We start from the raw sequence: 55,209 nt of genomic DNA on the forward strand, positions 1-55,209 counted from the left end.
TGCCGTGCGCGGCGTTGGGCTGGGCGGGTGCGCGTGCGTCCTGGGTTTGGAAACTTTTAATGTGTTGAAGCCCTATGACCACGACCGCAAAATTCTCCGGCAACATCCGCGTTGCCTTTGTCCAAGCCACCTGGCACGCCGACATCGTCAACCAGGCGCGCGACGGCTTTCTGGCCGAGATGGCCCGCCACGGCGTTGCCCGTGAATCCATTACCGTGATTGAATTGCCCGGAGCTTTCGAGATTCCGCTGCACGCCAAGAAGCTGGCGCAGTCGGGCCAATTCGATGCCATCGTGGCAGCTGGGCTGGTGGTGGACGGCGGCATTTACCGCCATGACTTCGTGGCCACGGCGGTGATCCAGGGCCTGATGTCGGTGCAGCTGGAAACAGGTGTGCCCGTGTTCTCTGCGGTGCTGACGCCCCACCATTTCCATGCCGGTGCCGAGCACCAGCAGTTCTTCAGCGCCCACTTCGTGCACAAGGGTGCGGAAGCGGCCCAGGCCTGCCTGCGCACCGTGACCAGCCTGCGCCAGCTGAACGCGCTGACGCAGTAAGGACTTGTTGCCTTAGTGCAGCATCAGTGTGCGTTCGCCCTTGCACTTGCCGGCACGTGCCGGTGGGCTGCACAGGCCGCACACGTACTGGCGGGGGTTTTCGTACAGCTCGGTGACGAACTTGCCACCGCAACCGCTGCACTGCGTCATGTTCAGCATGTTCGCATCCACAAACTTCACCAGGCGCCAGGCACGGGTGAAAGACAGCAGCGGGTCGATTTCAGCAGCCAGAATCTGCTCGCTGTACAGGCGATAGGCCTTGGTCAGCGTGTCGATAGAGTCCAGGTCCACGCTCTTGGACAGGTATTCGTAGATGTTGAGAAACAGCGACGAATGGATGTTTTCTTGCCACGACAAAAACCAGTCGGTGGAGAACGGCAGCTGGCCTTTGCTAGGCGACTTGCCCGACACTTCCTTGTACAGGCGCAGCAGGCGCTCGTAGGACAGGTCGGTCTCCGACTCCAGCACTTGCATGCGTGCACCCATACGGATCAGCATCGCGGCACGTTCAATTTGCTGGGAATCCTGCAGCACGCTCTTGACGGGTTTGGTTGCCATGGTGCGCTCCTTACAGGACTTCGGCCACGCGGCCAGCCATCAGGATGTTGGCATGCAAGATGTTGGTGGCCGAGTTGCCCACCTTCTTGATGTCGTGGTTGGTCAACAAGCTCCACACCAGGCTGTCTTCCACGCGGAAGTGGCACAGCAGCATATTGCCCGACGCCAGTTTCAAAATTTGTGCTGCCGACAATGCGCCGAGGATGTCGGCTGCTTCTTCATTGATGCCCAAGCGGAACAAGGCCTCGGCCTTGTCCTGCCGAATCAGGCTTTGCGCCAGCATGAGGTACGTCAGATTGGCCTCGCGGATTTCGGCAATGATCTGTTCGCTGTTCATGGTGATGTCCTTTGGGGCTAACCCCGTTCAAGCCCAGTTCAGGCCGCATGTTGCTTGTCGCAAATTGCTTCTTCCCGATCCGTTGAAATGGATTGTGAATACCCCCCAATCAAAAATTAAGTCGGCGTAGAGCCATCCCGCATGTCAGGCTTTTGGGCACGCGTGTAAGGTTTTTTCTTACACGCGTGTCAGCCCGCTCAGGGCAGCTCGGCAACCGGGTCGCGGCCCATCAGGGCGGACACCGCGTCAGCCGGGCGCATGCGGCCGTCCAGCAAGGCCACCACGCCCTCGGTGATGGGCATGTCCACACCCAGCGCCTGTGCGCGCTGCAGCACCGTGCGGGCGCTGTACACGCCCTCGGCCACATGGCCCAAAGAAGCCACGGCCTGCTCCAGACTGTGGCCCTGGGCCAACAACAAACCGACCTGGCGGTTACGGCTCAGGTCGCCTGTAGCAGTGAGCACCAGATCGCCCAGGCCAGACAAGCCCATAAAGGTCTCGGCCTTGGCGCCCAGGGCAAGGCCTAGGCGCGTCATCTCCGCCAAGCCCCGCGTGACCAGAGCGGCCCGCGCATTCAGGCCCAGGTGCAGGCCGTCGCACAGGCCGGTGGCAATCGCCAGCACGTTCTTCACCGCGCCGCCCACCTCCACGCCGGCCACGTCGTCGCTGGCGTACACGCGCAGCGCCGGACTGTGGAATGCCGCCACCAGTGCGTCACGCACACGGGGCTGGTGACTGGCGGCCACCAGTGCCGTGGGCTGGCCCCGCGCCACCTCCTGGGCAAAGCTGGGGCCGCTCAAAACGCCATAGCCGGCATCCTGCCAGTGCGGATTATTTGCTATTAATTCAGTAGCTACCTGCGCACGTATTTCGTGCGCTAGAAGCCCAAAAGCCTTGGAACCCGGCGGCTCAAAGCCCTTGCACAACCAGGCGACCGGCGCCTCGCAGGCAGCCACCACGCCCAGCAAGGAACGCAAGCCCGACATGGGCGTGCCGACAATCACCAGGTCCTGCCCAACGAGCAGGCTAGCCAGGTCTTCAACGGTAGAGGAGCAGAGTTGCAGCGCATCCGGAAAGCGAATGCCCGGCAGATACCGGGCATTGCAGCGATCGGCTTGCATGGCCGTCGCCTGTTGCGGATCGCGCGCCCACAGCGTGACGGCGTGGTGCGCAGACGGGTTTTGGGCAGCGCTGATGGCCAGCGCCGTACCCCACGCACCCGCGCCCAGCACGATAATTTTCATGGCGGGCTGGGAACGCTGGTTTTACTGCAGCGTGGCAGTAGGTGCCTCGGCCGACGCGGCAGCTGCGTTGGCTTGCTGCTGTTCGTACATAGCCTGGAAGTTGATTTCCGCCAGATGCACTTGCGGGAAGCCCGCGCGTTGCACCAAGTCAGCCACGTTGCCACGCAGGTACGGGTAGACGATTTGCGGGCAGGCAATACCGATGATCGGGCCCATCTGCTCTTGCGACATATTGCGGATTTCGAAAATACCGGCTTGCTTGGCTTCGACCAGGAACACGGTTTTTTCGCCAATCTTGGTTTGCACGGTGGCGGTCACAGCCACTTCAAAAATGCCGTCGGCTACAGGGTTGGCTTCCACACCGAGTTGGATTTCCACCGAAGGCTGGGCCGGGTCCAGCAGGATGCCGGGGGAATTGGGCTGCTCCAGCGAAGCCTCTTTCAGGTAAACGCGCTGGATTTGGAATACGGGATCTTGTTGCTCGGACATGGAATTCTTTCAATTCGAATCAAAAACAAAGCCCGCCAAAACAGCTCGGCGGGCTAAAAAGCAGACGGATTATTGCCGATCAGGATGACGTTTCACGCCGCGTTCAGCAAGGGCAGCAAACCACCCCGGCCATCCAGCGCCACCAGGTCATCGCAACCACCCACATGGGTATCGCCGATGAAGATTTGCGGCACGGTGCGCCGGCCGGTGATTTCCATCATGGTCGCACGCGCTTCCGGCAGTTGGTCTATGCGGATCTCATCAATCGACTCCACGCCCTTGCTCTTGAGGATTTGCTTGGCCCGTATGCAATACGGGCAAACAGCGGTGGTGTACATCTTCACAACTTGCATGGGCAGCTACTTTCGGCAAAAAACAGATAACGTTATCTAAGACCTTATCAGGACTTTTCAACTGGCAGATTGGCTTCTTTCCAGGCCTTCAAGCCGCCGCTAAGCACCTCGGCCTGCTCATAACCCAGTTTTTTGGCCACAGCCAGGGCGCGGTTGGCGCGCGCGCCCGTGGCGCACACCAGAATCAAAGGCAGGCCTTTGTTCTTCACCGTGCTGGTGAGCTTGTCTTCCAGCTGGGCCAGGGGAACGTTCTTGGCGCCGCCCACATGGCCGGCAGCGAACTCTTCGGCTTCGCTCACGTCCACCACCACGGCTTTTTCGCGGTTGATGCGCTGCACAGCACCGTTGGCCGTCAGGGTTCCAGCTTTGGCGCCATTGGCCAGGACCGGCCACAGCAAGCCCACACCCGAGGCCACCGCCACCGCTATCAACATCCAGTTATCCAGTAAAAACTTCACTTTGCACCTTTATTTGGGGTTAACCGGGACTTGCCCGAACCGGCGATTTTAGAATGGCGGGGTAGCGATCGCTTGGGACGCTATTTAAATACAACCTGCCTACACGCCACATGTACAAACTCGTTCTGATCCGCCACGGCGAATCCACCTGGAATCTTGAAAACCGCTTCACGGGCTGGACCGATGTGCCCTTGACCGAAACCGGCATCGAACAAGCCAAGCAATCCGGCCGATTGCTGAAAGCCGAGAACTACGAATTCGACGTGGCCTATACCAGCGTGCTCAAACGCGCCACCCACACGCTGTGGCATTGCCTGGACCAGATGGACCGCACCTGGCTGCCCGTGGTGCACAGCTGGCGCCTGAACGAACGCCACTACGGTGCGCTGCAAGGCCTGAACAAAGCCGAAACCGCCAAACAATACGGCGATGACCAGGTGCTGGTCTGGCGCCGCAGCTACGACACGCCACCACCGGCCCTGGAAGCCACCGATCCGCGCAGCGAACGCGGCGACATCCGCTATGCCAAGCAATCCCCTGAGCAAATCCCGCTGACCGAATGCCTGAAAGACACGGTCGCCCGCGTGCTGCCCTTCTGGAATGACTCCATGGCACCCGCCATCAAGGCCGGCAAGCGCGTGGTACTGGCCGCGCACGGCAACTCCATCCGCGCACTGATCAAGTACCTGGACAACATCTCCGACGACGATATCGTGGGCTTGAACATCCCAAACGGCATTCCTCTGGTGTACGAGCTGGACGCTGACCTGAAACCCATTCGCCACTATTACCTGGGCGATGCCGAGGCTGCAGCCCAGGCTGCTGCTGCCGTAGCGGCCCAAGGCCAAAAGAAATAGGCTTCAAAAAGGTTTACATGGAACGTATCCGTGCAAACGGATATCAACGTGTATATTGACAGCGACTTGAAAGATGCTTATGGGCCAGAAACTCAAAATTACCGGCTGGGTTGCCGCCGGTGCTATCGCCGGGGCCTTAACCACGGTCTCGCTGCAAACAGTAGCGCGGGGCGCGATGGCGCCACTGCCGCTGGAAGAGCTACAACAACTGGCAGCGGTCTTCGGCATGGTCAAAACAGACTATGTGGAACCGGTGGACGAGAAAAAGCTGATCAGCGATGCCATCTCCGGCATGGTGGCCAGCCTGGACCCCCATTCGCAGTACTTTGACAAAAAGTCTTTCAAGGAATTCCGTGAAGGCACGACCGGCCGTTTTGTCGGCGTGGGCATCGAAATCACCCAGGAAGACGGCTTGGTCAAGGTGGTTTCGCCCATCGAAGGCTCGCCGGCCTTCCGCGCGGGCCTGAAGCCCAACGACCTGATCACCAAGATCGACGACACCGCCGTGAAGGGGCTTGCCCTGAATGACGCAGTGAAGCGCATGCGGGGTGAACCCAATACCAAGGTCAGCCTGACGATCTTCCGTAAGGATGAAAACCGCAGCTTCCCGGTCACCATCACCCGCGAAGAAATCCGTACCCAATCGGTGCGCGCCAAGGTCGTCGAGCCCGGCTACGCATGGGTCCGCCTGAGCCAGTTCCAAGACCGCACGGTAGAGGACTTCGCACGCAAGATCGAAGACATCTACAAACAAGAACCCAAGCTGAAGGGCCTGGTGCTTGATTTGCGCAACGACCCCGGTGGCCTGCTGGATGCCGCAGTCGCGGTGTCGGCCGCCTTCCTACCTGAAAACGTGACCGTGGTGTCCACCAATGGCCAGTTGGCAGACAGCAAGTTCACCTACAAGGCCTCGCCCGAGTTTTACCAACGCCGAGGTGCCGACCCCCTCGCCCATCTGCCGGTCGCCCTGAAGACGGTGCCACTGGTGGTGCTGGTGAATGAAGGCTCAGCCTCGGCCAGCGAAATCGTGGCCGGCGCACTGCAGGACTACAAGCGCGGCACCCTGATGGGCAGCCAGACCTTCGGCAAGGGCTCGGTGCAGACCGTGCGCCCCCTGGGGCCAGACACCGGCCTGAAGCTAACCACCGCCCGCTACTACACGCCTAGCGGCAAGTCCATCCAGGCCCGGGGCATCGTGCCAGACGTGATGGTGGATGACACCGAAGAAGGCAGCCCCTATGCCGCCCTGCGCATGCGCGAAGCCGATCTGGACAAGCACCTGAACAGCGGCCAGGGCGAAGAAAAGAAGGACGAAGCCCGTGAAAAGGCCCGTGAGGAAGCCCGCAAACGACTGGAAGCAGAGGCTCTGAAGCCGATTCCTGAACGCAAGCCGGCGCCTGAGTTCGGCAGCGACAAGGACTTCCAGCTGATGCAAGCCATCAACCAGCTCAAGGGTCGGCCGGTGCTAGTTAGCAAAACCCAAACCGAGCGCGCTGAAGAGAAGAAAGAGAATTAAGCCTCTCTGCCCCCACACAATGCCCCGATTTACGGGGCATTTTTCTTTGCCCACGACAATTGCAGCATGAACGACGAGCAACTTCTACGCTATTCGCGCCACATTCTGTTGGACGACATCGGGATCGAAGGCCAGGAGCGCCTGCTGGCGTCCCGGGCGCTGGTGATTGGCGCGGGCGGACTGGGCTCACCCGTCGCCCTCTACCTGGCAACCGCAGGCGTGGGCCAGATCAGCCTGGTGGACCACGACACGGTAGACCTGACCAATCTGCAGCGGCAGATCGCCCATACGCTGGAGCGTGTCGGCAGCGCCAAGGTGGATTCGGCCCGCCAGTCCATGCAGGCCATCAACCCTGAAATTCAAATCACCGCCATCCAGGCCCGCGCCGATGCTGAGTTGCTGAACCGCATGGTGGCGGATGCAGATGTCGTGGTGGACTGCTGCGACAACTTTGCCACCCGGCACGCCATCAACGCAGCCTGCGTGCGGCACGGCAAACCACTGGTGTCAGGCGCGGCCATCCGTATGGACGGGCAGATCAGCGTATTCGATCCGCGCTCGCCACTATCGCCTTGCTATGCCTGTGTTTTCCCACCCAGCGACGACTTCGAGGAAACCCGGTGCGCAGTCATGGGTGTGCTGGCGCCGCTGGTCGGCATCATCGGTGCCATGCAGGCCGCCGAGGCCATCAAACTGCTCAGTGGCGCGGGCAGTTCCCTCGCGGGCCGACTGCAAATGCTGGACGCCCGCACCATGGCCTGGAATGAAATTCGCATTCCCCGTGATCCAGGCTGCAGCGTCTGCGGCCATCGGCACGCACCCTGACCGTCTTACTCCTATTTTTATAGCTAGAAACCCAAGCAATATATGCGGATAGTGCCAAAAATATTCCTCATCCTCGCCCCACATTGCAAATGAATACGGCGACGCGACTACAGCGCTGGTTTCCCTTTCTGGCCTGGCCCCGACCCGATCGCAGCACCCTGGTGGGTGAACTGTGGGCAGGCTTGACCGTAGGCATGATGCTCATCCCCCAGGGCGTAGCCTATGCCGCGCTGGCGGGTATGCCGTTGGTCACTGGCATATACGCATCCATGCTGCCAGCTTTGGTGGCCGTGCTGTGGAGTTCATCGACCCGCTTGTCAGTAGGCCCTACTGCGCTGAGTGCGCTGCTGGTCGGCAGCGCACTGCTGGGCATGGCCGAGCCGGGCAGCGCCCAATGGGTGAAGTTGGCTGTCTGGCTGGCTCTGCTGTGCGGATTGCTGCAGGTGCTGCTAGGCCTGGGACGCTTTGGCTGGCTGCTAAACCTGGTCAGCGCACCGGTCTTGACGGGCTTCACCCAGGCGGCAGCCGTGCTGATTCTGCTGTCCCAGTTGCCTGCGCTATTGGGCCTGCATGGCGCCCTGGCTAGCATGTTGCTGCAGCCCGCCATGGACCCACAGGCCGCAGCCTTTGGCCTGGGCGCCTGGGCCGTTCTAGTCATAGGCAAGCGCTGGCTACCAAGATTTCCCACCTTGATGCTGTTAGTCGTTGCCAGCGCAGCACTAAGTGCCCAGCTGGATTTTGCAGACCATGGGGGCGCAGTAGTCGGCCACTTGCCCGCCGGCCTGCCCTTCTTACAATGGCCCGCCATGCTTAGCTGGGCCGAGCTGGGCGGCCTGGCCCTCCCCACTTTGGTGCTGACCTTGATCAGCTTTCTGGAAACCGCCTCCAGCGCCAAGGTGGACAGCCAACGCAGCGGTAAGCGCTGGAACGAGAACCAGGATCTGATCGGCCAGGGCATGGCCAAAATCGCCTCGGGCCTGTGCGGTGCGTTCCCCACCAGTTCCTCGTTTTCCCGCTCGGCCATCAACCTCTATGCCGGCGCCAAAACCGGTTGGGCCACCATTTTTTCGGTCGTGTTGGTACTGCTCGTGCTCCTGTGGCTGACGCCCTTGCTCTACCACGTGCCCCAAGCCGTGTTGGCGGCCGTAGTGGTGGCCGCCGTGTCCAGCCTGCTGCAGCCGGCCGAACTGCGCCGCATCTGGCGTGCAGCACCGGTGGAAGCCCTGACCTGTGCCACTACTTTTGTGCTGACCCTGGCAACCGCGCCCCGACTGTACTGGGGCGTACTAGCTGGGCTGCTGATAGGCTTATCCCATTTTCTGTACCACCGGCTACACCCCCGCATCATCGAGATTGGACTGCACCCGGATGGCAGCCTGCGGGACCGCCACCTGTGGCAGCTGCCGATGCTGGCACCCGACACCTACGCGCTGCGCATGGACGCCGAGCTCGACTTCGCGTCCGCCAGTGCACTGGAACGCACACTGATGGAGCACCTGGCGCTACACCCCAAGACACGCCAAGTCTGCCTGTTTGCACAACCCATCAACCGCATCGACGCCACCGGTGTGGAAACCTTTGGCAAGCTGCGCCAGGCATTGGCTCAGAGCGGCATCACATTGCACGTGAGTGGAATGAAACTACCGGTGGAGCAAGTGTTGCGTCGTGCCGGAGAACTCCCTCCTGTAACATCCCGCTCAGAAATGTTGCAACTACACCGAACAGATCAAGATGCACTCATTGCTTTACAAAAGGAGCTGGAAGACTTCGTGATTTGAGGCCGGCTGGCACCGCAATCGAAAGCTGGTTTCGCGGACGCGGTTTTTCATAGCCTTACTGTTAAACTTTCTGCACTACTGATTGGTACTTTTGTGTCTGCATCGGCAACCTCACTTTCCATCGATTTGCACGGTTTGCATCTTGAGTCGGCCTGCGCGCTGCTCCAGATAGAGCCGCCTGCGCCCGATGTGGCCGACCCCGCTGCTTACCTGCAAAATATTCTGGACAGTTTGTGCGATCTGTCCCTGCGCGACCCGCTCACTGGCCTGTCCAATCGCCGCCACTTCAATGCCGTACTGGCCTCCGAAGTGGACCGTGTGGCGCGTTCAGGCGAAGAAGCGCTGCTATTAATGATCGACATTGATCATTTCAAAAGTGTGAACGATACCTATGGCCACTCCGCTGGCGACGAAGTCCTGCGGGTCGTTGCAAAAACCCTGCAGACCTGCGTGCGCCCCATGGACACGCTGGCACGCTTCGGCGGTGAAGAGTTCGTGGTGATATTGCCGTCCTGCCAGCCGAGCTTTGGCCATGTGGTGGCGGAGCGCATCCGCAGGGCTGTGGAAAATACCATGATCTCTATTGCCCCCGGACTCGATCTGAAGGTTACGATCAGCATCGGTGGCGCATTCGCTTTGCAATGGATACGGTCAACCAGCGAGCTCTGGACGGAACGTGCGGACCAGCAACTTTATTTAGCCAAAACTACCGGGCGTAACCGCCTATGCCTGGAGCCCCCACCGGAAAGCAATGTCAGCGCGGAAGAAAAAAATCTGTTGTTTGGTCACCTGTCTGCCATCGAGCCAGCATGGGTTGAAATGTCGTCTAGTGCCACCTCTGATGGCGCTACACAAAGGTAAGCCGTGAGTAACAACAATTCAACAACCTCGACCACTCCGGCAGGCGCCGGCGCCAAGGTATTGGCCATCACCAGTGGAAAAGGCGGTGTAGGGAAGACCTTTGTCTCGGCCAATCTGGCGGCGGCACTTGCCAAGCGGGGCCACCGCGTGCTGGTGCTGGATGCAGACCTGGGCTTGGCGAATCTGGATGTCGTGCTGAACCTGCACCCCAAGATCACGCTGCATGACGTATTTACGGGCAAGGCAACGCTGGACGAGGCCATCATCAAGGCACCCGGCGGCTTTTCGGTACTGCTGGCTGGCTCTGGCATGGTCGAATATTCACGGCTGACGCCAGAAGTCCGCGACGAATTCCTGCAGGTGGTGCGTAGCCTGGTGCCTCGCTATGACGTGCTGTTGCTAGATACCGGCGCAGGCATCTCGGATGTAGTGCTGTTCTCGGTCTCGCTGGCGTCCGAAGTCCTGGTGGTGGCCACCCCCGAACCCACCTCGCTCACCGACGCATATGCGGCCATCAAGGTGCTGGCCACCCAGCAAAAGCGCCAGCACGTGCGCTTGATCATCAACCAGACAGCGCGCCCTGGCGATGGCCGGGCGATCACCACCCAGCTGCAACAGGTGCTAGACCGCTTTGTGACCACCGGTACCGGACGCTCTGTGCGTCTGATCCATGTGGGTGACATTCCCGCCGACTTGGCGGTGCGTGAAGCCGTGATGCGACGCCAGTTGTTGCTCGTCAACACGCCAGGCTGCCCTGCTGCACTAGCGATGTCCGAGTTGGCCCGCAAACTCGACGAAACCGTGATCACCCCCACTGAATTCAGCAAGGCTTGAGCGCAAAGCGCTTCAGGCCGTGATGATCCAGCCCTCCAGTGGGTCCATATCGACGGGTAAGCCGTAGCGGGCAATGCCTAATGCATGCTGCCCTGCGGCCCATCCGGCCTGCAGCATGCACAGCACCGCATCCAGGGCGTCACCGCTGGCATCCGCCACCAGGCTTTCGCGCTGTTCGGCACTGATAGCCAGGCGCAGCCCCAGGCCTACCGCGCCATGGGCGCCCTGCCCCAACTCCAGCGCCTGCACCAAGTCTTTGCGGGCCTGCATGCGCTCACGCGTTTGTTTGGCCTTGTCATCGCTTTTGTAACTACGCCGCCCGACACCACGGGCACCCGGCTGCCATCCGTCCAGCACACGCCGCGCCAGCAAACCGGGGTAGGCCTCCAAGGCCACGCGCCGTGAGTCACCGCGATGCAAACCTGGGAAGTCGACTCCGGCGTCCAGCAACAAGGGAACACCCGCGTGCAACATATAGGCCACCGGTGGGTTTACCCACTTCATTGACGGGCTGGAGCCGGCCGCGAAATCGCAGCCGCGGTGGGCGAATTTGCCGCCCGCAGGCCGGGCGTCGCAGAAAGCCGCAAACTGCGCCCGGACCTGGGCCCGGTCCAGACTGGAAAAATGGCGTATACAGTCCACCCAGCACAGCGGCCAACCCAGGCTTTCAACCAGTTCGCGGGGCAAGCCGAAGGGCAAATCGAATGCCCCCACCCAGTCTTGAGGCTGGGCAACTACGGCAGAAAAATCGGATAGGGAAGACATGCGTTCCAGCCGAGTCAACGCCACGCATCCATCCGCGTGGGTGCCCCAGGCCAGCACAATGTTTTTGCGCTTCGTCGGGCTACTGGAAAAATCACAGCCCAGAAGTGCAGGCAAGCCCATACCCTAAGCTGCTGCAAATACTGGAGAACGCTTAGACGCGGCCCACAATGGATGCGGTGGCCATCAGCTCTTCCAGCAGGGCCAGCGAGACTTTGCCCGACACGGAATAGGGGTCCAGCTCTGGCTTCTCTGCATATTTCAAGAGAATGGACTGGTTCAGACGCTGGATGTTTACCTGGCCCATAGTCCAGCCACCAAAACGTCGCTCGGAGATTTCTTCGAAATGCAGCAGCGCCACGTCTTTATGGCGTGCATCGCGCTGGATATGGCCATACAGCTCATTGACCGGCATACGACCGCCTTCAATGGCCTGCAAAAAGATACCGCCGCCATAGCAAAGAATGCCGGTGATGCCGCAGGTCGGGTTGTATTGGCGCGACTGGGCCAGGATGGCCTCAATCGCAGCAGGGCTGGTATCCAGGGCGCGGCTGGCGTAGAGCAGACGTACAAGCATGGCGTTAGCCCTTTCTGGGGAGGAGAGACAGGAATTCACGGCGCAGGCTGGAGTCCTTCAGGAATGCACCGCGCATGACCGAGTTGATCATCTTACTGTCCACATCTTTCACGCCGCGCCAACCCATGCAGAAATGGCTGGCCTCCATCACGATGGCCAAGCCGTCCGGCTGGGTCTTCTCCTGGATCAGGTCGGCCAGTTGCACCACGGCTTCTTCCTGGATCTGGGGGCGGCCCATGATCCACTCGGCCAGGCGCGCATATTTCGACAAGCCGATCACGTTTGTGTGCTCGTTGGGCAGCACGCCGATCCATATGTGGCCCATTACCGGGCACAAATGGTGGGAGCAAGCGCTGCGCACCATGATCGGGCCGACGATCATCAGCTCGTTCAAATGCTCGGCATTGGGGAATTCGGTGATGGTGGGAGCCGCCACATAGCGCCCCTTGAACACCTCTTTCAGGTACATCTTGGCCACTCGGCGGGCGGTGTTCTCGGTGTTGTGATCGTTTTCGGTATCGATCACCATGCTGTTCAGCACACCCTGCATTTGCACGGTGACCTCATCCAGCAAGGCCTCCAATTCACCAGGCTGGATGAACTCGGCAATATTGTCATTGGCGTTGAAACGCTTGCGCGCGGCCTGCAGCCGTTCGCGAATTTTGACGGATACAGGTGTGCCTTCCCCGTCTCGGGCATCAGCCAGCGCAATGGGATTCATAGCATCAGGTGTTTTCATTAACATACAAGAATGGTAGCAGGGCAGGCAATAGTGCCGCGCGAAGGCGCTACAAAGCCCTTTTCAACGCTACCGAATCGGGGCCTGCTGCGGGCACAGCATAATCAGCCCCTTTTTCGAAACGCTGGTTCCCACAAAAAGAAACTATGGACAACATCGACCTGCTCAACACACGTGAAAACTGGTACGCGGCCTTCTTCGCGGGAGACACCGACTTCATGGCCAGTGTGGAGGCCGACTCCTTCTGCGTAGTGCATGCGTCCGGCGTGCAATCCAAATGGGAACAATTGCACGGCATCTCCCGTGCAGTGCAGGCAGACCGCTGGTTTCCCAACAATGCCTACAAGCAGGACGCCAGCCTGTCGCTGCAAAACCATGGTGAATTCGTCGTGGTATCTGGCCAAAGCCATACGCTGATCGACGAGGAGCGCCTGGGTAGCGTGTACTTCAGCGAACTCTGGCGCAAGCAGGCGCAGGACTGGCAGGTCATGCACCTGCACTACACGCCGGTGGAATAGGCCAGCAGCGGCCCGCTTTAACGTTACCGCCTTACTGGGTGGAGGCGCCGGCTTCGAACCACTGTTTGATCATCGCGCGCTCGGCATCGGTGATGCCGGTGGCGTTGTTCATCGGCATGATTTTCGTCACCACTGCCTGCTGGTACACCGCCTGGGCGTGCTGCTGCAGGGCGGTCGGTGAGTCCAAGCGCACATTCTTCATTTGCACCTGGGGACCGTGGCACATATAGCAGCGCTGGGCCAGCACGGGCTGTATTTTTTCATAAGAAAATACGGCCGAAGCGCTTGTACTACCTGCGGGAGTAGCTACGGAACTTGTAGCATCCACGGGCGCAGGCCGCATCCACACAATGGCCCCCACGATCACCGCCAGGCCAACCAGGGCATACGCCAAAGGATGGCGGTTGCGACCCAGCAAATAGCCGTGGCGCATCACGAAGAACTGGCGTATGGCCGCACCGGCGAACATCATCAGCACGAGCACCAGCCAGTTCTGCGGGTGGCTGTAGGTAAAGCTGTAGTGGTTGCTCAGCATGGCAAACAACACCGGCAGCGTGAAATAGGTGTTGTGCACGCTGCGCTGCTTGCCGCGCTGCCCATGGATCGGGTCCACTGGCTGGCCGGCCTTGATGGCGGCCACCACGGTGCGCTGGCCCGGGATGATCCAGAAGAACACATTGGCGCTCATGGTGGTGGCAATCATCGCGCCCACCAGCAGAAAGGCTGCACGCCCAGCAAACCAGTGGCAAGCCAGCCAGGCCGCCACGCAGACCAGCACCGCCACCAGTGCGCCGACGATGGCGTCGCCATGCTTGCGCTTGCCAAACAGCTGGCAGATGCTGTCGTAGCACATCCAGAACACCACCAGGAACGACAGCGCCACACCAATCGCCGCGCCGGGCGACCAGTTCATCAGCGACTTGTCGATCAGATAGGTACTGGCATTCCACAGATAGGAAACGGTGAACAGCGAGAAGCCGGTCAGCCAGGTGGAATAGCTCTCCCAGTAGAACCAGTGCAGATGCTTGGGCAGCTGCGGCGGCGCCCCGGCGAACTTCACCGGGTGGTAGAAGCCGCCGCCGTGCACGGCCCACAGCTCGCCGCTCACACCTTGTTTTTTGAGGTCGTCGTCGACCGGCGGAGTCAGGCTGCTGTCGAGAAAGACAAAGTAAAAAGAAGAGCCAATCCATGCGATGGCGGTGATGACGTGGACCCAGCGCAGCAGCAGGTTGGCCCAGTCGAGGTAATAACTTTCCATGTGCACTCTCACCCTTGATGGCACCCGCACGGGGCACCAGTAATTTCTCTGCCTACCACTGCGGGCACTGTAGGCAAAACGAGGTCGCGAACAAAAGCTGTGAGAGAAAGCCTTGCACCGCTGCGACCTGAACCTGTGATTCTATGGATTAATCAAGAGTTAAGGCTTTGCAACAACTGTGCCGCAACCGCGACCGCGATCACCTCGGGCTCTTTGCCCGTAATGCCCGGCACGCCGATCGGGCAGGTCACCCGGGCCAGTTCGGCCTCGTCAAAGCCTCGGGCGAGCAACCGCTGACGAAAGCTGGCCCATTTGGTCTGGCTGCCGATCAGGCCGATAAAAGGCAGGTCGCCCTGGCTGCGCTGGCGTTGCAGGCAGGCCGCCACGATGTCCAGATCTTCGGCGTGGCTGAAGCTCATGATCAGCACCTGGCTGCCGGGCCGCAGATCGGCCACTGCCTTTTGTACCGGGTCGGAGTGCTCGCAATGCACATGCGCCGGCAGATCAGCGGGGAAGATACCGTCGCGGCTATCTATCCAGTTCAGCTGGAATGGCAGGCGCGCCACCACCTGCACCAACGCATGGCCCACATGGCCACCACCAAACAAGGCCACCGGCCTGAGCTGTTGGGCGCACTGCTGGCGCAGGCGCGGTGCATCCGCCGCCGCGATGGACTCAAAACGCAGGTAGACCACGCCGCCACAACACTGGCCCAGGCTGGGCCCCAGGGGGTAGCGCAAAGTCTTTACGGGGACCTCGCCGACCCGCAAGCGCGCCCGGGCTTCAGCGATGGCCTGGAACTCCAGATGGCCGCCGCCTATCGTACCCACCAGATGGTCGACAAACACCGCCATCCAGGTCCCGGACTCACGCGGCACCGAGCCTTGGGTAGACTCTACGCAGATAAGCACCGCAGCCTTGGACTGCAAGTGGTGGAGTAAAACGTCAATATGTGTCACAGCAAGCAATCTGGCCAAGAAAGCAGTATGCACGGCTGCGCGCACTGCCCCAAGCCTTCAAAATAATGAAAAAGCAACTCAAATACCTGCGTTTGAAACTAGCCGGCCTGTCCGCAGCCGCTGCGGCCTTGGTGGCGGGTTGTAACTCCACACCAGCACCCCAGCCAGCCGGCACACCTAGCCCGCCTTCGCCACCCAACACCGCTGCGCCCAGCAGCCCTCGCCCGGCCCAGCCTGCACCGCCCAAGATCTCCGCCGCCACCAATCCGCGCGACTACCGGCGCGATGCCGCCCGCCACCTGTACGACCGCAATGCAGAACGCATATTCCAAGGCAAGTTGCAAGCCAATCTGTACGCGATCGGCGTGCTGGAGGTGCACCTGGACCGCAACGGCATGGTCACCGGCCTGCACTGGATGCGCGCGCCACGCCACGCACCCGAGGTGGTTACCGAGATCGAACGCACCGTGCGTGCCGCAGCACCCTACCCTCCACCGTCCCGTATGGGCAAGGTCACCTACACCGATACCTGGCTGTGGGACAAGAGCGGCCAGTTCCAGCTGGACACACTGACCGAAGGCCAACTGTAGACACGCTACAAAAAACATAGCTTCCAGCGCAGGTAAATACTGCGCCAGCGGCCCATTTCTCTTAAAAACCTATCAACTCCCCCGGTAGGTCGAATAGCTCCAGGGGCTGACCAGCAGAGGCACGTGGTAGTGCTGCGCGGTATCGGCCACGCCGAAATCCAGGCTCACCTTGTTTAAAAACTGCGGTTGCGGCAACACCACGCCGCGCGCCGCAAAGTAGGCTGCCACGTCGAACACCAGCCTGTAGGTGCCGACCTGCAGCGTGTGGTTGTCAAACAGCGGCGCGTTCGTGCGGCCGTCATGGTTCAGCACATGGCGCTGCAGCAAAGTGCTGCTGTCACCCTGGGTGGCATACAAATCCACCGCCATACCAGCGGCCGGGCAGCCATGCATGGTGTCCAAAACGTGCGTGCTCAATCCCATAGATATCTCCACAAAAACGGTTTCAAAACGTAAAACAGATGTGTATACAGTTCGGTATTTCCGCTATTATGGATGCATGGAAGCAAGTACCACCAACACCCATACGATCGTCGAAGCGCTAACCAAGGCCATTGTGGAACACCGGCTGCACCCCGGCACCAAGCTGGCCGAGCAAAAGCTGGCCGACCATTTTGGCGTCTCGCGCACCCTGGTAAGGCAAGCCCTGTTCCAGCTGTCGCAAAACGGCCTGATCCGCCTGGAACCCGCCCGTGGCGCCTTCGTAGCCGCGCCTTCGGTGGCCGAGGCGCGCCAGGTCTTCGCCGTGCGCCGCATGCTGGAGGCGGAAATCACCCGCGCCTTGGCCCGCAGCATGACGCCGGCCAAGCTCAAGGTGTTGACCGACCATTCCGCGCTGGAGAAGTCCGCCCTCCAAACCCAGGACAACAGCAACCGCGCCGAGCTGCTGGGCGACTTTCACATCCGCATGGCCGAGCTGCTGGGCAACGACGTGCTGGTGCAGATGATGGTGGAGCTGCTGTCGCGCTGCTCGCTGATCACCCTGATGTACCAACCCGACAGTGCCGCCGAACACTCCAGCGAAGAACACGGCGCATTGATACAGGCACTCGCCGACCAGGACGAAAACCTGGCCGTACGCCTGATGGACGAACACCTGCAACACGTGGAGGCCAGCCTGTCCTTCGACCGCAAAATTCCCAGTAACGACATCGCAATGGCACTGGCCTGACTTGTGCTTGAGGAGCCCTATGACCGAGACATCCACCCACCACAGCAACTACCCCCGCGACCTCATCGGCTATGGCCGCAAGGTGCCCCACGCGCAATGGCCCAACCAGGCCAAGATCGCTGTGCAATTTGTGTTGAACTACGAAGAAGGCGGCGAAAACAACGTGCTGCATGGCGACGCCGCGTCGGAAACATTTTTGTCCGAGCTGATCACCGCCCAGCCTTTCCCTGACCGCCACATGACCATCGAGTCCATGTACGAGTACGGCTCGCGGGTGGGCAGCTGGCGCATCCTGCGTGAATTTGAAAAGCGCGGCCTGCCGCTGACTATCTTCGGTGTCTCCATGGCCCTTGAGCGCCACCCCGAGCTGACCCAGGCCTTTATCGACCTGGGCCATGAAATCGCCTGCCACGGCTGGCGCTGGATCCACTACCAGAACCTGCCCGAAGCCACCGAGCGCGAGCACATGGCGATAGGCGCTGAAATCATCCGCAAGCTCACCGGTGGGCAGTGGCCCCAAGGCTGGTACACCGGCCGCGACAGCCCCAACACCCGCCGCCTGCTGGCCGACCAAGGCGGCTTCAGTTACGACAGCGACTACTACGGCGACGATCTACCGTTCTGGATGCCCACCACCAAGAGCGACGGCACCGTAGAACCCCGCTTGGTCGTACCCTATTCGCTGGACACCAACGACATGCGCTGCGTGCAGGTGCAGGGCTTTAACACCGGCGACCACTTCTTGCAGTACCTGAAGGACAGCTTCGACGTGCTGTACGCCGAGGGCGATGAAGCCCCGAAGATGATGAGCATCGGCATGCATTGCCGCGTGCTCGGGCGCCCAGGCCGCTTCGGCGCTCTGCAGAAGTTCCTGGACTACGTGCAAAGCCACGAGCGCGTGTGGATCTGCCGGCGCATCGACATCGCCCGCCATTGGCACGAAACCCACCCGTTCCAAGGCTGAGCCGCGCATGCCACTGACGCTAGATTTCCTCAACACGGCTCCACTGGAGACCGTGTTGCAGCAGTTGCCGGGCCTGTACGAGCACTCGCCGTGGATCGCCGAACAGGCGCTGCAGCAGCGCCCGTTCCGCTCGCTGGCGCAATTCAAATACGCCATGGTGCAGGTACTGGCCGCAGCTGGCAACCAGGCCCAGCTGGACCTGATACGCGCCCACCCCGACCTGGCGGGCAAGGCCATGGAGGCCAATGGCCTGACGGCCGAGTCCACCCACGAGCAAAACCAGGCCGGCCTGACCCGCTGCACGCCCGAAGAGCTGGCCCTATTGCAGCAGTTGAATGCCGACTACCGCGCGCACAACGGCTTCCCCTTCATCCTGGCCGTGCGCGGCCCGCGCGGCATCGGCCTGCGCAAGCAGGAAATCATCGACACCTTCCAGCGGCGACTGCGCAACTCGGCCGACTTTGAATTAGCCGAGGCACTGCGCAACATCCACCGCATCGTCGAAATCCGGCTGGACGACGCCTTTGGCAGCGCGCCCGTACTGGGCAATCTCGTGTGGGACTGGCAGGAAGCGCTCAGCGTCCACACCGACCCCGGTTACGCCGAAAAAGGCCAGCTCACCGTCACCTACCTGACCGATGCGCACCGTGCCTGCGCCCAACAGATCGTGCTCACCATGCGCGACTGCGGCTTTGACGAGGTGTCTATCGATGCCATGGGCAATGTAGTGGGCCGCTACCACGCTACAACGCCACATGCCAAGACGCTGCTGACCGGCAGCCACTTTGATACCGTGCGCAACGGCGGCAAATACGACGGCCGCCTGGGCATTTACGTGCCCCTGGCGTGCGTGCGCGAACTGGCACGCCAAGGTAAGCGCCTGCCCTTTCACCTGGAGGTGGTCGGCTTCGCCGAGGAAGAAGGCCAGCGCTACAAAGCCACCTTCCTGGGTTCGGGCGCACTGATTGGCGACTTCAACCCCAGCTGGCTGGACCAGACCGACGTCGACGGCATCAGCATGCGCTCCGCCATGCAGCATGCAGGCTTGCGGATAGAAGACATCCCGGCCCTGCAACGCCAGGCAGCCAATTACCTGGGCTTTGTCGAGGTCCATATAGAACAGGGCCCGGTGCTCAACGAGCTGGATATTCCGCTGGGCATCGTCACCTCCATCAACGGCAGCGTGCGCTACACAGGCGAGGTCCAGGGCGTTGCCTGCCATGCTGGTACCACCCCCATGAACCGCCGTCGCGACGCCGCCACAGCCGTGGCCGAACTGGCGCTGTTTGTAGAGCAACGTGCCGCGCGCGATGGCGACTCAGTCGGCACCGTGGGCATGCTGCAGGTGCCCAACGGCTCCATCAACGTCGTGCCTGGCCTGTGCCAGTTCAGCCTGGACCTGCGCGCGCCGAACAATGCGCAGCGCGACGCACTGGCTAGCGACGTAGTGGCCGCACTGCAAACCATCTGCGAACGCCGTGGCCTGCGCCATACGCTGGTCGAGGCCATGCGCGCCGCCGCCGCCCCCAGCGCACCTGCCTGGCAGAAGCGCTGGGAACATGCGGTGGACAACCTGGGCGTGCCCCTGTACCGCATGCCCAGTGGCGCTGGCCACGACGCCATGAAGCTCCATGAAATCATGCCCCAGGCCATGCTGTTCGTGCGCGGCCAAAACTCCGGCATCAGCCACAACCCGCTGGAAAGCAGCACCAACAACGATATGCAGCTGGCAGTGGATGCCTTCTCCCAGCTTTTGACCCAACTCGCCACCGAACTCCCATGACCGCCATAACCGTTAGCACTGCTGATTATTCCCGCCTGGACACCTGGATTGACAGCCATTTCGACGCCGAAGTCCAATTCCTGCAAGCGCTGATCCAGGTTCCCACCGACACGCCGCCGGGCAATAACGCCCCCCACGCCGAGCGCACCGCCGAGCTGTTGCAAGGCTTTGGCTTCATCGCAGAAAAGCACGCCGTACCGGCAGCCGAAGTACAGGCCGCCGGCATGCAGTCCATCACCAACCTGGTGGTGCGCCGCGCCTATGGCCCGGGCAAAACCATTGCGCTGAACGCCCACGGCGACGTGGTACCTCCCGGCGAGGGCTGGACGCACGACCCCTACGGCGCAGAAATCAAAGACGGCAAAATCTACGGCCGCGCCACCGCCGTCAGCAAAGGCGACTTCGCCAGCTTCACCTTCGCGGTGCGGGCACTGGAGTCCCTGGGCCTGCCGCTGCAAGGCGCGGTGGAGCTGCACTTCACCTACGACGAAGAATTTGGCGGCGAACTCGGCCCCGGCTGGCTGCTGAAAAACAAAATCACCAAGCCCGACCTGATGATCGCCGCCGGTTTCTCCTACCAAGTAGTTACCGCGCACAATGGCTGCCTGCAAATGGAAGTCACCGTGCACGGCAAGATGGCCCATGCGGCCATCCCTAGCAGCGGTGTCGATGCGCTGAATGGCGCAGTTCACATCCTGAACGCGCTGTACGCGCAAAACACGCTGTACCAAAACATCACCTCCCAGGTAGAAGGCATCACCCACCCCTACCTGAATGTAGGCACCATCGTTGGCGGCACCAATACCAATGTGGTGCCCGGCAAGGTCACATTCAAGCTCGACCGCCGCATGATCCCCGAGGAGAACCCGGTCGAGGTCGAAGCCAACATCCGCAAAATCATTGCCGACGCGGCGGCCAGCCAACCCGGCATCACGGTGGACATCAAGCGCCTGCTGCTGGCCCGCTCTATGCGCCCCCTGCCCGGCAACGCGCCGTTGGTCCAAGCCATCCAGAAGCACGGCCTGGCCGTGTTTGGCGAGGCCATTCCGGCCATGGGCACACCGCTGTACACCGATGTGCGGCTGTATGCCGAAGCCGGTATTCCTGGCGTCATCTACGGTGCCGGCCCGCGCACTGTGCTGGAGTCCCACGCCAAGCGTGCCGACGAAAGGCTGGACCTGGAAGACCTGCGCCGCGCCACCAAGGTGATTGCGCGCACGCTGTGCGACTTGCTGGCGTAGTCGCTCACTGCATTCAAAATACAAAAAAGCCCTGAACCGCGCAATGCGGCTCAGGGCTTTTTGTCGTCAAAGCGCGGACGCATCCGCGCAATGGCTCAAACGATCAGAAGCTCTGCGAGTACTGCAGGCCCATGACCCAACCACTGTCCTTGTAAGTGCCATTCAAGGCGCCACGGCCGGCAGCCGCCTGGTTGTTCTGGATCTGCGCGTCCTTCAAGTACAGATAGGCCAAACCGAAGTCCAACGTGGAGGCTTGGGAGAGCTTCCACTGCGCGCCGGTCGAGAGCCAGATACGGTTGTTGTCCGGCAAAGAAGCCAGGCGCGTGCTGGCACCCTTGACCGGGGTCTGGTCATAGGCTACGCCGTACTTGAACTTCCAGGCATCGTTGTACTTATAGTTGGCACCCACCGCCACGCGCCAGGTATCGCGGAACTCGGTATCCAGGGTCTGCGCCACGGTACCTGCGGCCGCGCCCGAAGTGCGCACGATGTCGATCTTGGGAATGCTGCTCCAGCCGGTCCAGGACAGGTCACCCAGTAACTCCCAGCTCGGGTTGAGTTGGTGCGCCACGCTGGCGATGAAGGTGTCGGGCAAGGTCACGCTGGCCTTGACGTTGGCGCCAATCGCCGCGTTCACTGCGGCCGACGGGCTGCCACCCGTCAGCGTGCCCGTGAGGTCGTACTTGATCTTGGAGCGGTACGACACACCAACCTTGGTTGCAGGCGCGAGCTTGATAAGCGCACCCACGTTCCAGCCCCAGGCATTGTCGTCAATGCTCAGTGCCAGCGGCGTGTTGCCAGGCAAGCCTGGCGGCACGGTTGGCACCACCGCGAGTCGGCGCGAGTAGTCCGCCGTCAGGCGCTGCCAGTTCAGGCCAAAGCCCAAAGAGACAACATCATTGGCCTTCCAGGCGATCGACGGGTTGATGTTGTAGGTCTTGACATCGAATTGGTTCGATTGCGCGCTGCCGGTCCAGGGCGACTCATAGTCGGTCTTGGAGCCAAACGGCGCGCCGACGCCGATACCAGCGTACAGCCCGTCCTGCAGCTTCCACGACAGGTAGCCATTAGGTGCCACACCCCAGTGGCCGGCGTCGCCGCCCGAGCCTGCAGTGGCCAGCGTGCCGACCGAGGACCCTTGGTTCTGGAACTTGAAGCTGGGCTTGATAGCAGTCGCGCCTATCGAGTATTCGCGGTCTTTCAGCTCGGTCATACCGGCCGGATTGAAGTAGACCGTACTAGCGTTATCGGCCACCGCCGCAGAGCCGGCATAGGCATTGCCAATGCCGCTGGCGTTTTGCTCCAGCAGTTGGAAGCCCGACGCGCCGGCGCTACCTGCAAAAAGCGCGGCGATGAGCGCCGATAGATGTTTGAGGTTGTGGGTTTTCATCGTGTCTCCAAATTTGTTAATAATTGTGTCTGGTTTATGTCCCAGGCATGACACTGTACCAACGGAGATAAGCCACACAAAGCGTATCCGGGCTGTCAATGTCACCTGCGGAACAGCAGCAGAGCACGCGAAGCCGGGCTGCACGCTGATCTGCAGGCTGAAGTCGCACGCCAAGCGCGCCGACAAACGGCGGGACCTGGAAGACCTGCGCAGCGCCACCAGTCGATTGCGCGCAAGCTGGCGGACTGCGTGCACCAGCCGCATAACCCCATACACGCTTCGCATAACTTTTCGCAGCGTAAGTAGGCTCCACAATGTTTATGGCCTGTAGCTTGCGTTAGGCTTGCCTTTCATAAAAATTCTTCGAGGACACAATCAATGGCCAAAGAAATTTCCCCTGCCGAAATGGCTCTGCGCGACGCCGCACGGGAATACCACAGCACCCCCAGCAAGGGCAAGATTTCCGTCACCCCGACCAAGCCGCTGTCCAACCAGCGCGACCTGTCGCTGGCCTACTCGCCGGGTGTGGCCTACCCCTGCCTGGACATTGAGCGTGACCCCTCCCTGGCCGCCGAATACACCTCGCGCGGCAACCTGGTTGGCGTTATCACCAACGGCACAGCGGTGCTGGGCCTGGGCAATATCGGCCCGCTGGCGTCCAAGCCGGTGATGGAAGGCAAGGGCTGCCTGTTCAAGAAGTTCGCTGGCATCGACGTGTTCGACATCGAACTGGCCGAAAACGACCCTGACAAGCTGGTGGACATCATCGCCGCCATGGAGCCCACACTGGGCGGCATCAACCTCGAAGACATCAAGGCGCCCGAGTGCTTCTACATCGAGCAAAAGCTGCGCGAGCGCATGAACATCCCGGTGTTCCACGACGACCAGCACGGCACGGCCATCATCTCGTCCGCCGCCCTGCTGAATGGCCTGGAACTGGTTGGCAAGAAGATTGAAGACGTCAAGGTGGCTGTTTCCGGCGCTGGTGCCGCTGCCATCGCCTGCCTGGACGTGATGGTTGGCCTGGGCGTACAACGCAAAAACGTGTTTGTATGCGACTCCAAGGGCGTGATCTACCACGGCCGCGCCGGTGGTTTTGACGCGTCCAAAGAGCGTTACGCCCAAGACACCTCGGCCCGCACGCTGGCCGACGCGGTCAATGAAGCCGACGTATTCCTGGGCTGCTCCGCCGCCGGCGTACTGACGGCCGAGATGGTCAAGACCATGGCTGCCAAGCCCATCATCCTGGCGCTGGCCAACCCCGAGCCCGAGATCCGCCCCGAGCTGGCCAAGGCCGTGCGCCCGGACTGCATCATCGCCACCGGCCGCTCCGACTACCCGAACCAGGTCAACAACGTCCTGTGCTTCCCCTACATCTTTCGTGGCGCGCTGGACTGCGGCGCCACCAAGATCACCGAAGCCATGAAGCTGGCCTGCGTGCGCCAGATCGCCGACCTGGCCAAGGCCGACATCAGCGAAGAAGTGGCCGCCGCCTATGCCGGCAAGGAACTGGTGTTCGGTAGCGACTACCTGATCCCCACCCCCTTTGATTCGCGCCTGATACTGCGCATTGCACCCGCCGTGGCCAAGGCCGCTGAAGAGTCCGGTGTGGCCACCCGCCCCATCAAGGACATGGAGGCCTACCGCCAAAGCCTGTCGCGCTTTGTCTACCAAACCGGCATGTTCATGCGCCCGGTGTTCAGCGCTGCCAAGGCTGTGCCCGCCAACGCCAAGCGCGTAGCCTATGCCGAAGGTGAAGACGAACGCACACTGCGTGCCGCCCAGCTGGCGGTGGACGAAAACCTAGCCCACCCCATCCTGATCGGCCGCCCCGCCGTGATCGAGGCCCGCATCCTCAAGGCCGGCCTGCGCATCCGCGTCGGCGTGGACGTGGAAGTGGTCAACCCCGAAGACGACTCCCGCTTCCGCCAGTACTGGGAAACCTACCACCGCCTGATGGGCCGCCGTGGCGTGTCGCAAGACGTGGCCAAGGCCGCCGTGCGCCGCTCCAACACCACCATCGCCGCGCTGATGGTGCGACTGGGCGATGCCGACGCCATGCTGTGCGGTCTGCTGGGCCGCTACGAAGGCCATCTGCAGCACATCCGCGACATCATCGGTCTGAAGAAAGGCGCCTCCGGTTTCGCCGCGCTGAACGCGCTGATGCTGGAAAAGCATACCCTGTTCATCACCGACGCGTTTGTGAACGAAGACCCGACAGCCGAGCAACTGGCCAGTATTGCCGTCATGGCGGCCGACGAAGTCAGCCGCTTCGGTTTGCCACCCAAGGTGGCCTTCCTGTCGCACTCCAACTACGGTTCGTCGGACCGCCCCTCGGCCCGCAAAATGCGCGCGGCCCACGAGCTGTTCAAGGCCATGGCGCCCGACATCGAATCCGATGGCGAGCTCCAAGGGGATGCGGCCCTGTCGCAAACCATGCGCGAAGCCTCGTTGATGGACGCCGAAACCAATCTGCACGGCGAAGCCAACCTGCTGGTCTGCCCGAACCTGGATGCTGCCAACATCTTGTTCAACGTGCTGAAGATGACCGGCGGCCAGGGCGTGACCGTGGGCCCGATCCTGCTGGGTGCCGCCGCGTCCGCCCACATCCTGACCCCATCGGCCACCGTGCGCCGCGTGGTCAACATGACGGCACTGGCCGTAGCCAACGCTGCTACCGTGCACAAATAAGTGCCAACGCCCCTCGGGCAACCGAGGGTCTCAAAGAACGCACCTACACGGTGCGTTTTTTTATGGGCTTGGGCACCTTTTTTGCTCTAATGCAGGAAACCTCTGTTTCTGGAGCCCCCATGACCCAACGCGTCTTTTTGCAGTCTGCCCTGGCCTGCGCCGTCTTGCTGGCCACCGTGCCGGTATTTGCCCAGACCACGCCCATCAAATTCCAGCTGGACTGGCGCTTTGAAGGCCCTGCCGCCCTGTTCCTCACCCCCGCAGCCAAGGGCTATTTCAAGGACGCCAAGCTGGACGTGACCATTGATGCCGGCAACGGATCGGGAGGCGCCGTCACCCGTGTGGCATCGGGCGCCTACGACATGGGCTTTGCGGACATGGCGGCACTGATGGAGTTCCACGCCAACAACCCCGACGCAGCCAACAAGCCCGTCGCCGTGATGATGGTCTACGCCGACACGCCCGCCTCGGTGATGGTGCTGAAAAAGTCCGGCATCAAGAACCCTGCCGACCTCAGCGGCAAAAAGCTGGGTGCCCCGGTGTTCGACGCTGGCCGCCGCGCCTTCCCCATCTTCGCCAAGGCCAACAACATCACCGGCGTGCAATGGACCAGCATGGACCCACCGTTGCGCGAAACAATGCTGGTACGCGGCGACGTGGACGCCATCACCGGCTTCACCTTCACCTCGCTGCTGAACCTGGAAGCCCGCGGCACCAAGTCCGAGGACGTGCTGGTCCTGCCCTACCCGCAGTTTGGCGTGAAGCTGTACGGCAACGCCATCATCGCCTCGCCCAAGCTGGTCAAAGAGAACCCGGCCGCCGTCAAAGCCTTTTTGCAGGCCTTTGCCAAGGGCATGAAGGACGTGATCGCCAAGCCTGCCGCCGCGATTGAGGACGTGAAAGCCCGCGACGGCATCATCAACAGCGCGCTGGAACTACGCCGCCTGAACATGGCCATCGACACCGCCATCAACACCCCCAACGCGCACGCCGAAGGCTTTGGCAAAACCACGCCGCCACGCCTGTCGCTGATGGCCTCGCAGGTGTCCGACGCCTTTGCCACCAAGACCCGCGTGAACCCGGACGCGGTGTGGAACGGCAGCTTCTTGCCCAGCACCGCCGAATTGAATGTACTGCCGGTCAAGAAGTAGCTACTATCTTTTCAATAGCTGCCTGCGCAGATATATCCTGCGCTAGCGGCCTATTTCTTATAAATTTGTGCAAACACCTTTTGTAGACTTCTCGGACGTCTGGCTGGCCTATAACGACGCGCTGCTGGCGCAAAACCAGTTTGCGGTGGAGGCCATTGACCTGCAGGTGCAACAAGGCGAGTTCATCGCCATCGTTGGCCCCTCGGGCTGCGGCAAGTCCACCTTTATGAAGCTGGCCACCGGGCTGAAGATGCCGTCCAAGGGCCACATCCGCATCGACGGCCAGCCGGTCACCGGCCCACTGAAGATTTCCGGCATGGCCTTCCAGGCGCCGTCGCTGCTGCCCTGGCGCACAACGGTGGACAACGTGCTACTGCCGCTGGAGATCGTCGAGCCCTACCGCTCCAACTTCAAGACCAAGCGCAAAGAGTATGTGGAGCGCGCCCGTGCGCTGCTGCAAAAGGTCGGCCTGGCCGGCTATGAAGACAAGTTCCCCTGGCAGCTGTCGGGCGGCATGCAGCAGCGCGCCAGCATCTGCCGCGCGTTGATCCACCAGCCCAAGATGCTGCTGCTGGACGAGCCCTTCGGCGCGCTGGACGCCTTCACCCGCGAAGAGCTGTGGTGCATCTTGCGCGACCTGTGGACCGAGCAGCGCTTCAACGTGATCCTGGTGACGCACGACCTGCGCGAAAGCGTGTTCCTGGCCGACACGGTCTACGTGATGGGCAAAAGCCCGGGCCGCTTCATCGTCAAAAAGCAGATTGAGTTGCCCCGCCCGCGCGAGCTGGAGCTGACCTACACCCCCGCATTCAGCGACATCGTGCACGAGTTGCGCGGCCATATCGGCAGCATTCGAAAGACCTCGCCATGAACGCCAAGACCCTGGAACGCTGGTCACCGTGGGTGCTGCTGGTCGCCATCGTGCTGCTATGGCAGGGCATCTGCAGCGCCTTCGACGTGTCGGAATTCATCTTCCCCAGCCCCTGGCGCATCGCCACCCAGTTGGTGGAATTCAAAGGCCCGATTGCCCTCCACGCCTGGCGCACCTACTGGGTGACCATGGCCGGCTTTGGCCTAGCGATCGTGGTCGGCGTGCTGCTAGGCTTTGTGGTCGGCAGCTCGCGCCTGGCCTACGCTGCCATTTACCCGCTGATGACGGCCTTTAACGCCCTGCCCAAGGCGGCCTTCGTGCCCATTCTGGTGGTGTGGTTTGGCATTGGCACCGGGCCGGCGATATTGACGGCGTTCCTGATCAGCTTCTTCCCCATCATGGTGAACATCGCCACCGGCCTGGCGACGCTGGAGCCCGAGCTGGAAGACGTGCTGCGCGTACTGGGGGCCAAGCGCTGGGATGTGCTGGTCAAGGTCGGCCTGCCGCGTTCCATGCCCTACTTTTTCGGCTCGCTAAAGGTGGCGATCACGCTGGCATTTGTGGGCACCACGGTGTCGGAGATGACCGCCGCCAATGAGGGCATTGGCTACCTGCTGATCTCGGCCGGGTCATCCATGCAAATGGGCCTGGCCTTTGCCGGCCTGATGGTGGTGGGCGCCATGGCCATGGCGATGTACGAGCTGTTCAGTTTTGTCGAAAAACACACTACCGGTTGGGCGCACCGAGGCTCACAAAACGAATGAGAATAGTTTGCGCGACAGTAGCAGAGTTAAACCGCCGGGCATTGATTTTCGTCAGTAGCCTCATGGCCTGATGTGCGTATGCTGCGGCTGCCGTTGCTATTGACGGCAGCCGTCCGCAGTTTTAAGCGGGCGCTCATAAGGAAACCCCATGAAGACCCAACGACGCGTATTTTTGATGGCAGTCGCCGCCGGCGGAGCCGCACTGAGCACTTTGGCACGCGCCCAAGCCAAGGTCGATGACAAAGACCCCCAAGCCGCTGCACTCGGCTATGTGACCGATGGCACCAAGGCTGACGTGAAGAAATACCCCAAGTACGCCGCCGGCCAAAACTGCGGCAGCTGCGCCCTGTACCAAGGCAAGGCCGGCGACGCCACCGGTGCCTGCCCGCTGTTCGCTGGCAAAGTGGTCGCAGCCAAGGGCTGGTGCAGCGCCTGGGCCAAGAAGGGTTAATTCCGCTCCATGCCACCTACCTCGTTCAAAGGCAACAAACAGTCCTTGCCGAGCAAACTCTGCGCAGCCTGTGGCCGTACCATGACCTGGCGTAAACGCTGGGCCAAAACCTGGGACGAGGTGAAGTACTGTTCAGACGCCTGCCGCAAGGCAAAAAATGCTTAGGCACCTGGTGCTTGTGCTGGGCGACCAGCTGAACCTGGACTCTTCGGCTTTCGATGGCTTCGACCCCGCGCAGGACGCGGTGTGGATGGCCGAGGTGGCCGAAGAGTCCACCCACATCTGGTCCAGCAAACAGCGCATCGCGCTCTTCCTGACAGCTATGCGCCACTTTGCGCAGGCCCTGCAAGCTGCAGATCTACCGCTGCACTACACCCGCATCGACCAGCCGGACAACTGCGGCAGCCTGGCGGCCGAACTGCTGCATGCTATAGAAAAACTAGCGCCTCGCGCAATCATTCTCTGCGCCCCAGGCGATTTTCGTGTTTTTAAATCTGTCCAGGCCGTAGTCCGGCAAGCCAGCATCCCCCTGGACGTGCGCGACGACCGGCACTTCTACGCCACCGTGCGCGAGTTCGCCGCTCACGCCAAAGACCGCAAGACCATACGCCTCGAATACTTCTACCGCGCCCTGCGCAAACAGCACGCCGTGCTGATGGAAGGCGACCAGCCCGCAGGCGGCCAGTGGAACTTCGACGCCGAGAACCGCGAAGCCTTTGGCAAGGCTGGCCCCGGCGCCGTGCCACCCCGCAGCACCTTCGCGCCCGATGCCACCACGCAGCAAGTCATCGCGCTCGTCAACACCCGCTTTGCCAGCCACCCCGGCACGCTGGACAGCTTTGCCTGGCCCGTCACCCGCGCGCAGGCACTACAGTCGCTGGACGCGTTCATCCAACAGCGCCTGCCGCTGTTCGGCCGCTACCAGGACGCGCTGTGGCCGGGCGAGGCCTGGCTCTACCACTCGCACATCTCCGCTGCGCTGAACCTCAAGCTGCTGGACCCGCGCGAGGTGGTGGCCGCCGCCGTAGCGGCTTATGAAACCGGCCACGCACCGCTGGCCTGTGTTGAAGGCTTTGTGCGCCAGATCCTGGGCTGGCGAGAATACGTGCGCGGCATCTACTGGACGCAAATGCCCGGCTACGCCGAGCGCAATGCGCTGCAGGCACACGAGCCCCTGCCCGCCTGGTACTGGACCGGCCAGACCGACATGGCCTGCCTGCGGGACGCCATTACCCAAACCCTGGCCCACGGCTACGCCCACCACATCCAGCGGCTGATGGTGACCGGCCTGTTCGCCCTGCTGCTGGGCGTGGAGCCACAGCAGGTGCACGCTTGGTATTTGTCGGTCTACGTCGATGCGGTGGAATGGGTAGAGCTGCCGAACACCCTGGGCATGGCGATGTATGCCGACGGTGGGCTGATGGCCAGCAAGCCCTACATCGCCACCGGCAAATACATCGAGCGCATGGGCAGCAAGCAGCACTGCGCCAGCTGCCGCTACGACCCTGCCCAGCGCGAAGGTGAGCGGGCCTGCCCCTACACCACGCTGTACTGGGACTTTCTGGCGCGCCACGAAAAGCTGCTGTCCACCAACCCGCGCATGGCCTTGCAGGTCAAAAACCTGGCCCGGCTGAGCGACGCGCAAAAGCAGGCCGTCGCCGAGCGCGCCGCCGCTATACGCGATGGCACTGTGGGGGTAAATAGCGCAGCGGCCCGCCATGGCATTTAGGGGGTGTTAGCGTCACGGTCCTTCGACGTATTGGCTGACATGACGCTCCACACTCCCACCTTGGCAAGGGCACAAGCCCTTATGCAGGCCGTGCGCCCTGCCGACTATGCGCGCAGCCGCAATGCCATAGACGGTGCAGTGACCGGCTTGTCGCCGTACATCACCCACGGCCTCCTCACCCTGCCCGAGGTGCTGGCCAGCGTGGCCGCGCAGCACAGGCTGGACATGCAGCACAAATTCGTTTTCCAGCTGGGCTGGCGCGAGTACTTTCAGCATGCGTGGGGGCACCGGGGCGCAGGCATCTTGCAGTCGCTGCATGCTGGCCCGCTGCCCGACAGCAGCTACGCCCCCGAAGTACCCGCAGACATCCGCCAGGCGCGCACCGGCATACCCGCTATCGACACCGCAGTGCGCACGCTGTATGCCACAGGCTACCTGCACAACCATGCGCGCTTGTGGCTGGCCAGCTACGTGGTGCACATCCGCAAAGTGCATTGGCGCGCCGGCGCCGACTGGATGATTGCCCACCTGCTAGACGGCAACCTGGCCAGCAACCACCTGAGCTGGCAGTGGGTGGCGGGCACTGGCAGCAGCAAGCCCTATCTATTCAACGCCGAGAACGTGGCCAAATTTGCCCCACCCGACTGGCACAGCCCCGGCAGCGTTATCGACACGTCGTACGAAGCGCTGGACGCCATCGCCCGCAGCCCGCAGGCACTGACAAGCCCAGCCGCTGCACTAGGCGTAGACGAACCCGCAGTAACTCACACCCCACCAGACGCCACTGCACCCGATGCCGCACTGGTCGCTGGCCGCGACGTCTGGCTGGTCCACCCGTGGGCGCTGCGCCTGCCGCCGGATCTGCCGGCTGGCACGCTGTGCATCGGCATCTACCTTGCAGAATTTCATAGCACCTGGCCCTGGAGCCACCTGCGCTGGAGCTTTGTCAGCACCCGCATGGCCGAGCTGACCGACCTGCGCTGGCATGCCGACACCGCCGCGCTGCAACAGGCCCTGCGCGGCGCGCGTTCGGTGCGCACCGTGGCCGACCCGCATATTGATTTGGGCGCCATCGCCCAGGTGCAGCCAGCCCCCACCCTGTTCGCCGAAGTGGCCCACCCATGCACCTCGTTCTCCCAGTGGTGGACGCGCAGCACCCGCAGCAACCCGCATTTGCGCGACCTGCCCGGCTTGACCGGCCTATCGGCAGGCCCCTTGTTTGACCCTCCCCCAGAAAGAGACGCCCATGACGACACCCACAACCTCCCCCCAGATAGCCCTGGTGACCGGCGCCCGCGGTGGCATAGGCCGTGAAGTCGTAGCCCAGCTACGCCTGGCCGGCCACCGCGTAGCAGCCGTGGGCCGCGACGCCGCCACGCTGGCCGAGGTAGCCGCCGATGCGCACATCGCCGCCGACACCACCACGCCCGAAGGCGCGGCAGAAGCCATCGCCGCCTGCGTAGCCCAGTTGGGCGGCCCGCCCACGCTGCTGGCCCACTGCGTGGGCAGCACACTGATTGCGCCCCTGCACCGCAGCACGGCAGCCCAGTACCGCGAGGTGATGCGCATCAACCTGGACAGCGCCTTCTTCATGCTGCAAGCCTGGGTGGAAGCTCTGCGCGTAGCCAAGCTACCGGGTGCCGCCGTGCTGGCGTCCAGCGTGGTGTCGCGCATAGGCGTGGCCAACCACGAGGCGATTGCCGCAGCCAAAGGCGGCATAGAAGCCCTAGCCCGCAGCGCTGCCGCGACCTACGCCCCGCTAGGCCTGCGCGTCAACGTCGTGGCTCCCGGCATGACCGACACCCCCATGACCGCCAGCATGCTGCGCATGGACGCCATGCGTGAAGGCGCAGGCAAGCAATACCCGCTGGGCGGCGTACAGACCGCCGTGCAGGTGGCTGATGCCATGGCCTGGCTGTTGAGCGACGGCGCGGCGCGTATCACCGGACAGGTGATAGCGGTGGATGGTGGGTTTACGACCGTGCGGCCCCTAGTACGGTAGGTGTGGACGCTAGTGGGAATTGCTATTAAATTCGTAGCTACTACCGCATACAGAACATGCGCCAGAGCTATTTTTCACCAACATAGTTGCCCACAGTTGCACACCTACTGGCACGGTCAAGCTGCGCCTACCGGTTTATGCCCACCACGGTGACGCCATGCGGGCACGCATGCCTATCCATCGCTTGCACCTGCCGCAAACAAAAAATCCCTGCAACTTTGTGGTTGCAGGGATTTCAGGAATGGGCCTAAGTGGAGATATGAACTGCGGTAAAACCCAATTCACCGGGCCTTCTACTCTCAATAAGTTACCGACCATTCCCCGCCAGCGAAGACCACTTCACCAGATACCTGGTTGCGAGCAAGGTTCGGCGCACGCATTCGATGGCATAACTGCCCAAGGTTCAGCTCCAGCGACGACGCACAGCTGCCAAGCCAACCAAAGCCAGCCCAACCAAGGCAATAGAGTTGGGTTCCGGGACGGTCGAAGTTGCAACAACCGGGGTGCCGTCGCTGAAGACAAAATTGCTACGGTCTAAATCAGAAGCAAAAATCCTCACCGAATCCAAATCGCCACTCGCAGCGCTAACGCGAAATCCAATAGAAAACACCCCGTCCAATAATTCCGGTATGGATTCTAAGGAGCCCAAAACTAGCAGTTGTCGATTGAAACGCTGGGATAAGAACGAACGTTGCAGCCCTACTCCATCTAAATCACCAAAGATATCGATATCTACAGATAAATGATCCCACGCAGCCCCGGAAACATCCAAGCGGATAAGCTGATAGGCCCCATTGGGCAATTTCGGTAAGCTAAAGTTGTAAATCAAATCGTCACTTGCACTTGTTCCTACAGGCACTGGAACCGCATGCGCCGAAGTGCCTACCAGGGCCCCCACCATGCCGGCGGCAAGGCACAAATGCTTAAGAGACAAAGCGGTGAAGATCTTTTTGATGCGCATGGCCGAATAACTTTTCTTGAATATTGAATGGGAGGGGTGTTTCCCGCCGTTATCAGCACCATGTGTGCCACGTCAAAATAGTTTTTTTAAATCATCAACTTGCGCGGAAAATTTGCACGGCAACCAAGGCAGTTGTCAAAAAATCCGACAGGGCTAACAGATGTTGGCACTGAACAATCAATAGGTCAGCGCTGATAAGCAGCAATAGTGGTCAAAACAAGTCGAGCTGGGCTGACGGCGCTGGCGTACGTGGCGGTCGGTTGCGCTTGCTGCCGGTAGTGGTGGGCAAGCCAGCTTTGCGCGACCCATGCTTGTCCTGGATGGCGTTCGCCTCGGCCTTGGCTTTCGGGGTGCCGCGCAGGCCGTAGAGCCGCTCTTTGGCCTGTTTCACTGCCGCCGCGTCGTCCACGATGGGCGCGGGGTAATGCTGGCCTATCACGCAGCCTGCCGCACGCTGCTGCGCCGCGCCCATCAGCCACGGCGTAGGCAGCAGAGACAAGGGCACGTTGGCCAATTCGGGCACCCAGCGACGGATGAACACGCCGACCGGGTCGTGGTCTTGCGCCTGCTTGGTGGGTGAGTAGATGCGCAAGGTGTTGATGCCGGTGGTGCCGCTTTGCATCTGCATCTGGCACCAATGGATGCCGGGCTCGAAGTCCAGAAACTGCCGCGCCAGAAACAAGCCGGTCTCGCGCCAGTGCAGCCACAAATGGTAGGACGCAAAAGACACCAGCATGGCCCGCATGCGGAAGTTCAGCCAGCCGGTGGCTTTGAGGCTGCGCATGCAGGCGTCCACCATCGGGTAGCCGGTCTGGCCGGCGCACCAGGCGTCAAACCGCCCAGCGTCAAAATCGTCTTCACGCAGGCCGTCGTACACGCGGGCAAAATTCTGCTGTTCGATCTGGGGCGCGTCCTCCAGCTTTTGCATGAAATGGCAATGCCAGTGCAGGCGCCCGGCAAAGCTGCGCAGCGCGCCCAGCCAATGGCGATCTTCCCCATCACCCGCCTCGCGGACGGCGCGTATCCGCACTTGCGTGGCCTGGTAGACCTGGCGCACGGACAGTGTGCCAAACGCCAGGTGCGGGCTCAAGCGGCTGCAGCCGTCTTCAGCGGTCAAAGGGCTGGACAAGGACTTCGCATAGGCCCCGCCCCGCATGTGCAGAAAGCTCTGTAGAACGCCGTGCGCCGCTGCCTCGCCGGCGGCCTGCACGCGGCGGCCATGGGGCTGCAGGCCCAGCTGGCCCAAGGTGGGCAGATCGGTCAGCGCCACCCGAGGGCCTCGCCAGCCCGGCGGCATATCAACCTGGGGCTGGCCCATGCGCTGCTGCCAACGCTCGGCCCAGCCGTTGCGCGAGCGCAGGCGGCGCACCACGCCGGTCTGCGCAAACTCTTGCCAGGCGATACCGTGGGCGCGGCACCAGTCGGCCACCGCCACGTCCCGCGCATAGCTCCAGCCCGGGCCGGTTTCCTCATGGCTCAGCAGATGCGCCACGCCATGGCTGCGCCGCAGCTGTGCCAGCGCCTCCAGCACCGGCCCCACGTGCACCAGCAGTGGCAAGCCGCGCACAGCCAATGCCTGGCGCAACTCCGCCAGGCACTGCAACGCAAACTCCACATGCTGGCTATCGCACTCGGGGCTGTGCAGCCATTCCGGCTCCAGCACGAACAGGCCCAGCACCGGCCCGGGCAAAGCCGCAGCGGCAGCCAATGGCGCGTGGTCGGCCACCCGCAAATCTTTCTTGAACCATACGACAGTACACATGCCGACACTGTCGCCGATTTCAGTTTCCGCCGGTGTGCAGCCCGCAAATGCCCCCCACAATGTGCTGCCAGCGGACTGAGGATTACCGATACCTTCCGTTAACATGCCGCATCCCATAGCAGAGCAGTTTGGCCACCATGACACCTCGTATGCGCACCGCCTCTCCCGTGCTCCCTGCCACCCGCCCGGTCTATGCGGCCTGCCTTGCCGCGTTAGTGCTGCTGCAAGCTGCTTGCTCGTCCACGCCGCTGCCGCCCTGGCCCTCGTCCGCCGACACAGCTGCGCCGACACGCACCGCGCCGACACCGGCACCCACACCTAGCAAGCCAGCGGCAGAGCTCCCTGCGGCCGTGGCCAGCCCGGTTAACACCCCGCAGATCACCACGCCTGCCGATGCCGGTGCCGGTGCCGACGCCACAGAGAGCCCGGCAGTGGCTGCGCGCTTCCCTGCCCCGTCGCTGGCCTACAGCACACCCGGCCTGCAAAGCGGACGCAACAGCTTTACCACCAACCCGGAAATCATCGATTGGCTCAACGAGCTGGCAGACCACCCCAGCCAGGGGGTCAAGGCCACAGTACTGTCCATGGGCCAGTCGCAGCAAGGCTCGCCCCTGGTGGCCCTGCTGCTAACCCGGGCCTCCAGCCCCGACGCCCCTACGGTGCTGGCCACCGGGCGACCCACCGTACTGCTGGTGGGGCAGCAGCATGGCAATGAACCCGCCGGCAGCGAAGCGCTGCTGGTGGTGGCCCGCGAGCTCAGCCAGGGCCTGCTGGAGCCCTTGCTGGACAAGATCAACGTCATCATCGTGCCACGCGCCAACCCGGATGGAGCCGCCGCCAACCAGCGCGCCACCGCCAACGGCATCGACATGAATCGCGACCACCTGCTGCTGAACACCCCCGAAGCCCGCGCCCTGGCCCAGCTGGAGCGCAGCTACCAGCCCATGGTGGTGGTAGACGCGCATGAATACACGGTGGCTGGCCGCTACCTGCAGAAGTTTGGTGGCATCCAGAAGTACGATGCACTGCTGCAGTACGCCATGACGGCTAACCTGCCCGAATTTCTGACCCGGGCCTCTGAGGAGTGGTTTCGCCGCCCCTTGTTGAGCGCCCTGAAAGACCAGAAGCTCAGCAGCGAGTGGTACTACACCACCAGCAACACGGCGGACGACCTGCTGGTCTCCATGGGCGGCACGCAACCCGATACCGGGCGCAATGTCAACGGCCTGAAAAACACAGTCAGCATGCTGGTCGAGACCCGGGGCGTGGGCCTTGGCCGCCAGCACATCCAGCGCCGCGTGCACACCCAGGTCACGGCCATGGTCAGCATGCTGCAAAGTACGGCCAGCCGCAGCGACGAGCTGAACAAGCTACGGCCTTATATGGAGCGTGACGTAGCCAGCCAGGCCTGCCGTGGCAGAGCCGTGGTGGAAGCCGGCCCCACCAGTGCCCAGTACACACTGACCCTACTGGACCCGAACACCGGCGCCGACCGCAAGGTCACGGTGGACTGGAATTCCGCCCTGGAGCTGCAAAACACCAAAACCCGCAGCCGCCCCTGCGGCTACTGGCTGTCGGCCAGCTCCACACTGGCCGTGGACCGCCTGCAGATGCTGGGCGTGCAAGTGATGCGGGTGATGGAGCCTGGCGCCCTGATGGGCGAGTCCTACCTGGAAAGCAGCCGCAGCGAAGGCAGCCGGCAAGACGTGCGCGGCACCATCCAGGACGGCACGCCCATCGTCCAGACCAAGGTCACGCTGATACCGGGGGTGGTGGATGCGCCGCAAAACAGCTTTTATGTGCCGCTGAGCCAGCCCCTGGGCAACCTGGTGTTGGCGGCCCTGGAGCCAGACACGCAGAACAGCTATTTCGCCAACCACCTGTTGGATGGCTTGCGTGACCTGTCACGCGTCACGGCCGAGCCGACGGTACGGATGGAGAAGCTGCCCTGACTTCAAAGGGCTGCGTTTGAGCCTCAGGGTGGCAGCGGTGCCGCCGGCGTCTTGGTGTTTTCAGCGTTGCGCTTGCGCGTCTGCTCAGCGTGTTCGGCGGCGTCCTGCTGCTTGCGCAGATAGCGCTCACGCTCTTCCCCGGCCGTCGCGGCCTTGCGCGCGCGGGCGGCCTGGGCTTCTTCAAAAGCCTTTTGCTTGCTGTCCAGCGTGGCTTTGCGGGCGGCTTTTTCTTGCGCGGCCTGGGCGGCGGTATGCGGTTGGCGTGGCGTCGAAGGGGTGGGTGTACGCACCTTGCCCACGCTCTTCTCACCCGGCGTGGCACTGGCCGGCGGGCTTTCTTCGGCGGCTTTTTGCTCCATGCGCTGCAGCTGCTCGGCGCCCTTGCGCTTGCGTGCGGCATCGTTGAGCAAAATCTCCTGGCGGCGCAGGTCGGCCATCTGGTCACGTCGCTGGGCGCGGTTCGCATCCCGGCAGTCGTTCACGGCAAACTTCTGGAAGCAATGGGCCTCTTCGTTGTCGAAACGCTGCTGCACCTGTGCACGCTCGGACTGGATGCGGATGCGCTCGGCCTGCTCGGCGTCGGCCGTGGCATCGGTCTGGGCCTGGGCCAAGGTAGCCCCCAGCAGACAGAGACAAAGAATCAGGGGCTTTTTCATGTGATGTGCGTATCGACGATACGGCGCTCCAGCGCCAGGAATTCGGTGGACTGCATCTCGGTCAGGCGGGACACGGTACGCGGGAACTCGTGGGCCAGCGGGCCGTCGGTGTACAAGGCCTCGGGTGCCACGGCGGCCGACATGATCAGCTTGCAGCGGCGGTCGTACAGCACGTCCACCAGCCAGGTAAAGCGCCGCGCCGGCGACGCCATATTCACGGGCATGTGCGGCACATCGCTGAGCAGCACGGTATGGAACTGGCTGGCGATTTCCAGGTAATCGTTTTGCGAACGTGGCCCGCCGCACAGCTCGCGGAAATCGAACCACACCACACCACCCGCCTTGCGCCGGGCCCGTATCTCGCGGGCCTCGATGTGCAGTATGGGGTCTTCATCCTGTGTCTCGGCCAGGCGGTTGAAGGCGTTGGTCATCTCCTGGTCCGCTTCAGGGCCCAGCGGGGTATGGTAGAGCTTGACCTGCTCCAGGGTGCGGCGGCGGTAGTCGGTGCCGTTGTCCACGCTCAGCACTTCCAGCTTTTCATTTAGCAAGGCAATCGCAGGCAGGATGCGGTCGCGGTGCAAGCCGTTGGGGTACAGGTCGTCGGGTTTGAAGTTGGAGGTGGTGACAAAGCCCACGCCGTTGGCAAACAGCGCGGCCAGCAGCCGGTGCAGGATCATCGCGTCGGTAATGTCGGCTACGTGGAATTCATCGAAACAGACCAAGCGGTAGCGCTTGGCCATGCGCTTGCCCAGCTCGTCCAGCGGGTTCACCGTGCCCTGCAGCTCTTGCAGCTCTCGGTGTACCTCGCGCATGAATTCATGGAAGTGCAGGCGGGTTTTGCGCTTCAAGGGCACAGCGTTGTAGAAGCAATCCATCAGAAAGCTCTTGCCACGCCCCACCCCGCCGTACATGTAGACGCCGCGCGGAATCTCCGGGCGGTTGATGAGTTTTTTGAGCGCGTTGGAACGCTTCTCTTTGTACGCTGCCCACTGAGAAGCACAACGCTCCAGTGCTTCCACGGCGCGCAACTGCGCCGGATCGGCGGTGTAGCCACGCTGGGCCAGTTCTGCCTCGTAGGCCTGTTTGACGCTCAAAGAGAAAAACTCCGGTTGCTACAAATTAAATAGCTGCCAGCGCAGATAGATTCTGCGCTGGCAGCCCTTTTCTTCTAAAACTGGATTAGAAGTTCAGCGTACGCTTGTCCACGGCCAGAGCGGCTTCCTTGGTGGACTCGCTCAAGCTGGGGTGGGCGTGGCAGATGCGGGCAATGTCTTCCGCGCTGGCGCGGAATTCCATGGCCATCACGCACTCGGCGATCAGCTCGCTGGCCTGGGGGCCAACGATGTGCACGCCCAGGATTTCGTCTGTGGCAGCATCCGCCAGCATCTTCACCATACCGGTGGTGTCGCCCAGCGCACGTGCGCGGCCGTTTGCCAGGAACGGGAAGGTACCGGCCTTGTAGGCACGGCCTGCACCCTTGAGCTGCTGCTCGGTCTGGCCCACCCAGGCGATTTCCGGGTTGGTGTAGATCACCCAAGGCACGGTGTTGAAGTTCACATGGCCGTGCTGGCCGGCGATGCGCTCTGCAACCGCCACGCCTTCTTCCTCGGCCTTGTGCGCAAGCATAGGGCCGCGCACCACGTCACCCACCGCCCAGACATTGGGCAGGTTGGTCTTGCAGTCGCCGTCCACCGTGATCGCACCGCGCTCGTCCAGGGCCAGACCCACCACTTCGGCACCCAGGCCAATGGTGTTGGGCACGCGGCCGATCGAGACGATCAGCTTGTCCACGTCCAACGACTGGGCTTCACCCTTGGCGTCGGTATAGGCGATGTTCACGCCCTTCTTACCCGTTTTGATCTCGCCGACCTTCACGCCCAGGTTGATCTTCAGGCCTTGCTTGTCGAAAGCCTTTTTGGCTTCCTTGGCGATCTGCTCGTCCACCGCGCCCAGGAAGGTCGGCAGACCTTCCAGGATGGTGACTTCGGCACCTAGACGGCGCCAGACCGAGCCCATCTCCAGGCCGATCACGCCGGAGCCGATCAGGCCCAGCTTCTTTGGCACAGCGCCGACGCGCAACGCGCCGTCGTTAGACAGCACCAGCTCTTCATCAAACGGCGTGCCGGGCAAGGCGCGGGCGTTGGAGCCGGTAGCGATGACGATGTGCTTGCCGACCAGGGACTCTTCGCCCACCGTGATTTCGTAGCCGCCGTCCTTGGCTGCGGCGAAAGTGCCACGACCGTGGAAGAAGGTGATCTTGTTCTTTTTGAACAGGTACTGGATACCGTCGTTGTTCTGCTTCACGACGATGTCCTTGCGGGCAATCATCCTGCCCACGTCCATCTCCAGACCGGACACGGAAATACCGTGGTCGGCGAAGTGGTGGCTGGCCTGGTCATAGTGCTCGCTGGATTGCAGCAGCGCCTTGGAGGGGATGCAGCCCACGTTGGTGCAGGTGCCGCCCAGAGCGGGGCCGCCCTTGGCGTTCTTCCACTCGTCGATACAGGCCACGTTGAAGCCCAGCTGGGCTGCACGGATGGCAGCAATGTAGCCACCGGGGCCGCCGCCAATGACAATCACGTCAAAATTCTTGCTCATGAAAACTTCCAATCTGATTACGTAAAGACCCATGGAACAAGGGCAGCCTGGGCTGCCCTTGAAACCGTCTTAGATGTCGAACAGGAGACGGGCTGGGTCTTCCAGCGCTTCCTTCATGGCCACCAGGCCCAACACGGCTTCGCGGCCGTCGATGATGCGGTGGTCGTAGGACATGGCGAAGTAGTTCATCGGGCGCACCACCACTTGGCCGTTTTCCACCACAGCGCGGTCCTTGGTGGCATGGATGCCCAGGATGGCGGATTGCGGTGGGTTGATGATGGGGGTGGACAGCATGGAGCCGAAGGTACCGCCATTGGAGATGGAGAAGGTGCCGCCGGTCATGTCTTCGATGCCCAGCTTGCCGTCACGGGCCTTTTGGCCGTATTCGGCGATCTTCTTTTCGATGTCGGCAAAGCTCATCTGGTCGGCATTGCGCAAGATGGGCACCACCAGACCGCGGGGCGAACCGACAGCGATACCGATGTCAAAGTAGCCGTGGTAGACGATGTCGTTGCCGTCCACGCTGGCGTTCAGCACGGGGAACTTCTTCAGGGCGTGCACAGCCGCCTTGACGAAGAAGCTCATGAAGCCCAGCTTGCAGCCGTGTTCCTTTTCGAAACGCTCTTGCATGCGCTTGCGCATGTCCATGACCGGGGCCATGTTGATTTCGTTGAAGGTGGTCAGGATGGCGTTGGTCGATTGCGATTGCAGCAGACGCTCCGCCACGCGGGCACGCAGGCGGCTCATGGGCACGCGCTGCTCAGGGCGGTCGCCCAGGTCAGGCGCCATGGTAGAAACCTGTGGCAGGGACTTGGTGGGCACGCCGGTGGGGATCACCGCAGCAGCAGCCTTCGGGGCAGCCACGGCAGCCAGTACATCACCCTTGGTGACGCGGCCGTCTTTGCCGGTGCCGGCCACGGAGCCTGCAGCCAGGGCGTTGTCGGCCATCAGCTTGGCAGCGGCAGGCATGGGCACGCCGGCCATGGAGGTGCTGGTCGCGGCGGCTGCAGGCGCAGCGGCGGCCACAGCGGGTGCAGCAGCTGCGGCGGGGGCAGCAGCCACAGCGCCGGCTTTGCCTTCGGTGTCGATACGGGCAATCAGCTGCTCGGCAGCCACGGTGCTACCGTCGCCCATGACCAGCTCGACGATCACACCGGCGGAGGGTGCGGGCACTTCCAGCACGACTTTGTCGGTTTCCACTTCGATGAGGATTTCATCCACGGCAACAGCGTCGCCAACCTTCTTCTTCCACTGCAACAAGGTGGCTTCGGCCACGGACTCGGACAGTTGTGGAACCTTCACTTCAACGATAGACATTTCAAAAACTCCAGATTTTTATATGTGGGGCGTGCGGGCCGGAGCATTCCGCTCCAGCCGGCACAGCGTTGGCCCGGAGGCACAACGCAGGGTGCTTACTTGGTCAGAACAAAGCCTTTGAGCTTGCCGAACGCGCCGTCGACCAGAGCCTTTTGCTGCTCTTGGTGCAGGTGCGAATAGCCGGCTGCAGGAGATGCCGAGGCCGCGCGGCCCGAGTAACCCAGCTTCTGGCCGTCGGCCATGTTCTCGTGCAGATAGTGCTGCACGAAGAACCAGGCGCCCTGGTTTTGTGGCTCGTCCTGGCACCACACGAGTTCCGTGACGTTGGGGTACTTCTTCAGTTCGGCAGCGAAAGCTTTGTGCGGGAACGGATAGAGCTGCTCCACACGCAGGATCACCACGTCGTCGGCGCCCTTTTCTTCGCGCTTCTTGGCCAGGTCGTAGTAAACCTTGCCCGAGCAGGCGATGACGCGCTTGATCTTGTCAGCCTTGACTTCCTTGTTCTCAGGGATGACGGTCTGGAAACTACCCTTGGTGAACTCGCTCAGCGGAGACGCTGCATCCTTGGCGCGCAAGAGGGACTTGGGCGTCATGATGACCAGCGGCTTGCGCAGGTTGCGCACCATCTGGCGGCGCAACAGGTGGAAGATCTGGCTGGCGGTGGTGGGCTGCACGACCTGCATATTGGTGTCGGCGCTCAGCTGCATGAAGCGCTCCAGGCGGGCCGAGCTGTGCTCGGGGCCTTGGCCTTCGTAGCCGTGTGGCAGCATCAAGGTGATGCCGTTGACACGGCCCCACTTGACCTCACCGGAGGCGATGAACTGGTCGATCACCACCTGGGCGCCGTTGGCGAAGTCGCCGAACTGGGCTTCCCAGATCACCAGGGTGTTGGGGTCGTTCGAGGCATAGCCGTACTCGAACGCCAGCACCGCTTCTTCGGACAGGATGGAGTCGATGACCACGAACGGAGCCTGGTTGTCGGCCACGTTTTGCAAAGGCGTGTAGGTGCCTTCGTCGAACTTTTCACGGTTCTGGTCATGGATCACCGCGTGGCGGTGGGTAAAGGTACCGCGGCCGCAATCTTCACCGCTCAAACGCACGGGGTAGCCGCTGGCCACCAGGGATGCGAAAGCCATGTGTTCGCCCATGCCCCAGTCCACCGGAATATCACCACGGCCCATGGCGGCGCGGTCGTCATAGACCTTCTTCACCAGGGAGTGCGGTGTGACGGATGCCGGAATGGTGGTCAGCTTTTCAGCCAGGCGCTTCCACTCGGACAGGGGAATAGCGGTGTCGCCAGCGTCGGTCCACTTGCGGTTCAGGTACGGGGACCAATCCACTGCGTACTTGCTCTTGAAGTTGGTCAGCACCGGGTCGAAGGTGTTCTTGCCTGCGTCGAGAGCGGCGCGCATGGCCTTGACCATGTCGTCACCCAGCGTTTCGCCGAAGCCTTGGGCCGTCAGCTTGTCGGCATACAGCTTGCGCGTGCCGGGGTGCTTGGCGATCTTCTTGTACATCAGCGGTTGGGTCAGCGCGGGCGTATCTTGCTCGTTGTGGCCCAGTTTGCGGAAGCAGATGATGTCCACCACCACGTCGCGTTGGAACTCCATGCGGTAGTCCAGAGCGATTTGGGTTGCCAGCACCACGGCTTCAGGATCGTCACCGTTGACGTGCAGCACAGGGGCTTCGATCATCTTGACGACGTCGGAGCAGTACAGCGTGGAGCGGCTGTCGCGTGGGTCGCTGGTGGTGAAGCCGATCTGGTTGTTGATCACGATATGCACCGTGCCGCCCGTGAAATAACCACGGGTTTCGGCCAGCGCCAGGGTTTCCATGACCACGCCTTGGCCGGCAAAAGCCGCGTCGCCGTGCACCAGCACGGGCAGCACTTGCTTGCCTTGCGGGTCGGCACGGCGGTCCATACGGGCGCGCACCGAACCTTCGACCACCGGGTTCACGATTTCCAGGTGGGAAGGGTTGAAGGCCAGCGTCAAATGCACCGGGCCGCCAGGGGTGGAGACGTCGGAGCTGAAACCTTGGTGGTACTTCACGTCGCCGGAAGGCAGGTCTTCAGGGGCGGTGTGGTCGAACTCGGCGAACAGGTCGGAGGGCACCTTGCCCAGCGAGTTCACCAGCACGTTCAGGCGGCCACGGTGGGCCATGGCGATCACGATTTCTTGCACGCCCTTGGTGCCGCCCATCTGGATCAGCTCGTCCATGGCGGCGATGAAGCTTTCACCACCTTCCAGGGAGAAGCGCTTTTGGCCCACATACTTGGTGTGCAGGAAGCGCTCCAGACCTTCGGCTGCGGTCAAGCGGTCGAGGATGTGCAGCTTTTTCTCTTTGGACAGGCTGGGCTTGCTACGGATGCTTTCCAGCTTTTGTTGCCACCAGCGTTTTTTGTTCTGGTCGGTGGTGTACATGTATTCGGCGCCAATGGTGCCGCAATACGTTTCACGCAGCGCATTCATCAGGTCGCGCAGAGACATGGTCTCTTTGCCAAAGAAGGTGTTGCTGGTGTTGTAGACGGTTTCCTGGTCGGCATCGGTGAAGCCGTAGAAGGATGGGTCCAGCTCAGGAATCTTGTCGCGTTCGGTGCGCTTGAGCGGGTCCAGATCGGCCCAACGTACGCCGACATTGCGGTACGCGGCGATCAGCTGCTGCACGGCGGTGCGCTTGCGGCCCATTTCGGAGTCGGCGCCCGTGGCCATGACCACCTTGGTGCCGCCTTGCTTGGCGCGTTCTGCGAAGGCGTTGACTACCGGCAGGTGCGGCACGTCTTTGGCGTCGCTGCCGTCGGCGGCGGGCACGTGTTGGAGCGCGTCGAAGTAATCGCGCCAGTTGTCGGGCACGCTACCGGGGTTTGCAAGGTAGTTTTCGTAGAGTTCTTCTACGTAGGGGGCATTGCCGCCGAAGAGATAGGTGTTGCCTTGGTAGGCTTGGTACACCGAAGAGACTGGTTCACTCATATTCCGCTGACCTCCGTTTCCCTGCAGGAAACATTAGCTGGTTAAAGCTGGGTTTAATTAACCTTCCGCGACACGGCTGGACCGATTGGCGGATGCGACTGTGGCAGGAAGGGCCTAGTACGGGCGGGATTATCTACCCAATATGGGGCGTGTGGTGCCAAGTTACGGGGGAAGAACAGGCACCCGCTATTAAATTTATAGCTACCGGCGCATGCTGAATATGCGCCAGCCCCATTTTTTATCTAAAAATCCATGTGGTGCGGGAGAAACATTACTTTACCAAGGCCTGCACCGCTTTGAAGTCGGCGTGCTCGGCGGTGCGCAGCCATTCGAACAGCACCATCTCGGTGGTGACCAGCTCGGCGCCAGCGCCGGCCAGGCGGTCAAACGCGGCGTCGCGGTTGCGTTCGGTGCGCGAGCTGCAGGCGTCGGTGACCACCCAGACGTCGAACTCGTCTTCCAGCAGGTCCAGTGCCGTTTGCAGCAGGCAGATGTGCGCTTCCAGCCCGGCAATGACGATGGTGTTGCGCTCGGGCGCCGCGTTTTGCGGCTTTTGCAGGTGCTTGGGCAAGCTGCGGGCATTGCCCTGCACCGGCTTGGCGGGTGGGCGCAGCCATTCGCCCAGGCCCTCTTCCATGCCGCTGAAATGCATTTTGCTCAGGGTGTCGCGGCACAGAGCGCGCATCTCGGCCGGGTTTTGGCCCAGCTTGGACGGGTTTTGCTCGGTGCCCCAGACCGGCACGTCCAGCAACTGGGCGGCCTGGGCCAGTCGCATGGCATTGGCCAGCACGGCGGTGTTTTCAAAAATGGCGGGGAGCAGGCGCTCCTGGTAGTCCACCAGGACGAGTTGGGATTCTGGGGCGTCGAGCAGCATGGAGTTCCTTGGCGAAATCGGGGGCAAATAAGCCCCAGATTAAACCGCAGATGCCACGTCACCCACCGCTGGCTGCAACAGCCCGCCGGTCAAAGACTGCAACAAGGCCAGGCCCAGCGGCCAGTCGCCATGGCCAGACGCCACATTGATATGCCCCGCGTCCTGCAGGCGCACCATCTCGCTACCCCAGGCGCGCGCATAGGCACCGGCCAGGCGCACCGGGCAATACGGGTCGTTGCTGCTGGCTACCAGCACACTGCGGTACGGCAGGCGGGCATAGGGCACGGGCGCGAAGTCGTTCAGGATGGCGCGGCGCTCGGGATCGGCTGGGGCTACCAGCAGCGCGCCCTGGATGCGCTCCACCGCTTCGGGCGGCAAATGGGTGGTGGCAATGCAGCCCAGGCTGTGGGCCACCACCACCACGGGGCCAGGCCGGGCCAGTATCGCCCGGGTGATGGATGCCACCCAGGCCGCACGCGTAGGCGTGGCCCAGTCATCCTGGTCCACGCGCTCCACCCCGGCCACGCTCTCGGACCACAGGGTCTGCCAATGCCCAGGGCCGGAATTGCGCCAGCCGGGCACGATGAGAATTCTGGTTTGCGTCATGGCCCGGATTGTGGGCAGGCCACAGCCAAACTCCAACGACTGAATTGCTGTTTGTTTATACGCATGAGCTTAGAACCAAATTGTCTGAAAAGACGCTACAAATTCACACATAAAAAAGAGCTTCAAGCGCAGTAATTACCTGCACTTGCAGCTCCTGTTTTCATAGCTGACTAGACCGGGTTAGAAACCGCTCAACACCGCTCCCTTGAACTCGGTTTGCACGTACTGGCGGATCTCCTCCGAGTGGTAGGCCTTGACCAGCTTGGCCACCCAAGGCTTGTCCTTGTCCTGCTCGCGCACGGCCAGCAAATTGACGTACGGGCTCTTGGCGCTTTCCTGGGCAATCGCGTCCTTGGCCGGGTTCAGCCCGGCTTGCAGGGCGAAGTTGGTGTTGATGGCCGCCGCGTCCAGGTCGTCCAGCGAGCGCGGCAGCTGGGCAGCGTCCAGCTCCACAAAGCGGATCTTCTTGGGGTTGTCCACCACGTCCAACGGCGTAGCCTTTAGGCCGGCCTCGGGTTTGAGCTTGACCAGACCCTTGTCCTGTAGCACCAGCAGCACCCGGCCGCCATTGGTCGGGTCGTTCGGAATGCCGACCTTGGCGCCCTCCTTCAGGTCCGCCAGGCTCTTCACCTTCTTGGAATAAATGCCAATCGGGAAGTTGACGGTGTTGCCCACCGACACGATCTTGTAACCCCGGTCCTTGACCTGCTGGTCCAGGAAAGGCCTGTGCTGGTAGCTGTTCAGGTCCAGATCACCCGAAGCCAGGGCAGCATTGGGCTGGATGTAGTCGCTGAATTCGACGATCTGGATCTTCAGACCGTCTTTCTCGGCGATCTTTTTCACCTGCTCAAAAATTTGCGCATGCGGCCCGGCGGTAACGCCGACCTTCAGCGGTTTGTCTTGCGCCAGTAGGCTGCCCGACAGCGTGCTCAACAACGCCAGCGAAAGGGCGGATTTAATCAAGGTACGTTTATGCATGGTTTTCTCAATTGAAAAGGGGAACTACTCACCTTCAACGCGCAGCTTGGACGCACGCCACCCAGAAACACCGCGGAACTGGCTTTGCCAGGCCGCTGGTGTTGCTCCCTGCAAGGGGGTTGGCGGAAAGTGCGCAGCACTGCAGCCTGGGGGTGAGCCACTATTTATGGCTTATCCGGCGGACCAGCCAGTCGCCCAGGCTTTGCAACGCCTGCACGAAGACGATCAGCACCAGCACCACGGCCAGCATCACCTCGGGCAGAAAGCGCTGGTAGCCGTAGCGGATACCCAGGTCGCCCAGGCCACCGCCGCCAATAGCGCCGGCCATGGCCGAGTAGCCGGTCAGGCTCACCAGGGTGATGGTCACCGCTGCCACGATGCCAGGCAGCGCCTCGGGCAGCAGCACCTTGAAGACGATTTGCAAGGTGCTGGCACCCATGGCCTGGGCCGCCTCCACCAAGCCGGCATCCACCTCGCGCAGCGCGGTTTCCACCAGCCGGGCAATGAAGGGCGCGGAGGCAATCGTCAGCGGTACCACCGCCGCCGCCGTACCAATGGATGAGCCAGTCAGCAGCCGTGTGAACGGAATGATGGCCACCAGCAGGATGATGAAAGGCGTGGAGCGCACAGCATTCACCAGCGTGCCGACCACGCGGTTCAGCGCTGGCTTGTGCAGCACGCCGCCCTGGTCGGTCAGCCGCAGAAAGACACCCAGCGGCACGCCGATCACGGCCCCGGCCAGGCCAGAGATGCCGACCATCACCAGCGTCTCCCAGAACGAGGACGCAAACAGCTCCAGCAATTGGGGCGTGAAGGTTTCAAACATGGGCCACCTCCTGCACTACGACGCCAGCGCCACGCAAATGGGCCACGGCGGCTGCCAGTTGCTCGCGCGCACCGCGTACATGTACAGCCAGCGCGCCGAAAGGACGGCCCTGGATCTCGTCCACCTGGCCGTGCAGGATGTTCAGGTCCAGCCCGAAGCGGCGGATCACGTCCGACAACAGCGGTTGGTCAGAGTCGTCGCCGGCAAACGCCAGGCGCAGCAACTGCCCTTGGTGAGCAGGCGTATCGGTGGCCATCAGCTTGCGGATGCGCGCCAGCACGCTCTCCGGCAGGTCCTGCGGCAAGATCTCGTCGATCAGGCTGCGGGTGGTGGCGTGTTGCGGGCGGGTGAACACATCCATCACCGCGCCCTGCTCCACGATGCGGCCGGCATCTATCACCGCCACCCGGTCGGCCACCTGCTTGACCACCTGCATCTGGTGCGTGATCAGCACAATGGTCAAACCAAAGTCGCGGTTGATCTGGCGCAGCAGACCGAGGATGGAACGTGTGGTTTCCGGGTCGAGCGCCGAGGTGGCCTCGTCGGACAATAAAACCTTGGGGTTGCTGGCCAGCGCCCGGGCAATGCCCACGCGCTGCTTTTGCCCGCCGCTGATTTGCGCGGGGTAGCGGTCGCGCAGCGCCGACAGGCCGACCAGGTCCAGCAGGCCATCGACCCGGTCCTTGATCAGCGCCGGGCGGGTGCCTACCAGCTCCAGCGGCAGCGCCACATTGTCAAAAATCGTCCGTGAAGACAGCAGGTTGAAGTGCTGGAACACCATGCCGATCTGGTGCCGGGCGGCACGCAGCGCGGTAGCGTCCAGCGCCGTCAGGTCCTGCCCATCGACGCGGACCTGGCCTTGCGAAGGCCGGTTCAGCAGGTTGATGGTGCGCACCAGCGAGCTCTTGCCCGCGCCGCTGCGCCCGATCACCCCGAAAATTTCACCCGCCTGGATGTGCAGGTCTATACCCCGCAATGCTTGCACCGGGCCAAGGAGCCTGCCGGACTTGGAAAGCGTCGGCTGCAAATCGACCGCAGCGGTCCATTTTTCACCGGCTTTTTGCCCCATAGCGGAGCTATGGGCCTGCAAATCCGGCAAAAACTGTCCTCGCTGGGGCCGATTTTCGCTTTCGACGTTCCAAGCCCGACAGGCTCCTTGTGGGCCCGGGTAAGTCTGGTGGATGTTGTGCAGCTCAATCATGGGGTGGCGATGCCAGTCCTTAGAGCTTGGCGATCGACACTTCAGTGGACTTCACCAGGGCCACGACTTCGCTGCCCACCACCAGTTGCAGGTCGTTGACCGAGCGGGTGGTGATGACGGATGTAACGATGCCCCAGGGGGTTTCGACGTCGATTTCAGAGACGACATCGCCACGGATGATTTCCTTGATCTTGCCGCGGAATTGGTTGCGTACGTTGATGGCTTGGATGGACATGGATTTACTCCTGGTTAAAAAATCGTTGTGCTATGGATTACGTAGCTACCAGCGCAGGTAATAACTGGGCCAGAGGCATCTTTTATATAAATCTGAAGTGGCTTACACCGCTGCCAGCGCCTGGTCCAGGTCAGCCAGCAGGTCGTCGATATGCTCGATGCCGACGGACAGGCGCACCGTGTCTTCCGTCACACCGGCCTTGGCCAGCTCGGCCGGGTTGAGCTGGCGGTGCGTGGTGGACGCCGGGTGCGTGGCCAGCGAGCGCACGTCGCCGATGTTGACCAGGCGGGTGAACAGCTGCAGCGCATCCAGGAAGCGCGCGCCGGCTTCACGCCCGCCCACACCTTCAGCTTTGACGCCAAAGGTCAGGATGCCGGAGGCAAAACCGCCCAGGTACTTTTTGGCCAGCGCGTGGTCGGGGTGGTCTTCCAGACCGGCGTAGGTCACCCACTGCACCTTGGCCGACTTTTGCAGATGCCGCGCTACCGCCAGCGTGTTGCTGTGGATGCGGTCCATGCGCAGAGCCAGGGTCTCGATGCCTTGCAGGATCAAGAACGCGTTGAACGGCGAGATGGCCGCGCCGGTATTGCGCAGCGGCACCACGCGGGCCCGGCCGATGTAGGCAGCGGCGCCGAGTGCCTCGGTATAGACCACGCCGTGGTAGCTGGGGTCAGGCTCATTCAGGCGCTTGAAGCGCGCCTTGTGCTCCGCCCAGGGGAACTTGCCCGAATCGACGATGGCGCCGCCAATGCTGGTGCCGTGGCCGCCCAGGTACTTGGTCAGCGAATGCACCACGATGTCGGCGCCATGCTCGATGGGCCGGCTCAGGTAGGGGCTGGGCACGGTGTTGTCGACGATCAGCGGCACGCCGTGGCGGTGGGCGATCTCGGCAATCGCGGCGATGTCGGTCACATTGCCAGCGGGATTGCCCAGGGACTCCACGAAGACGGCCTTGGTCTTGTCGTCGAACAGGCCTACAAAGCTTTTAGGGTCGCGGTGGTCGGCAAAGCGGGTGGTGATGCCAAACTGCGGCAGCGTGTGGGCGAACAGGTTGTAGGTGCCACCGTACAGCGCGGTACTGCTGATGATGTTGTCGCCCGCCTCGGCAATCGTCTGGATGGCGTAGGTCACCGCGGCCTGGCCAGATGCCAGGGCCAGCGCGGCAATGCCGCCTTCCAGGGCCGCCACACGCTGCTCCAGGATGTCCTGCGTCGGATTCATGATGCGGGTGTAGATATTGCCCGGCACCTTCAGGTCGAACAGGTCAGCGCCGTGCTGCGCGCTGTCAAAAGCATAGGCCACGGTCTGGTAGATCGGCGGCGCCACAGCGCGCGTCGTCGGGTCCGGCGAATAGCCGGCGTGGACCGACTTGGTTTCAAACTTCCAGTTGCTGCTGTCTCTTGCCATGCTGTCTCCCGAAGGTTGTGGTGAAAATCAAATCGCCCAGTTCAGGCCAAAGATAGGTGTCAAATCGCCGCTCCGCGCAGGCGGAACGTGCGCAGGTTGCTCCGGTTTCTGTAGCACGCGGTCGAGGATGCGTTTTTCGATGCGGGCAAACTCGGCGTCGCCTTGCGAGCGTGGCCGGGCCAAAGAAATGTTCTCGTCCAGCGCGATGCGGCCGTCTTCGATCAGGATCACGCGGTCGGCCAGGGCCACTGCCTCCTGCACGTCGTGGGTCACCAGCAGCGCGGTGAAGCGGTGCTGCTGCCACAGGCTTTCGATCAGGCGGTGCATCTCGATGCGGGTCAACGCGTCCAGCGCGCCCAGGGGTTCGTCCAGCAGCAACAGGCGCGGCTGGCGTACCAGGGCGCGGGCCAGGGCCACGCGCTGGCGCTGGCCGCCAGACAGGCGCGACGGCCATTCGTTCTTGCGGTCGGCCAGGCCGACCTGGGCCAGCACTTCTTCGCCACGGGCACGCGCCTCGGGAGGCAGGCCCAGCACCACGTTGTCCAGCACGCGGCGCCAGGGCAGCAGGCGCGCCTCCTGGAACATGATGCGGGTGTCGCCGTGCAGGCCGTCTACCTGCTTGTCGTCTATGGACAAGCCACCGCTGCTGGCGGCTTCCAGCCCGGCAACCAGGCGCAGCAAGGTGCTTTTGCCGCAGCCGCTGCGGCCCACGATGGCGATGAACTGGCCGGGCTCGACGGTCAGCTGCGCCTTGCGCAGCACCTCGCGCTCTCCGTACTTCTTAGTAAGGCTGCGGGCTTCCAGCTTGACGCCGCCTGGGGTGGTATTGCTCATGGATTCAGCTTTCAGATTGAATAGACTGGGCTCTTACTGGTAGCCCGGGTGCCAACGCAGCCACCAGCGCTCTAGCCCACGGGCAAACAGGTCGGCCAACTTGCCCAGCAAGGCGTACAACAAGATGCCTACCAGCACGATGTCGGTCTGCAGGAATTCGCGTGCGTTCATGGTCAGGTAGCCGATGCCGGACTGGGCGGAGATGGTCTCGGCCACAATCAAAATCACCCACATCAGCCCCAGCGAAAAGCGCAGGCCCACCAGGATGCTGGACAGCGCGCCGGGCAGCACCACGTCGCGGTACAGCTGCCAGCGCGACAGCCCGTAGGTGCGGCCCATTTCAATCAGCTGCGGGTCCACATTGCGGATGCCGTGGAAGGTGTTGAGGTAGATCGGGAAGAACACCGACACCGCGATCAAAAACAGCTTGGCCATCTCGTCGATGCCGAACCACAGAATCACCAGCGGTATCAGCGCCAGCGCCGGGATGTTGCGCACCATCTGGATGCTGGAGTCCAGCAGGGTTTCAAAGAACTTCACCGAGCCGGTCAGCAGGCCCAGCAGCAAACCCAGGCCGCCGCCTATGGCCAGACCGGTCAGGGCGCGGCCGGCACTCACCTTGACATGGGTGAGCAACTCGCCGGACAAGGTCAGCGTCCACGCAGCTTTGACCACGTCCACCGGCGCGGGTAGCACGCGGGTGGACAACCAGCCCAGGGACGATGCGACCTGCCAGACCACGATCAAGGTGATGGGCACCAGCCAGGGCAACAGGCCCTGCCCTACGCTGGCGGCAAAGGCACGCAGCTGGGCCAGGTGGCGCGAAGGTGCTGGGGCATCCGGCGCCTCCAGCGCTTCTGCAAATGCATGTGGGAAGGGCGTGACCTGCAGCTCGCTTTCCTGCGGCAGGGAACGGGATGCTTGTTGGTGGATGTTGTGGGAAATTGTGCTGCTCATACCGTACTCGCTTGGGATGCATCGGGCTCCAGAAACTCCAGGCGGTTGCCCGCCGGGTCTTTCACGTAAAAGCGCAGGTGGCCGACCAGGGGCTGGGTTTCCTCCAGCACCACATCGGCCGACAGCAGGCGCCGGCGCAAGGTGGGCAGGTCTTGCACCTCGAAGGCCAGGTGCGCGGGCACCGGGCTCGGCTGCCAGTTTTCGGTGGGCACCAGGTCCACGCGCTGGTGGCCAGCCACGAAGCGCAGCGGCGCGCCCTGGGCGGGCTGCTGGCCCACTTTGAATTCGGTCAAGCCGATCAGCTGGTTGTAAAAGCGGCGTATCTGCGGCTCGTCACCGGCCCGAAAGCCCAGCTGCGCGTGGTGGATGGAGTGGATGTTCATGGCGGCGCTCTTCTTGAAGGGGTTGTCAGCTTTGCGAGGCTTGGGGAACGTGACGCGGTACAAAGTTGTTACCAATCACCTCGCCAAACGGGCCGGTCAGGGTCTGGCCGGGCAGCTTGTTGCGCAGCGACAGAGGCAACAGCGGGAACACCAGCTCGGCGAAGCGGTAGGCCTCTTCCAGGTGCGGGTAGCCAGACAGCACGAAGGTATCCAGCCCCAGGTCGGCGTATTCCTGCAGGCGCGCGGCCACGGTCTTGGGGTCGCCCACCAGGGCGGTGCCGGCGCCGCCGCGTACCAGGCCCACACCGGCCCAGAGGTTGGGGCTGATTTCCAGGTCGGCACGGGTGCGCTTCTTGCCGCCAGCGTGCAGCGCGGCCATGCGGCGCTGGCCGGTGGAGTCCATGCGGGCAAAGGCGGCCTGGGCGCGGATGACGGTGTCGTCGTCCAGCCGGCTGATCAGGCTCTCGGCGGCCTTCCAGGCCTCGTCGTCCGTCTCGCGCACGATGACGTGCAGGCGGATACCGAACTTGACGGTGCGGCCCTGCTTGGCGGCACGGGCGCGTACATCGGCCACTTTTTTGGCGACTTCTGCGGGTGGCTCACCCCAGGTCAGGTAGGTTTCGACCTGCTCGGCGGCCAGGTCGTGTGCGGCGTCGGACGAGCCGCCGAAGTACACCGGCGGATGCGGCTTCTGCAGCGGCGGGTAAAGCAGCTTGGCGCCCTTCACGCTCAGGTGCTGGCCCTCGTAGTCATAGGTTTCGCCGTCGTGGCTGCGCGCCAGGATGTTGCGCCAAATGCGGATGAACTCGGCCGATTGTTCGTAGCGTTGGGCGTGGTCCAGGTAGACGCCGTCGCCCTCCAGTTCGATCTGGTCGCCGCCGGTCACCAGGTTGATCAGCAGGCGGCCGCCGGACAAGCGGTCAAAAGTGGCGGCCATGCGGGCCGCCAAAGCCGGCTGGTGCAGGCCGGGGCGCACGGCGACCAGGAACTTCAGTCGCTTGGTCACCGGCAGCAGCGCCGAAGCTACCACCCAGGGGTCTTCACAGGAGCGGCCGGTGGGAATCAGCACGCCTTCATAGCCCACGCTGTCTGCGGCCTGGGCGACCTGCTTCAGGTAGTCGAAATTGACCTCGCGCGCACCTTCGCTGGTGCCGAGGTAGCGGCTGTCGCCGTGGGTGGGGATGAACCAGAAAACTTGCATGACTGCTTCCTTTAATTAGCTTTTCAATACGGCGTCAGCCACCTTGACGGGCTTGGGGATCAACCCGATCTTGAAGAAGGCCTGCGCTACGCGCTGCTGGTCATCCACGGTCTGGCTGGCCAACGGGGCTACGGGCGAATGCGGGCGGCGGGTCAGGAACAGGCTGACCACACCAGCGTCCAGGCCGCTGAAATCCGAAATCAATTTAATGGCCTGCTTGCGGTCGTCCTGCGCCAAGCGGTCGGCCCGGGTGAGCTCCTCAAACAGCACGGCAATCGCCTGGCTGTGCTGGGTGGCAAAGGCCCGGGATGCCAAATAGAACGAGTTGTTGCTCGACAGGCCAAGCCCATTGCTCAGCACGCGCGGACGGACGGCCAGCTCGGTGGCGGCGTAAAACGGGTCCCAGATGGCCCAAGCGTCCACGCTCTTGCGCTCGAAGGCGGCGCGTGCATCGGCAGGTGCCAGGTAAATGGGCTGGATCTCATCCCACTGCAGGCCAGCCTTCTCCACCGCGCGCAGCAGCAGGTAGTGGGCGCTAGAGCCTTTTTGCAAGGCCACTTTGCGGCCCTTCAGGTCGGCCAAGGTGCGCAGCGGCGAATCGGCCTGGGTCAGAACGGCCGAGCTTTCGGGCTTGGGCGGCTCGGCGCCGACGTAGACCAGATCCTTGCCTGCGGCTTGGGCGAAGACCGGGGGTGAGTCGCCGGTCAGGCCGAATTCCAGGCTGCCGACGGCCAAGGCCTCCAGCAGCTGCGGCCCGGCGGGAAACTCCAGCCAGCTCACCTTGGTATTGGGCAAGCGCTTTTCCAACCAGCCCAGTTGCTTGGCGATGACCAGGTTCACGGCGGACTTCTGGTAGCCAATACGTAATTGCGGCAATTGCGGAAGCTGGGGTAAGGTCGGCACATCCGCTACATTTTTAGTAGCTGCTTGCGCAGATGGAGTAAGCGCTAGCGGGCCAAAAATACCAAAACTGGCGGCACTGGTCGCTAGCAGACGCAGCAGCTTACGCCGTGCGTCCTGGGAGGTGTGCAGGTCGTCCACGGTGTCTGCCTCAGGCCACGCCAGCCAGGGCGGCTTCCAGGATGCTGATCTTCCTGGGCAGCAACTTCAGCTCAAAGAAAGTGTCGGCAATCACCTGCTGCTCGGCCAGGATGGCTTTGGTGACGGGCACCGTGCCAATCGGGCGGCGCTGCAAGGTCAGCTCGGCCACGCTGCGG

General features: G+C 62.3%; 56 protein-coding genes (1 of these 56 running past the window's edge). 23 read left to right on the forward strand and 33 right to left on the reverse strand.

The genetic code is table 11. The features are described from left to right. Positions 1–74: 74 nt before the first annotated feature. On the forward strand, positions 75–554 hold the full coding sequence (locus AC4BBN_RS16160) for a 6,7-dimethyl-8-ribityllumazine synthase (protein WP_490593025.1): 480 nt from the start codon (positions 75–77) through the stop codon (positions 552–554). A gap of 12 nt (positions 555–566) precedes the next feature. Here the strand turns inward: AC4BBN_RS16160 and flhC are convergent, their stop codons facing one another. From flhC to AC4BBN_RS16190, 6 genes are all read right to left on the reverse strand, one after another. After that, the gene (flhC, locus tag AC4BBN_RS16165) at positions 567–1,112 is read right to left on the reverse strand and encodes a flagellar transcriptional regulator FlhC (RefSeq protein WP_490593026.1); all 546 of its coding nucleotides are present in this window, start codon (positions 1,110–1,112) and stop codon (positions 567–569) included. 10 nt (positions 1,113–1,122) lie between these two features. After that, entirely contained in the window at positions 1,123–1,449 is a 327-nt protein-coding gene (flhD, locus tag AC4BBN_RS16170; RefSeq protein ID WP_490593027.1) for a flagellar transcriptional regulator FlhD, read from the reverse strand. Positions 1,450–1,646: 197 nt separating this feature from the next. Next, positions 1,647–2,693, reverse strand: coding sequence for an NAD(P)H-dependent glycerol-3-phosphate dehydrogenase (locus AC4BBN_RS16175; RefSeq protein ID WP_490593028.1), 1,047 nt, complete (start codon positions 2,691–2,693; stop codon positions 1,647–1,649). Between the two features lie 21 nt (positions 2,694–2,714). Beyond that, positions 2,715–3,182 carry a protein-export chaperone SecB gene (gene secB / locus AC4BBN_RS16180; protein ID WP_490593029.1) on the reverse strand — a complete coding sequence of 156 codons (468 nt, stop codon included), beginning with the start codon at positions 3,180–3,182 and terminating at the stop codon, positions 2,715–2,717. 92 nt (positions 3,183–3,274) lie between these two features. After that, complete coding sequence (gene grxC / locus AC4BBN_RS16185; protein WP_490593030.1) at positions 3,275–3,535, reverse strand: glutaredoxin 3; 261 nt, start codon at positions 3,533–3,535, stop codon at positions 3,275–3,277. A 47-nt stretch (positions 3,536–3,582) separates the two neighbouring features. Then, positions 3,583–3,993 carry a rhodanese-like domain-containing protein gene (locus AC4BBN_RS16190; RefSeq protein ID WP_490593031.1) on the reverse strand — a complete coding sequence of 137 codons (411 nt, stop codon included), beginning with the start codon at positions 3,991–3,993 and terminating at the stop codon, positions 3,583–3,585. A 110-nt stretch (positions 3,994–4,103) separates the two neighbouring features. Between AC4BBN_RS16190 and gpmA the strand changes: the two genes are divergently transcribed. From gpmA to AC4BBN_RS16220, 6 genes are all read left to right on the forward strand, one after another. Further along, on the forward strand, positions 4,104–4,850 hold the full coding sequence (gpmA, locus tag AC4BBN_RS16195) for a 2,3-diphosphoglycerate-dependent phosphoglycerate mutase (RefSeq protein WP_490593032.1): 747 nt from the start codon (positions 4,104–4,106) through the stop codon (positions 4,848–4,850). A gap of 79 nt (positions 4,851–4,929) precedes the next feature. Next, complete coding sequence (locus AC4BBN_RS16200; RefSeq protein ID WP_490593033.1) at positions 4,930–6,366, forward strand: S41 family peptidase; 1,437 nt, start codon at positions 4,930–4,932, stop codon at positions 6,364–6,366. Positions 6,367–6,432: 66 nt separating this feature from the next. Further along, a complete protein-coding gene (locus AC4BBN_RS16205; RefSeq protein ID WP_490593034.1) occupies positions 6,433–7,191 on the forward strand; it encodes a HesA/MoeB/ThiF family protein in 759 nt (252 codons plus the stop codon). 89 nt (positions 7,192–7,280) lie between these two features. Continuing rightward, entirely contained in the window at positions 7,281–8,969 is a 1,689-nt protein-coding gene (locus AC4BBN_RS16210; protein WP_490593035.1) for a SulP family inorganic anion transporter, read from the forward strand. Positions 8,970–9,062: 93 nt separating this feature from the next. Next, positions 9,063–9,830 carry a GGDEF domain-containing protein gene (locus AC4BBN_RS16215; protein ID WP_490593036.1) on the forward strand — a complete coding sequence of 256 codons (768 nt, stop codon included), beginning with the start codon at positions 9,063–9,065 and terminating at the stop codon, positions 9,828–9,830. Between the two features lie 3 nt (positions 9,831–9,833). Then, on the forward strand, positions 9,834–10,664 hold the full coding sequence (locus AC4BBN_RS16220) for a MinD/ParA family protein (protein WP_490593037.1): 831 nt from the start codon (positions 9,834–9,836) through the stop codon (positions 10,662–10,664). Positions 10,665–10,676: 12 nt separating this feature from the next. Here the strand turns inward: AC4BBN_RS16220 and AC4BBN_RS16225 are convergent, their stop codons facing one another. From AC4BBN_RS16225 to folE, 3 genes are read right to left on the reverse strand one after another with little or no spacing between them, the layout of a single operon-like run. Continuing rightward, the gene (locus tag AC4BBN_RS16225; protein WP_490593038.1) at positions 10,677–11,549 is read right to left on the reverse strand and encodes a DUF429 domain-containing protein; all 873 of its coding nucleotides are present in this window, start codon (positions 11,547–11,549) and stop codon (positions 10,677–10,679) included. A gap of 31 nt (positions 11,550–11,580) precedes the next feature. Next, complete coding sequence (locus tag AC4BBN_RS16230; RefSeq protein WP_490593039.1) at positions 11,581–12,003, reverse strand: BLUF domain-containing protein; 423 nt, start codon at positions 12,001–12,003, stop codon at positions 11,581–11,583. A gap of 4 nt (positions 12,004–12,007) precedes the next feature. Continuing rightward, complete coding sequence (folE, locus tag AC4BBN_RS16235) at positions 12,008–12,748, reverse strand: GTP cyclohydrolase I (protein ID WP_490593040.1); 741 nt, start codon at positions 12,746–12,748, stop codon at positions 12,008–12,010. A 140-nt stretch (positions 12,749–12,888) separates the two neighbouring features. On the opposite strand from folE, the gene AC4BBN_RS16240 reads away from it, so the two are divergent. After that, positions 12,889–13,260 (forward strand): nuclear transport factor 2 family protein, encoded by a 372-nt coding sequence (locus AC4BBN_RS16240; protein WP_490593041.1) that lies wholly within the window; start codon positions 12,889–12,891, stop codon positions 13,258–13,260. A 31-nt stretch (positions 13,261–13,291) separates the two neighbouring features. On the opposite strand, the gene AC4BBN_RS16245 is transcribed toward AC4BBN_RS16240, so the two are convergent. Together AC4BBN_RS16245 and xdhC are read right to left on the reverse strand one after the other, a co-directional pair. After that, on the reverse strand, positions 13,292–14,518 hold the full coding sequence (locus AC4BBN_RS16245; protein ID WP_490593042.1) for a urate hydroxylase PuuD: 1,227 nt from the start codon (positions 14,516–14,518) through the stop codon (positions 13,292–13,294). 152 nt (positions 14,519–14,670) lie between these two features. Further along, positions 14,671–15,477 carry a xanthine dehydrogenase accessory protein XdhC gene (xdhC, locus tag AC4BBN_RS16250; RefSeq protein ID WP_490593043.1) on the reverse strand — a complete coding sequence of 269 codons (807 nt, stop codon included), beginning with the start codon at positions 15,475–15,477 and terminating at the stop codon, positions 14,671–14,673. 65 nt (positions 15,478–15,542) lie between these two features. Between xdhC and AC4BBN_RS16255 the strand changes: the two genes are divergently transcribed. Next, positions 15,543–16,067, forward strand: coding sequence for a hypothetical protein (locus AC4BBN_RS16255; protein ID WP_490593044.1), 525 nt, complete (start codon positions 15,543–15,545; stop codon positions 16,065–16,067). Positions 16,068–16,139: 72 nt separating this feature from the next. On the opposite strand, the gene uraH is transcribed toward AC4BBN_RS16255, so the two are convergent. Next, a complete protein-coding gene (gene uraH / locus AC4BBN_RS16260) occupies positions 16,140–16,490 on the reverse strand; it encodes a hydroxyisourate hydrolase (protein WP_490593045.1) in 351 nt (116 codons plus the stop codon). A 76-nt stretch (positions 16,491–16,566) separates the two neighbouring features. Between uraH and AC4BBN_RS16265 the strand changes: the two genes are divergently transcribed. From AC4BBN_RS16265 to AC4BBN_RS16280, 4 genes are read left to right on the forward strand one after another with little or no spacing between them, the layout of a single operon-like run. Beyond that, positions 16,567–17,238, forward strand: a complete 672-nt coding sequence (locus AC4BBN_RS16265; RefSeq protein ID WP_490593046.1) for a GntR family transcriptional regulator — start codon at positions 16,567–16,569, stop codon at positions 17,236–17,238. Between the two features lie 19 nt (positions 17,239–17,257). Then, entirely contained in the window at positions 17,258–18,202 is a 945-nt protein-coding gene (puuE, locus tag AC4BBN_RS16270) for an allantoinase PuuE (protein WP_490593047.1), read from the forward strand. Positions 18,203–18,209: 7 nt separating this feature from the next. After that, positions 18,210–19,985 (forward strand): 2-oxo-4-hydroxy-4-carboxy-5-ureidoimidazoline decarboxylase, encoded by a 1,776-nt coding sequence (gene uraD, locus AC4BBN_RS16275; protein WP_490593048.1) that lies wholly within the window; start codon positions 18,210–18,212, stop codon positions 19,983–19,985. Beyond that, on the forward strand, positions 19,982–21,226 hold the full coding sequence (locus tag AC4BBN_RS16280) for a M20 family metallopeptidase (RefSeq protein WP_490593049.1): 1,245 nt from the start codon (positions 19,982–19,984) through the stop codon (positions 21,224–21,226). Before uraD ends, AC4BBN_RS16280 begins: the two co-directional genes overlap by 4 nt. 103 nt (positions 21,227–21,329) lie before the next feature. Here the strand turns inward: AC4BBN_RS16280 and AC4BBN_RS16285 are convergent, their stop codons facing one another. Further along, positions 21,330–22,616: an OmpP1/FadL family transporter gene (locus AC4BBN_RS16285; protein ID WP_490593050.1), complete on the reverse strand. Its 1,287-nt coding sequence runs from the start codon at positions 22,614–22,616 to the stop codon at positions 21,330–21,332. A gap of 378 nt (positions 22,617–22,994) precedes the next feature. Here AC4BBN_RS16285 and AC4BBN_RS16290 point away from each other — a divergent pair, with 378 nt between their 5' ends. The 9 genes from AC4BBN_RS16290 (at position 22,995) to AC4BBN_RS16330 (ending at position 32,275) form a co-directional block, all read left to right on the forward strand. Further along, positions 22,995–25,307 carry an NADP-dependent malic enzyme gene (locus AC4BBN_RS16290; protein ID WP_490593051.1) on the forward strand — a complete coding sequence of 771 codons (2,313 nt, stop codon included), beginning with the start codon at positions 22,995–22,997 and terminating at the stop codon, positions 25,305–25,307. A 119-nt stretch (positions 25,308–25,426) separates the two neighbouring features. Beyond that, positions 25,427–26,458: an ABC transporter substrate-binding protein gene (locus tag AC4BBN_RS16295; protein WP_490593052.1), complete on the forward strand. Its 1,032-nt coding sequence runs from the start codon at positions 25,427–25,429 to the stop codon at positions 26,456–26,458. 67 nt (positions 26,459–26,525) lie between these two features. Then, on the forward strand, positions 26,526–27,329 hold the full coding sequence (locus AC4BBN_RS16300; protein ID WP_490593053.1) for an ABC transporter ATP-binding protein: 804 nt from the start codon (positions 26,526–26,528) through the stop codon (positions 27,327–27,329). Next, complete coding sequence (locus tag AC4BBN_RS16305) at positions 27,326–28,093, forward strand: ABC transporter permease (RefSeq protein ID WP_490593054.1); 768 nt, start codon at positions 27,326–27,328, stop codon at positions 28,091–28,093. Before AC4BBN_RS16300 ends, AC4BBN_RS16305 begins: the two co-directional genes overlap by 4 nt. Positions 28,094–28,241: 148 nt before the next feature. Continuing rightward, a complete protein-coding gene (locus tag AC4BBN_RS16310) occupies positions 28,242–28,544 on the forward strand; it encodes a high-potential iron-sulfur protein (protein ID WP_490593055.1) in 303 nt (100 codons plus the stop codon). Between the two features lie 9 nt (positions 28,545–28,553). Then, positions 28,554–28,709, forward strand: coding sequence for a DUF2256 domain-containing protein (locus tag AC4BBN_RS16315; RefSeq protein WP_490593056.1), 156 nt, complete (start codon positions 28,554–28,556; stop codon positions 28,707–28,709). After that, complete coding sequence (locus tag AC4BBN_RS16320; RefSeq protein ID WP_490593057.1) at positions 28,702–30,273, forward strand: cryptochrome/photolyase family protein; 1,572 nt, start codon at positions 28,702–28,704, stop codon at positions 30,271–30,273. Before AC4BBN_RS16315 ends, AC4BBN_RS16320 begins: the two co-directional genes overlap by 8 nt. 39 nt (positions 30,274–30,312) lie before the next feature. Further along, a complete protein-coding gene (locus AC4BBN_RS16325; RefSeq protein ID WP_490593058.1) occupies positions 30,313–31,587 on the forward strand; it encodes an FAD-binding domain-containing protein in 1,275 nt (424 codons plus the stop codon). Next, positions 31,520–32,275 carry an SDR family NAD(P)-dependent oxidoreductase gene (locus AC4BBN_RS16330; protein ID WP_490593059.1) on the forward strand — a complete coding sequence of 252 codons (756 nt, stop codon included), beginning with the start codon at positions 31,520–31,522 and terminating at the stop codon, positions 32,273–32,275. Before AC4BBN_RS16325 ends, AC4BBN_RS16330 begins: the two co-directional genes overlap by 68 nt. Before the next feature lie 403 nt (positions 32,276–32,678). Here the strand turns inward: AC4BBN_RS16330 and AC4BBN_RS16335 are convergent, their stop codons facing one another. Together AC4BBN_RS16335 and AC4BBN_RS16340 are read right to left on the reverse strand one after the other, a co-directional pair. After that, positions 32,679–33,236, reverse strand: a complete 558-nt coding sequence (locus AC4BBN_RS16335) for a PEP-CTERM sorting domain-containing protein (protein ID WP_490593060.1) — start codon at positions 33,234–33,236, stop codon at positions 32,679–32,681. Between the two features lie 211 nt (positions 33,237–33,447). Beyond that, entirely contained in the window at positions 33,448–34,998 is a 1,551-nt protein-coding gene (locus AC4BBN_RS16340) for an FAD-binding domain-containing protein (protein ID WP_490593061.1), read from the reverse strand. Between the two features lie 149 nt (positions 34,999–35,147). On the opposite strand from AC4BBN_RS16340, the gene AC4BBN_RS16345 reads away from it, so the two are divergent. Beyond that, positions 35,148–36,950, forward strand: a complete 1,803-nt coding sequence (locus tag AC4BBN_RS16345) for a M14 family metallopeptidase (protein ID WP_490593062.1) — start codon at positions 35,148–35,150, stop codon at positions 36,948–36,950. Positions 36,951–36,973: 23 nt separating this feature from the next. On the opposite strand, the gene AC4BBN_RS16350 is transcribed toward AC4BBN_RS16345, so the two are convergent. From AC4BBN_RS16350 to AC4BBN_RS16435, 18 genes are all read right to left on the reverse strand, one after another. Next, positions 36,974–37,606 (reverse strand): hypothetical protein, encoded by a 633-nt coding sequence (locus AC4BBN_RS16350; protein WP_490593063.1) that lies wholly within the window; start codon positions 37,604–37,606, stop codon positions 36,974–36,976. After that, positions 37,603–38,700, reverse strand: coding sequence for a cell division protein ZapE (zapE, locus tag AC4BBN_RS16355; RefSeq protein WP_490593064.1), 1,098 nt, complete (start codon positions 38,698–38,700; stop codon positions 37,603–37,605). The genes AC4BBN_RS16350 and zapE overlap by 4 nt, the downstream gene beginning before the upstream one ends. Before the next feature lie 85 nt (positions 38,701–38,785). Further along, entirely contained in the window at positions 38,786–40,204 is a 1,419-nt protein-coding gene (gene lpdA / locus AC4BBN_RS16360) for a dihydrolipoyl dehydrogenase (RefSeq protein WP_490593065.1), read from the reverse strand. Between the two features lie 69 nt (positions 40,205–40,273). Continuing rightward, a complete protein-coding gene (gene odhB / locus AC4BBN_RS16365) occupies positions 40,274–41,521 on the reverse strand; it encodes a 2-oxoglutarate dehydrogenase complex dihydrolipoyllysine-residue succinyltransferase (RefSeq protein ID WP_490593066.1) in 1,248 nt (415 codons plus the stop codon). Between the two features lie 95 nt (positions 41,522–41,616). Beyond that, on the reverse strand, positions 41,617–44,490 hold the full coding sequence (locus AC4BBN_RS16370; RefSeq protein ID WP_490593067.1) for a 2-oxoglutarate dehydrogenase E1 component: 2,874 nt from the start codon (positions 44,488–44,490) through the stop codon (positions 41,617–41,619). A 271-nt stretch (positions 44,491–44,761) separates the two neighbouring features. Further along, positions 44,762–45,364, reverse strand: coding sequence for an isochorismatase family protein (locus AC4BBN_RS16375; protein WP_490593068.1), 603 nt, complete (start codon positions 45,362–45,364; stop codon positions 44,762–44,764). A gap of 39 nt (positions 45,365–45,403) precedes the next feature. Beyond that, positions 45,404–45,970: an RBBP9/YdeN family alpha/beta hydrolase gene (locus AC4BBN_RS16380; protein ID WP_490593069.1), complete on the reverse strand. Its 567-nt coding sequence runs from the start codon at positions 45,968–45,970 to the stop codon at positions 45,404–45,406. 180 nt (positions 45,971–46,150) lie between these two features. Continuing rightward, entirely contained in the window at positions 46,151–46,948 is a 798-nt protein-coding gene (locus AC4BBN_RS16385) for a MetQ/NlpA family ABC transporter substrate-binding protein (protein ID WP_490593070.1), read from the reverse strand. A 160-nt stretch (positions 46,949–47,108) separates the two neighbouring features. Then, positions 47,109–47,774 (reverse strand): methionine ABC transporter permease, encoded by a 666-nt coding sequence (locus tag AC4BBN_RS16390; protein WP_490593071.1) that lies wholly within the window; start codon positions 47,772–47,774, stop codon positions 47,109–47,111. Next, positions 47,767–48,759 (reverse strand): methionine ABC transporter ATP-binding protein, encoded by a 993-nt coding sequence (locus AC4BBN_RS16395; RefSeq protein WP_490593072.1) that lies wholly within the window; start codon positions 48,757–48,759, stop codon positions 47,767–47,769. Before AC4BBN_RS16395 ends, AC4BBN_RS16390 begins: the two co-directional genes overlap by 8 nt. A gap of 235 nt (positions 48,760–48,994) precedes the next feature. Continuing rightward, on the reverse strand, positions 48,995–49,210 hold the full coding sequence (locus AC4BBN_RS16400) for a TOBE domain-containing protein (protein ID WP_490593073.1): 216 nt from the start codon (positions 49,208–49,210) through the stop codon (positions 48,995–48,997). A 102-nt stretch (positions 49,211–49,312) separates the two neighbouring features. Next, positions 49,313–50,617: an O-acetylhomoserine aminocarboxypropyltransferase/cysteine synthase family protein gene (locus AC4BBN_RS16405; protein ID WP_490593074.1), complete on the reverse strand. Its 1,305-nt coding sequence runs from the start codon at positions 50,615–50,617 to the stop codon at positions 49,313–49,315. Positions 50,618–50,644: 27 nt separating this feature from the next. Further along, on the reverse strand, positions 50,645–51,451 hold the full coding sequence (locus AC4BBN_RS16410) for an ATP-binding cassette domain-containing protein (RefSeq protein ID WP_490593075.1): 807 nt from the start codon (positions 51,449–51,451) through the stop codon (positions 50,645–50,647). A 33-nt stretch (positions 51,452–51,484) separates the two neighbouring features. After that, on the reverse strand, positions 51,485–52,408 hold the full coding sequence (ssuC, locus tag AC4BBN_RS16415) for an aliphatic sulfonate ABC transporter permease SsuC (protein WP_490593076.1): 924 nt from the start codon (positions 52,406–52,408) through the stop codon (positions 51,485–51,487). Beyond that, positions 52,405–52,791, reverse strand: coding sequence for a VOC family protein (locus tag AC4BBN_RS16420; protein ID WP_490593077.1), 387 nt, complete (start codon positions 52,789–52,791; stop codon positions 52,405–52,407). The genes ssuC and AC4BBN_RS16420 overlap by 4 nt, the downstream gene beginning before the upstream one ends. Before the next feature lie 25 nt (positions 52,792–52,816). Further along, entirely contained in the window at positions 52,817–53,992 is a 1,176-nt protein-coding gene (ssuD, locus tag AC4BBN_RS16425) for an FMNH2-dependent alkanesulfonate monooxygenase (RefSeq protein WP_490593078.1), read from the reverse strand. Between the two features lie 15 nt (positions 53,993–54,007). Beyond that, positions 54,008–55,033 carry an aliphatic sulfonate ABC transporter substrate-binding protein gene (locus tag AC4BBN_RS16430; RefSeq protein WP_490593079.1) on the reverse strand — a complete coding sequence of 342 codons (1,026 nt, stop codon included), beginning with the start codon at positions 55,031–55,033 and terminating at the stop codon, positions 54,008–54,010. A gap of 10 nt (positions 55,034–55,043) precedes the next feature. Further along, positions 55,044–55,209: the end of an aliphatic sulfonate ABC transporter substrate-binding protein gene (locus AC4BBN_RS16435; RefSeq protein WP_490593080.1), read on the reverse strand. 803 nt of this gene lie beyond the right edge of the window; only the last 166 of its 969 coding nucleotides appear in the window; the start codon falls outside the window, past its right edge — the gene reads right to left on this strand; it ends in the stop codon at positions 55,044–55,046.

The organism is Rhodoferax sp. SPJ21 (assembly GCF_058216335.1).

What these genes read in the sequence shown, in the direction of transcription:
- AC4BBN_RS16160 (WP_490593025.1), top strand. Translation starts at nt 75, where the DNA reads ATGACCACGACCGCAAAATTCTCCGGCAACATCCGCGTTGCCTTTGTC.
- flhC (WP_490593026.1), bottom strand. Translation starts at nt 1,112, where the DNA reads ATGGCAACCAAACCCGTCAAGAGCGTGCTGCAGGATTCCCAGCAAATT.
- flhD (WP_490593027.1), bottom strand. Translation starts at nt 1,449, where the DNA reads ATGAACAGCGAACAGATCATTGCCGAAATCCGCGAGGCCAATCTGACG.
- AC4BBN_RS16175 (WP_490593028.1), bottom strand. Translation starts at nt 2,693, where the DNA reads ATGAAAATTATCGTGCTGGGCGCGGGTGCGTGGGGTACGGCGCTGGCC.
- secB (WP_490593029.1), bottom strand. Translation starts at nt 3,182, where the DNA reads ATGTCCGAGCAACAAGATCCCGTATTCCAAATCCAGCGCGTTTACCTG.
- grxC (WP_490593030.1), bottom strand. Translation starts at nt 3,535, where the DNA reads ATGCAAGTTGTGAAGATGTACACCACCGCTGTTTGCCCGTATTGCATA.
- gpmA (WP_490593032.1), top strand. Translation starts at nt 4,104, where the DNA reads ATGTACAAACTCGTTCTGATCCGCCACGGCGAATCCACCTGGAATCTT.
- AC4BBN_RS16200 (WP_490593033.1), top strand. Translation starts at nt 4,930, where the DNA reads ATGGGCCAGAAACTCAAAATTACCGGCTGGGTTGCCGCCGGTGCTATC.
- AC4BBN_RS16205 (WP_490593034.1), top strand. Translation starts at nt 6,433, where the DNA reads ATGAACGACGAGCAACTTCTACGCTATTCGCGCCACATTCTGTTGGAC.
- AC4BBN_RS16210 (WP_490593035.1), top strand. Translation starts at nt 7,281, where the DNA reads ATGAATACGGCGACGCGACTACAGCGCTGGTTTCCCTTTCTGGCCTGG.
- AC4BBN_RS16225 (WP_490593038.1), bottom strand. Translation starts at nt 11,549, where the DNA reads ATGGGCTTGCCTGCACTTCTGGGCTGTGATTTTTCCAGTAGCCCGACG.
- AC4BBN_RS16230 (WP_490593039.1), bottom strand. Translation starts at nt 12,003, where the DNA reads ATGCTTGTACGTCTGCTCTACGCCAGCCGCGCCCTGGATACCAGCCCT.
- folE (WP_490593040.1), bottom strand. Translation starts at nt 12,748, where the DNA reads ATGTTAATGAAAACACCTGATGCTATGAATCCCATTGCGCTGGCTGAT.
- AC4BBN_RS16240 (WP_490593041.1), top strand. Translation starts at nt 12,889, where the DNA reads ATGGACAACATCGACCTGCTCAACACACGTGAAAACTGGTACGCGGCC.
- AC4BBN_RS16245 (WP_490593042.1), bottom strand. Translation starts at nt 14,518, where the DNA reads ATGGAAAGTTATTACCTCGACTGGGCCAACCTGCTGCTGCGCTGGGTC.
- AC4BBN_RS16255 (WP_490593044.1), top strand. Translation starts at nt 15,543, where the DNA reads ATGAAAAAGCAACTCAAATACCTGCGTTTGAAACTAGCCGGCCTGTCC.
- uraH (WP_490593045.1), bottom strand. Translation starts at nt 16,490, where the DNA reads ATGGGATTGAGCACGCACGTTTTGGACACCATGCATGGCTGCCCGGCC.
- AC4BBN_RS16265 (WP_490593046.1), top strand. Translation starts at nt 16,567, where the DNA reads ATGGAAGCAAGTACCACCAACACCCATACGATCGTCGAAGCGCTAACC.
- puuE (WP_490593047.1), top strand. Translation starts at nt 17,258, where the DNA reads ATGACCGAGACATCCACCCACCACAGCAACTACCCCCGCGACCTCATC.
- uraD (WP_490593048.1), top strand. Translation starts at nt 18,210, where the DNA reads ATGCCACTGACGCTAGATTTCCTCAACACGGCTCCACTGGAGACCGTG.
- AC4BBN_RS16280 (WP_490593049.1), top strand. Translation starts at nt 19,982, where the DNA reads ATGACCGCCATAACCGTTAGCACTGCTGATTATTCCCGCCTGGACACC.
- AC4BBN_RS16285 (WP_490593050.1), bottom strand. Translation starts at nt 22,616, where the DNA reads ATGAAAACCCACAACCTCAAACATCTATCGGCGCTCATCGCCGCGCTT.
- AC4BBN_RS16290 (WP_490593051.1), top strand. Translation starts at nt 22,995, where the DNA reads ATGGCCAAAGAAATTTCCCCTGCCGAAATGGCTCTGCGCGACGCCGCA.
- AC4BBN_RS16295 (WP_490593052.1), top strand. Translation starts at nt 25,427, where the DNA reads ATGACCCAACGCGTCTTTTTGCAGTCTGCCCTGGCCTGCGCCGTCTTG.
- AC4BBN_RS16305 (WP_490593054.1), top strand. Translation starts at nt 27,326, where the DNA reads ATGAACGCCAAGACCCTGGAACGCTGGTCACCGTGGGTGCTGCTGGTC.
- AC4BBN_RS16310 (WP_490593055.1), top strand. Translation starts at nt 28,242, where the DNA reads ATGAAGACCCAACGACGCGTATTTTTGATGGCAGTCGCCGCCGGCGGA.
- AC4BBN_RS16315 (WP_490593056.1), top strand. Translation starts at nt 28,554, where the DNA reads ATGCCACCTACCTCGTTCAAAGGCAACAAACAGTCCTTGCCGAGCAAA.
- AC4BBN_RS16320 (WP_490593057.1), top strand. Translation starts at nt 28,702, where the DNA reads ATGCTTAGGCACCTGGTGCTTGTGCTGGGCGACCAGCTGAACCTGGAC.
- AC4BBN_RS16325 (WP_490593058.1), top strand. Translation starts at nt 30,313, where the DNA reads ATGACGCTCCACACTCCCACCTTGGCAAGGGCACAAGCCCTTATGCAG.
- AC4BBN_RS16330 (WP_490593059.1), top strand. Translation starts at nt 31,520, where the DNA reads ATGACGACACCCACAACCTCCCCCCAGATAGCCCTGGTGACCGGCGCC.
- AC4BBN_RS16335 (WP_490593060.1), bottom strand. Translation starts at nt 33,236, where the DNA reads ATGCGCATCAAAAAGATCTTCACCGCTTTGTCTCTTAAGCATTTGTGC.
- AC4BBN_RS16340 (WP_490593061.1), bottom strand. Translation starts at nt 34,998, where the DNA reads ATGTGTACTGTCGTATGGTTCAAGAAAGATTTGCGGGTGGCCGACCAC.
- AC4BBN_RS16345 (WP_490593062.1), top strand. Translation starts at nt 35,148, where the DNA reads ATGCGCACCGCCTCTCCCGTGCTCCCTGCCACCCGCCCGGTCTATGCG.
- AC4BBN_RS16350 (WP_490593063.1), bottom strand. Translation starts at nt 37,606, where the DNA reads ATGAAAAAGCCCCTGATTCTTTGTCTCTGTCTGCTGGGGGCTACCTTG.
- lpdA (WP_490593065.1), bottom strand. Translation starts at nt 40,204, where the DNA reads ATGAGCAAGAATTTTGACGTGATTGTCATTGGCGGCGGCCCCGGTGGC.
- odhB (WP_490593066.1), bottom strand. Translation starts at nt 41,521, where the DNA reads ATGTCTATCGTTGAAGTGAAGGTTCCACAACTGTCCGAGTCCGTGGCC.
- AC4BBN_RS16370 (WP_490593067.1), bottom strand. Translation starts at nt 44,490, where the DNA reads ATGAGTGAACCAGTCTCTTCGGTGTACCAAGCCTACCAAGGCAACACC.
- AC4BBN_RS16375 (WP_490593068.1), bottom strand. Translation starts at nt 45,364, where the DNA reads ATGCTGCTCGACGCCCCAGAATCCCAACTCGTCCTGGTGGACTACCAG.
- AC4BBN_RS16380 (WP_490593069.1), bottom strand. Translation starts at nt 45,970, where the DNA reads ATGACGCAAACCAGAATTCTCATCGTGCCCGGCTGGCGCAATTCCGGC.
- AC4BBN_RS16385 (WP_490593070.1), bottom strand. Translation starts at nt 46,948, where the DNA reads ATGCATAAACGTACCTTGATTAAATCCGCCCTTTCGCTGGCGTTGTTG.
- AC4BBN_RS16390 (WP_490593071.1), bottom strand. Translation starts at nt 47,774, where the DNA reads ATGTTTGAAACCTTCACGCCCCAATTGCTGGAGCTGTTTGCGTCCTCG.
- AC4BBN_RS16400 (WP_490593073.1), bottom strand. Translation starts at nt 49,210, where the DNA reads ATGTCCATCCAAGCCATCAACGTACGCAACCAATTCCGCGGCAAGATC.
- AC4BBN_RS16405 (WP_490593074.1), bottom strand. Translation starts at nt 50,617, where the DNA reads ATGGCAAGAGACAGCAGCAACTGGAAGTTTGAAACCAAGTCGGTCCAC.
- AC4BBN_RS16410 (WP_490593075.1), bottom strand. Translation starts at nt 51,451, where the DNA reads ATGAGCAATACCACCCCAGGCGGCGTCAAGCTGGAAGCCCGCAGCCTT.
- ssuC (WP_490593076.1), bottom strand. Translation starts at nt 52,408, where the DNA reads ATGAGCAGCACAATTTCCCACAACATCCACCAACAAGCATCCCGTTCC.
- AC4BBN_RS16420 (WP_490593077.1), bottom strand. Translation starts at nt 52,791, where the DNA reads ATGAACATCCACTCCATCCACCACGCGCAGCTGGGCTTTCGGGCCGGT.
- ssuD (WP_490593078.1), bottom strand. Translation starts at nt 53,992, where the DNA reads ATGCAAGTTTTCTGGTTCATCCCCACCCACGGCGACAGCCGCTACCTC.